Annotated in this window: 48 protein-coding genes, 1 tRNA gene, 1 pseudogene and 1 riboswitch (2 of these 51 running past the window's edge); of the genes and pseudogenes, 19 read left to right on the top strand and 31 right to left on the bottom strand. The window is 71.6% G+C overall.

Annotated elements, in window-relative coordinates; all coding sequences use genetic code 11:
* A protein-coding gene (locus AB0P07_RS19790; RefSeq protein ID WP_365552260.1) for an HAD family hydrolase crosses the window boundary here: on the top strand, positions 1 to 706 show its 3' portion. The gene continues 107 nt to the left of window position 1, outside the view; 706 of the gene's 813 nt are visible here — the last part of the coding sequence; its start codon lies off the left edge, out of view; the stop codon is at positions 704 to 706.
* On the opposite strand, the gene AB0P07_RS19785 is transcribed toward AB0P07_RS19790, so the two are convergent.
* Entirely contained in the window at positions 624 to 1,466 is an 843-nt protein-coding gene (locus tag AB0P07_RS19785) for a DedA family protein (RefSeq protein ID WP_365552259.1), read from the bottom strand. The genes AB0P07_RS19790 and AB0P07_RS19785 overlap by 83 nt on opposite strands.
* Before the next feature lie 132 nt (positions 1,467 to 1,598).
* Between AB0P07_RS19785 and AB0P07_RS19780 the strand changes: the two genes are divergently transcribed.
* A complete protein-coding gene (locus AB0P07_RS19780) occupies positions 1,599 to 2,741 on the top strand; it encodes a histidine kinase (protein WP_365552257.1) in 1,143 nt (380 codons plus the stop codon).
* Positions 2,732 to 3,376, top strand: coding sequence for a response regulator transcription factor (locus AB0P07_RS19775; RefSeq protein ID WP_365552256.1), 645 nt, complete (start codon positions 2,732 to 2,734; stop codon positions 3,374 to 3,376). The genes AB0P07_RS19780 and AB0P07_RS19775 overlap by 10 nt, the downstream gene beginning before the upstream one ends.
* 17 nt (positions 3,377 to 3,393) lie before the next feature.
* Here the strand turns inward: AB0P07_RS19775 and AB0P07_RS19770 are convergent, their stop codons facing one another.
* The 3 genes from AB0P07_RS19770 to AB0P07_RS19760 form a co-directional block, all read right to left on the bottom strand.
* The gene (locus AB0P07_RS19770; RefSeq protein ID WP_164410144.1) at positions 3,394 to 3,612 is read right to left on the bottom strand and encodes a zinc ribbon domain-containing protein; all 219 of its coding nucleotides are present in this window, start codon (positions 3,610 to 3,612) and stop codon (positions 3,394 to 3,396) included.
* 52 nt (positions 3,613 to 3,664) lie between these two features.
* Positions 3,665 to 5,068 (bottom strand): hypothetical protein, encoded by a 1,404-nt coding sequence (locus AB0P07_RS19765; RefSeq protein WP_365552254.1) that lies wholly within the window; start codon positions 5,066 to 5,068, stop codon positions 3,665 to 3,667.
* A gap of 71 nt (positions 5,069 to 5,139) precedes the next feature.
* A complete protein-coding gene (locus tag AB0P07_RS19760; RefSeq protein ID WP_365552252.1) occupies positions 5,140 to 5,910 on the bottom strand; it encodes a DUF4097 family beta strand repeat-containing protein in 771 nt (256 codons plus the stop codon).
* A 235-nt stretch (positions 5,911 to 6,145) separates the two neighbouring features.
* On the opposite strand from AB0P07_RS19760, the gene AB0P07_RS19755 reads away from it, so the two are divergent.
* Positions 6,146 to 6,220, top strand: a tRNA-Val gene (locus tag AB0P07_RS19755).
* Between the two features lie 131 nt (positions 6,221 to 6,351).
* Here AB0P07_RS19755 and AB0P07_RS19750 read toward each other — a convergent pair.
* The gene (locus AB0P07_RS19750) at positions 6,352 to 6,708 is read right to left on the bottom strand and encodes a hypothetical protein (protein ID WP_365552250.1); all 357 of its coding nucleotides are present in this window, start codon (positions 6,706 to 6,708) and stop codon (positions 6,352 to 6,354) included.
* Positions 6,709 to 6,822: 114 nt separating this feature from the next.
* Here AB0P07_RS19750 and AB0P07_RS19745 point away from each other — a divergent pair, with 114 nt between their 5' ends.
* Both AB0P07_RS19745 and AB0P07_RS19740 read left to right on the top strand, forming a co-directional pair.
* Positions 6,823 to 7,356: a GNAT family N-acetyltransferase gene (locus tag AB0P07_RS19745; RefSeq protein WP_365552248.1), complete on the top strand. Its 534-nt coding sequence runs from the start codon at positions 6,823 to 6,825 to the stop codon at positions 7,354 to 7,356.
* A gap of 4 nt (positions 7,357 to 7,360) precedes the next feature.
* Positions 7,361 to 7,594, top strand: coding sequence for a DUF2277 domain-containing protein (locus AB0P07_RS19740; protein ID WP_125632022.1), 234 nt, complete (start codon positions 7,361 to 7,363; stop codon positions 7,592 to 7,594).
* Positions 7,595 to 7,674: 80 nt separating this feature from the next.
* Here the strand turns inward: AB0P07_RS19740 and AB0P07_RS19735 are convergent, their stop codons facing one another.
* The 4 genes from AB0P07_RS19735 to AB0P07_RS19720 all read right to left on the bottom strand — a co-directional run bounded on the left by AB0P07_RS19735 (position 7,675) and on the right by AB0P07_RS19720 (position 11,790).
* Complete coding sequence (locus tag AB0P07_RS19735; RefSeq protein WP_365552246.1) at positions 7,675 to 8,349, bottom strand: VTT domain-containing protein; 675 nt, start codon at positions 8,347 to 8,349, stop codon at positions 7,675 to 7,677.
* Positions 8,350 to 8,594: 245 nt separating this feature from the next.
* A complete protein-coding gene (locus AB0P07_RS19730; protein WP_365552244.1) occupies positions 8,595 to 9,056 on the bottom strand; it encodes a DoxX family protein in 462 nt (153 codons plus the stop codon).
* A gap of 237 nt (positions 9,057 to 9,293) precedes the next feature.
* Positions 9,294 to 11,000 (bottom strand): alkaline phosphatase D family protein, encoded by a 1,707-nt coding sequence (locus AB0P07_RS19725; protein WP_365552242.1) that lies wholly within the window; start codon positions 10,998 to 11,000, stop codon positions 9,294 to 9,296.
* Between the two features lie 145 nt (positions 11,001 to 11,145).
* Complete coding sequence (locus AB0P07_RS19720; protein WP_365552240.1) at positions 11,146 to 11,790, bottom strand: HNH endonuclease family protein; 645 nt, start codon at positions 11,788 to 11,790, stop codon at positions 11,146 to 11,148.
* 502 nt (positions 11,791 to 12,292) lie between these two features.
* Here AB0P07_RS19720 and AB0P07_RS19715 point away from each other — a divergent pair.
* Together AB0P07_RS19715 and AB0P07_RS19710 are read left to right on the top strand one after the other, a co-directional pair.
* The gene (locus AB0P07_RS19715) at positions 12,293 to 12,874 is read left to right on the top strand and encodes a TMEM165/GDT1 family protein (RefSeq protein ID WP_003976457.1); all 582 of its coding nucleotides are present in this window, start codon (positions 12,293 to 12,295) and stop codon (positions 12,872 to 12,874) included.
* Between the two features lie 201 nt (positions 12,875 to 13,075).
* Positions 13,076 to 13,741, top strand: a complete 666-nt coding sequence (locus AB0P07_RS19710) for an HAD-IA family hydrolase (protein ID WP_365552237.1) — start codon at positions 13,076 to 13,078, stop codon at positions 13,739 to 13,741.
* Positions 13,742 to 13,891: 150 nt separating this feature from the next.
* On the opposite strand, the gene AB0P07_RS19705 is transcribed toward AB0P07_RS19710, so the two are convergent.
* Complete coding sequence (locus AB0P07_RS19705; RefSeq protein ID WP_365552235.1) at positions 13,892 to 15,256, bottom strand: peptidoglycan-binding domain-containing protein; 1,365 nt, start codon at positions 15,254 to 15,256, stop codon at positions 13,892 to 13,894.
* Positions 15,257 to 15,469: 213 nt separating this feature from the next.
* On the opposite strand from AB0P07_RS19705, the gene AB0P07_RS19700 reads away from it, so the two are divergent.
* Positions 15,470 to 17,572, top strand: a complete 2,103-nt coding sequence (locus AB0P07_RS19700) for an MFS transporter (protein WP_365552233.1) — start codon at positions 15,470 to 15,472, stop codon at positions 17,570 to 17,572.
* A gap of 48 nt (positions 17,573 to 17,620) precedes the next feature.
* On the opposite strand, the gene AB0P07_RS19695 is transcribed toward AB0P07_RS19700, so the two are convergent.
* Positions 17,621 to 18,148, bottom strand: coding sequence for a GNAT family N-acetyltransferase (locus tag AB0P07_RS19695; protein ID WP_365552232.1), 528 nt, complete (start codon positions 18,146 to 18,148; stop codon positions 17,621 to 17,623).
* 161 nt (positions 18,149 to 18,309) lie between these two features.
* On the opposite strand from AB0P07_RS19695, the gene AB0P07_RS19690 reads away from it, so the two are divergent.
* Together AB0P07_RS19690 and AB0P07_RS19685 are read left to right on the top strand one after the other, a co-directional pair.
* Entirely contained in the window at positions 18,310 to 18,990 is a 681-nt protein-coding gene (locus tag AB0P07_RS19690; RefSeq protein WP_365552230.1) for a hypothetical protein, read from the top strand.
* A 4-nt stretch (positions 18,991 to 18,994) separates the two neighbouring features.
* Entirely contained in the window at positions 18,995 to 19,705 is a 711-nt protein-coding gene (locus AB0P07_RS19685) for a hypothetical protein (protein ID WP_365552228.1), read from the top strand.
* A gap of 15 nt (positions 19,706 to 19,720) precedes the next feature.
* Here the strand turns inward: AB0P07_RS19685 and AB0P07_RS19680 are convergent, their stop codons facing one another.
* Positions 19,721 to 20,137, bottom strand: coding sequence for a DUF1992 domain-containing protein (locus AB0P07_RS19680; protein WP_315978411.1), 417 nt, complete (start codon positions 20,135 to 20,137; stop codon positions 19,721 to 19,723).
* 81 nt (positions 20,138 to 20,218) lie between these two features.
* Here AB0P07_RS19680 and AB0P07_RS19675 point away from each other — a divergent pair, with 81 nt between their 5' ends.
* Positions 20,219 to 20,611, top strand: coding sequence for a hypothetical protein (locus AB0P07_RS19675; protein WP_365552226.1), 393 nt, complete (start codon positions 20,219 to 20,221; stop codon positions 20,609 to 20,611).
* 14 nt (positions 20,612 to 20,625) lie between these two features.
* On the opposite strand, the gene AB0P07_RS19670 is transcribed toward AB0P07_RS19675, so the two are convergent.
* Positions 20,626 to 21,297 carry an O-methyltransferase gene (locus AB0P07_RS19670; protein WP_365552224.1) on the bottom strand — a complete coding sequence of 224 codons (672 nt, stop codon included), beginning with the start codon at positions 21,295 to 21,297 and terminating at the stop codon, positions 20,626 to 20,628.
* Between the two features lie 98 nt (positions 21,298 to 21,395).
* On the bottom strand, positions 21,396 to 22,808 hold the full coding sequence (gene proP, locus AB0P07_RS19665; protein ID WP_365552222.1) for a glycine betaine/L-proline transporter ProP: 1,413 nt from the start codon (positions 22,806 to 22,808) through the stop codon (positions 21,396 to 21,398).
* 440 nt (positions 22,809 to 23,248) lie between these two features.
* On the opposite strand from proP, the gene AB0P07_RS19660 reads away from it, so the two are divergent.
* On the top strand, positions 23,249 to 25,411 hold the full coding sequence (locus tag AB0P07_RS19660; RefSeq protein WP_365552220.1) for a bifunctional glycosyltransferase 87/phosphatase PAP2 family protein: 2,163 nt from the start codon (positions 23,249 to 23,251) through the stop codon (positions 25,409 to 25,411).
* On the opposite strand, the gene AB0P07_RS19655 is transcribed toward AB0P07_RS19660, so the two are convergent.
* From AB0P07_RS19655 to AB0P07_RS19630, 6 genes are all read right to left on the bottom strand, one after another.
* Positions 25,365 to 27,020 carry a hypothetical protein gene (locus AB0P07_RS19655; protein WP_365552218.1) on the bottom strand — a complete coding sequence of 552 codons (1,656 nt, stop codon included), beginning with the start codon at positions 27,018 to 27,020 and terminating at the stop codon, positions 25,365 to 25,367. The two genes, AB0P07_RS19660 and AB0P07_RS19655, sit on opposite strands and share 47 nt — an antisense overlap.
* A gap of 117 nt (positions 27,021 to 27,137) precedes the next feature.
* On the bottom strand, positions 27,138 to 27,827 hold the full coding sequence (locus AB0P07_RS19650) for a hypothetical protein (RefSeq protein ID WP_365552216.1): 690 nt from the start codon (positions 27,825 to 27,827) through the stop codon (positions 27,138 to 27,140).
* Complete coding sequence (locus AB0P07_RS19645; RefSeq protein ID WP_053638996.1) at positions 27,824 to 28,270, bottom strand: hypothetical protein; 447 nt, start codon at positions 28,268 to 28,270, stop codon at positions 27,824 to 27,826. The genes AB0P07_RS19650 and AB0P07_RS19645 overlap by 4 nt, the downstream gene beginning before the upstream one ends.
* A gap of 14 nt (positions 28,271 to 28,284) precedes the next feature.
* Entirely contained in the window at positions 28,285 to 30,513 is a 2,229-nt protein-coding gene (locus AB0P07_RS19640) for a glycoside hydrolase domain-containing protein (RefSeq protein WP_365552214.1), read from the bottom strand.
* A gap of 217 nt (positions 30,514 to 30,730) precedes the next feature.
* The gene (locus AB0P07_RS19635) at positions 30,731 to 30,931 is read right to left on the bottom strand and encodes a DUF397 domain-containing protein (protein WP_365552212.1); all 201 of its coding nucleotides are present in this window, start codon (positions 30,929 to 30,931) and stop codon (positions 30,731 to 30,733) included.
* On the bottom strand, positions 30,891 to 31,739 hold the full coding sequence (locus AB0P07_RS19630) for a helix-turn-helix transcriptional regulator (protein WP_212730028.1): 849 nt from the start codon (positions 31,737 to 31,739) through the stop codon (positions 30,891 to 30,893). Before AB0P07_RS19630 ends, AB0P07_RS19635 begins: the two co-directional genes overlap by 41 nt.
* 94 nt (positions 31,740 to 31,833) lie before the next feature.
* On the opposite strand from AB0P07_RS19630, the gene AB0P07_RS19625 reads away from it, so the two are divergent.
* The gene (locus tag AB0P07_RS19625) at positions 31,834 to 32,286 is read left to right on the top strand and encodes an ATP-binding protein (protein WP_365552210.1); all 453 of its coding nucleotides are present in this window, start codon (positions 31,834 to 31,836) and stop codon (positions 32,284 to 32,286) included.
* Here AB0P07_RS19625 and AB0P07_RS19620 read toward each other — a convergent pair whose 3' ends face one another.
* From AB0P07_RS19620 to AB0P07_RS19610, 3 genes are all read right to left on the bottom strand, one after another.
* Entirely contained in the window at positions 32,287 to 33,432 is a 1,146-nt protein-coding gene (locus tag AB0P07_RS19620; RefSeq protein WP_365552208.1) for a hypothetical protein, read from the bottom strand.
* A gap of 111 nt (positions 33,433 to 33,543) precedes the next feature.
* The gene (locus AB0P07_RS19615) at positions 33,544 to 34,266 is read right to left on the bottom strand and encodes a cysteine hydrolase family protein (RefSeq protein ID WP_365552206.1); all 723 of its coding nucleotides are present in this window, start codon (positions 34,264 to 34,266) and stop codon (positions 33,544 to 33,546) included.
* Entirely contained in the window at positions 34,266 to 34,856 is a 591-nt protein-coding gene (locus tag AB0P07_RS19610) for a cysteine hydrolase family protein (protein ID WP_365552204.1), read from the bottom strand. The genes AB0P07_RS19615 and AB0P07_RS19610 overlap by 1 nt, the downstream gene beginning before the upstream one ends.
* Before the next feature lie 146 nt (positions 34,857 to 35,002).
* Between AB0P07_RS19610 and AB0P07_RS19605 the strand changes: the two genes are divergently transcribed.
* Complete coding sequence (locus AB0P07_RS19605) at positions 35,003 to 36,004, top strand: DJ-1/PfpI family protein (protein WP_365552202.1); 1,002 nt, start codon at positions 35,003 to 35,005, stop codon at positions 36,002 to 36,004.
* Here the strand turns inward: AB0P07_RS19605 and AB0P07_RS19600 are convergent.
* Both AB0P07_RS19600 and AB0P07_RS19595 read right to left on the bottom strand, forming a co-directional pair.
* Entirely contained in the window at positions 35,922 to 37,232 is a 1,311-nt protein-coding gene (locus tag AB0P07_RS19600) for an MFS transporter (RefSeq protein ID WP_365552200.1), read from the bottom strand. The two genes, AB0P07_RS19605 and AB0P07_RS19600, sit on opposite strands and share 83 nt — an antisense overlap.
* A gap of 2 nt (positions 37,233 to 37,234) precedes the next feature.
* Positions 37,235 to 38,014, bottom strand: coding sequence for a GntR family transcriptional regulator (locus AB0P07_RS19595; protein WP_365552198.1), 780 nt, complete (start codon positions 38,012 to 38,014; stop codon positions 37,235 to 37,237).
* A 310-nt stretch (positions 38,015 to 38,324) separates the two neighbouring features.
* Between AB0P07_RS19595 and AB0P07_RS19590 the strand changes: the two are divergent.
* The 3 genes and pseudogenes from AB0P07_RS19590 to AB0P07_RS19580 all read left to right on the top strand — a co-directional run bounded on the left by AB0P07_RS19590 (position 38,325) and on the right by AB0P07_RS19580 (position 49,779).
* Positions 38,325 to 42,047, top strand: a pseudogene (locus tag AB0P07_RS19590) (LamG domain-containing protein).
* A 135-nt stretch (positions 42,048 to 42,182) separates the two neighbouring features.
* Positions 42,183 to 49,169 (top strand): polymorphic toxin-type HINT domain-containing protein, encoded by a 6,987-nt coding sequence (locus AB0P07_RS19585; RefSeq protein ID WP_365552196.1) that lies wholly within the window; start codon positions 42,183 to 42,185, stop codon positions 49,167 to 49,169.
* Positions 49,170 to 49,338: 169 nt separating this feature from the next.
* Positions 49,339 to 49,779: a hypothetical protein gene (locus AB0P07_RS19580; RefSeq protein ID WP_365552194.1), complete on the top strand. Its 441-nt coding sequence runs from the start codon at positions 49,339 to 49,341 to the stop codon at positions 49,777 to 49,779.
* A gap of 140 nt (positions 49,780 to 49,919) precedes the next feature.
* Here AB0P07_RS19580 and AB0P07_RS19575 read toward each other — a convergent pair whose 3' ends face one another.
* From AB0P07_RS19575 to AB0P07_RS19550, 6 genes are all read right to left on the bottom strand, one after another.
* Entirely contained in the window at positions 49,920 to 50,333 is a 414-nt protein-coding gene (locus AB0P07_RS19575; protein ID WP_365552193.1) for a transglycosylase SLT domain-containing protein, read from the bottom strand.
* Positions 50,334 to 50,577: 244 nt separating this feature from the next.
* Positions 50,578 to 51,429, bottom strand: coding sequence for an ECF transporter S component (locus AB0P07_RS19570; RefSeq protein WP_365552191.1), 852 nt, complete (start codon positions 51,427 to 51,429; stop codon positions 50,578 to 50,580).
* Entirely contained in the window at positions 51,426 to 53,123 is a 1,698-nt protein-coding gene (locus AB0P07_RS19565) for an ATP-binding cassette domain-containing protein (protein ID WP_365552189.1), read from the bottom strand. Before AB0P07_RS19565 ends, AB0P07_RS19570 begins: the two co-directional genes overlap by 4 nt.
* Complete coding sequence (locus AB0P07_RS19560; RefSeq protein WP_365552187.1) at positions 53,120 to 54,328, bottom strand: energy-coupling factor transporter transmembrane component T; 1,209 nt, start codon at positions 54,326 to 54,328, stop codon at positions 53,120 to 53,122. Before AB0P07_RS19560 ends, AB0P07_RS19565 begins: the two co-directional genes overlap by 4 nt.
* 28 nt (positions 54,329 to 54,356) lie before the next feature.
* Positions 54,357 to 55,013 (bottom strand): SCO2322 family protein, encoded by a 657-nt coding sequence (locus tag AB0P07_RS19555; protein ID WP_365552186.1) that lies wholly within the window; start codon positions 55,011 to 55,013, stop codon positions 54,357 to 54,359.
* Complete coding sequence (locus AB0P07_RS19550) at positions 55,010 to 56,266, bottom strand: prenyltransferase/squalene oxidase repeat-containing protein (protein ID WP_365552184.1); 1,257 nt, start codon at positions 56,264 to 56,266, stop codon at positions 55,010 to 55,012. Before AB0P07_RS19550 ends, AB0P07_RS19555 begins: the two co-directional genes overlap by 4 nt.
* Before the next feature lie 127 nt (positions 56,267 to 56,393).
* A riboswitch (cobalamin riboswitch) is annotated at positions 56,394 to 56,481 on the bottom strand.
* Positions 56,482 to 56,580: 99 nt separating this feature from the next.
* On the opposite strand from AB0P07_RS19550, the gene AB0P07_RS19545 reads away from it, so the two are divergent.
* Positions 56,581 to 56,948: the 5' portion of a phosphotransferase gene (locus tag AB0P07_RS19545; RefSeq protein WP_365552182.1), read on the top strand. It continues 304 nt past the right edge of the window; only the first 368 of its 672 coding nucleotides appear in the window; it begins with the start codon at positions 56,581 to 56,583; its stop codon lies off the right edge, out of view.

Below are 56,948 nucleotides of genomic sequence, written 5' to 3'. Positions count from 1 at the left end.
GGTCTACGAGAGCAGACCCCTCTCCTACATGACCGAGACCGCTGCCCAACTGCTGACCGACCTCGGTGACACGGCGGTCTTCGTGCCGACCACCACCCGGACCCGCAAGCAGTACCAGCGGATCAACCTCCCCGGCCCCGCCCCGAAGTACGCGATCTGTGCGAACGGCGGCCACCTCCTGGTGGACGGGGTCTCCGACCCCGGCTGGCACGCACAGGTGACCGCACGGCTGGCCGACGAATGCGCCTCGCTGGCCGAGGTCCGCGATCACCTGGCGAGCACGGCCGACCCGCTGTGGGTACGCAAGCACCGGGTCGCCGAGGACCTCTTCGCCTACCTGGTGGTCGAACGCGATCTGCTGCCCCAGGACTGGGTGAAGGAACTCGCAGTCTGGGCCGAGAACCGCGGCTGGACCGTGTCACTCCAGGGCCGCAAGATCTACGCTGTCCCCAAGCCGCTCACCAAGAGCGCCGCCGTGCACGAAGTAGCACGTCGTACCGGTGCCGAACTCACCCTCGCCGCCGGTGACTCGCTTCTCGACGCCGACCTGCTTCTCGCCGCCGACCGCGGCTGGCGTCCGGGCCACGGCGAGCTGGCCGACTCCGGGTGGACGGCTCCGACGATCAGCGCCTTGCCCGAGCGCGGCGTCCTGGCCGGTGAGCGGATCCTCCGGGAGTTCCTGCGCGCGTCGAGCCGGGCTCGCTGAACCCGCCGTCCGGGCCTCCGGCCCCGCCCTCGGCACCGTCCCCAGTGCCGGGGCGGCCGTCGTCGTCGGCCGGCGGCCGTATGTCCTGCCGCCCGTCGCCCCCGTGGCCCCGCCTGCGGTGGCCGGCCCCCGGCCGCAGCAGCCGCATGCCGACGAAGACCAGCAGCGCCAGGGCGGCCGCGGCGAGGATCACCTTCGAGTAGGTGGAGGCTATCCCCGAGACCTCGGACCAGTTGTCCCCCAGCGCATAGCCGGCGAGGACGAACACTGTGTTCCAGATGGCGCTGCCCAGCGTCGTCAGGGCGAGGAAGACGGGCAGCCGCATTCGCTCGACACCCGCGGGGACGGAGATCAGACTGCGGAAGATGGGGATCATCCGGCCGAAGAACACGGCCTTCGTCCCGTGCTTGAGGAACCAGGCCTCCGTCTTCTCTATGTCGGACACCTTCACCAGCGGCAGCTTCCCCGCTATCGCCACCGTGCGGTCCCGGCCGAGCAGGGCACCGATCCCGTACAGGGCGAGCGCGCCGATCACCGAACCCGCCGTCGTCCACAGCAGGACGGCGATCAGGTTCATCCGGCCGGAGCTCGCGGCGAACCCGGCGAGCGGAAGGATCACCTCGCTCGGCAGCGGAGGAAAGAGATTCTCCAGAGCGATGGCGAGGCCGGCACCCGGCGCGCCGAGGGCGTCCATGAGGTCGTTGATCCACTGCGGGGCCGCGCCGCTGTCCGCGGCCGACTGCGCTGCGATGGCTGTCATGACGACCACGCTAGAAAACCGCGGCTGAAGGGACCCTGAGGAAGACCGCAGGATCGAATGCGGTGCACCGCAGGCGAGAATTGCGGTTTTCCGCAGTGTGCGCTGCTGACGCGCCGGACTAGCCTCGCGATCATGCGAGACATGGCGCGACGTGTACTGCGGTGCGGGGTGGGCCTCATCATGGGGACCGCCACGGCCGCCGTCGAGCTGCTCTTCGCCCTGCTGGCCGGAGTGGTCCTGCTGCCGGTTGCGGCCTGGCCGGAGGGGCGCCGTGCGGTACTGCGGCCGATCCTCGCGGGCGCGCGGATCCTGGCGGAGCTGGAGCGGGGCCGGCTGCGGATGTGGCTCGACCTCCGCGTCACGCCCGCGTACGAGGACGTGCGGGTGCTGCGGTACGTCGCCTGCCACTGGGCCCTGGGCGTGCTGGGCGGGGTCGTGATGCTGACGGCCGCCGTCGGCCTGGCGTACGGCACCTTCGGGGTGTACGGCTGGCTCCTGCTGGACGGCATACGCAATCCCGGTTCGCTGGTCCTGGGCAGTCTGGGCGGCCTCTTCCTCGTGTTCCTCGCCGTGCAGGGAATATTCGGTGTGGTGGGACTGGAGGGGCAGCTGGCACGGCACTTCCTCGGCCCTCGCCACCAGGAGGAGCTGGAGCGACGGATTGCCGAGCTGTCCGCCAGCCGCGCCGCGGTGGTGGACGCGGTGAACGACGAACGGCGCCGCATCGAGCGAGACCTGCACGACGGTGTGCAGCAGCGTCTCGTCGCCCTCGGCATGCTCCTCGGCCGGGCCCGCCGCAGTCAGGACGCCGACCGCCGGGACCGGCTGCTGGGCCAGGCGCACGACGAGAGCCGCCGAGCCCTGGACGAGCTGCGCGAGGTGGCGTGGCGGATCTACCCGACCACGCTGGACGAGGCGGGGCTGCGCGCGGCCCTGGAGACGGTCGCCGAGCGGGCGTCGGTGCCGGTGGGAGTCGTGTACGAGCTCACCGAGGAGCCCGAGCAGGCCGTGGCGACCGTCGCGTACTTCGTGGTCTGCGAGGCGGTCACGAACGCGGTCAAACACGCGGCGCCGACCCGCATAAGCGTCGCCGTCAGAGTGGAGGAGGAACGGATGTACGTGAGTGTGCAGGACGACGGCTGTGGCGGGGCGAACGCCGCCGGCAGCGGACTGTTCGGCCTCGCCCGGCGCGTCGCCGCTCTCGACGGCAGCCTCAGCGTGGTCAGCCCGCCGGGAGGGCCGACCCTCGTGGCCGCGGAGTGGCCATGCGGCTGATGCTCGCCGAGGACTCGACCCTGCTGAGGGAGGGGCTGGTGCGGTTGCTGGCGGAGGAGGGCCACGAGGTCGTCGCGGCCGTGGGCAATGCCGAACTGCTGCTCAAGGCGGTAGCCGAGGACCCGCCGGACGTGGTCGTCGCCGACGTCCGGATGCCGCCCACGCACACGGACGAGGGCCTGCGCGCGGCCCTGGAGATACGCGAGCGGTGGCCGCGGGTCGGAGTGCTGGTGCTGTCGCAGTACGTCGAGAAGCGATACGCGACCGAATTACTCACCGGGGACACGGAAGGAGTCGGTTACCTGCTCAAGGACCGTGTGGTCCAGGTCGACGAATTCCTCGACGCGCTGGAGCGGGTCGCTGCCGGACGCGCCGCCTTCGACCCGGAGGTCGTCCGTCAGCTGCTCGGCCGTACGACGCACACCGACCTGCTCGCCCGGCTCACCGTACGGGAGCGGGACGTGCTGGCCGAGATGGCGCAGGGCCACACCAACGCGGCGATCGCACGGCGGCTGCACATCTCGCAGAGCGCCGTGGAGAAGCACGCCAACGCGATCTTCGACAAGCTGGAGCTGACGGGAGGTGAAGGTTATTCACGCAGGGTGCTGGCGGTGCTGCGCTATCTGGGGAGCTGAGCCGAGAAGAGCGGGCCTCAGCCGCAGCAGCCCCCGCCGCAGCAGCCCCCGCCGCCACCCGACGAGGGCGCCGGCGCGGACGCGGAAGCCGAGCCGCCGACCGCGACCGTCGACAGCAGCTTCACCGTGTCGTCGTGACCCGCCGGGCAGGCGGCGGGGGCGGAGGACTCGGCCATGGGACGGCTCAGTTCGAAGGTGTCGCCGCAGCTCCGGCAGCGGTACTCGTAGCGAGGCATGCGCACAGGTTAACCGGCAAGGTCGGCCGGTGCCCCCAGTCGTCCGAGGCGGTCAGTGACCGGTGCCGCGTTCCTCGCGGATCTGCGCGACCACGTGGGCCACCGTCTGCCGGACCGCTTCCGTCTCCGTCAGGAAGTGCCAGTAGTCCGGGTGCCGGCCCTCCAGCGTGGTGGCCGCCCGCTCCAGCCGGGCCACGGCGTCGTCCAACGGGCGCGCGTGACGGGGCTCGGGGGTGTTGCGCCCGGCCATGGCCAGGCGCTGGGCGTCGCGGACGGCGAAGCGGGTGCGCTCGATCTCCTGCTGCGGGTCCTTCTGCACGGCGTTCAGCTGCCGCAGCCGGTCGCCGGCCGCCGAGACGGCCTCGTCGGTCGAGTTCAGCAGCGCCCGTACCGTCGACAGCAGGGCGGTCGCGTCGGGCCAGCGCTGTTCGTCGCGGGCGGTCCGTGCCTCGGCCAGTTTCCGCTCGGCCTGCCGGACCGATTCGGTGGCCTGCTCCGGCACGTGCTGGAGGTCCTGCCAGCAGGCGGCGGTGAAGCGGCGCCGCAGCTCGCTGAGCACCGGCTCGACCTGCCCGGTCCGGGTGGTCAGGGCCTGGGCGCGGGTGCGCAGGGAGACCAGGCGGTGGTCGATCTCGGCGGCGCGCTCGGGCAGGCGTTCCGCCTCGGCGCGGACCGCCTCGGCCTCCCGGGTGACGCGTTCGGCCCGCTCGAGGGTCTGGGGTACTCCGTGCTGTCCCGCGCCCTGGTTCAGCCGGGTCAGCTCCGGGCCGAGGGTGGCGAGACGGGTGGCGAGGTCGTCCGCCTTCAGTCCGGATCCTCGCGCGGCGTCCAGGGCGTTGGAGGCGGCGAGCAGGGCCTGCCGGGCGCGCTCCACGGCCGGTGCCAGCCGGGCCAACTGGGTCTCGGCCTTGCCGAGGAGAGGGCCGAGGCCCTCGGCGAAGCGGTCCAGTTCCTGCTTGACCCGGCCCAGCTCGGTCTTGGCGGCGGTCAGTTCGGTGCGGGCGCGGGAGGCGGCGGACGCCTCCAGGTCGTCCCGGTCCAGATCGTGGGCGTCGACGGCGCTGATGTACTGGTGGCTGACCTCGTCGATGCGCCGGCCGAGGGCCTCGAAGTCGGTGACCGCGCGGCGGGCGGCGGGGGAGGAGTCGACGGCGGCGATCGTCTCTATCGAGATCCGCAGGTCCCGCTGGGCGGTGTCCAGCTCGTAGAAGGCGGCGGCCGCGTCGTCCTTCGCGGTCTGGGCCTCCGCCCGCTGACTCTCGGCCCGCCCGCCGAACCACCGCCGGGTGCCGCCCCCGGCGAACGCGGCGGGCAGCGCGAGGACGGCGAGCAGCGGCAGGCCCATCAGGGTGATCGCTTCGCGGACCGCACCGGGCGCCCGGCGGCGGGAGTGGTGCGGCAGGCGCTGGGCGCGCACCGCCATCGGCGGGTACGGCTGCGATGGCGTCGCCGTCACATCACTCTCCCGTGTCGTCCGTCCTGCCCGGGTTCATTCTCCCACCCGTTGAGGACGAACACACGGGCCGGTCAGTTCGCGGTTCGGACGGTGATTTTGCCGTCACCGGACCGGGCGTCGACCACGTGCGCGCTGGCGTCGTCGGTGGGCACGGACACGTCGACCGCGCCGTCACCGGTGTCGGTGGACACCTTGTACGTGGCCCGGGGCAGTGAGATCGTCACGGAGCCGTCGCTCGTGCGGGACTCCACCTGGTCCGGGACGGTGCCGAGGTCGAGCCGGACCGAACCGTCGCCGGTGTGCGCCTTCACCTGCCGGGAGGAGACGGCGGCACGCACGGAACCGTCGTCGGTACGCAGCTCCAGCGGCCCGGAGGAGTCGGTGACGTGCACGGAGCCGTCGCCGGTACGGATGTTCAGCGCGTCCTCGAACCCGCTCGCCCGCACGCTGCCGTCCCCGTCCCTCACCTTCACGGCCACGCCGCGCGGCACCTCGATGCGGTGCTTGGCCGCACAGTTGGCGACCACGCCGGAGCAGTGCATCCGCAGCACCAGCCGGTCGCCGTCCATCTTCCAGGTCACCTCGGGTTCCGAACCGACGGCGACCGACCCGGAGAACCACCGGGTGACCTCGATCTTGCCGGACGCGTGGTCGTCGGAGGCGACGAGCTCCAGGGCGGAGTCGTCGGAGTCGACGGTGAGCGTACGGCCCGGGAGGGCGAACGACCGGTGCTCGGGGTCCTTGTCGTCCGCGGCGGAGGCGCAGGCACTCAGGCCCGCGACGAGAAAGGCGACGGCGCCGGCGGCGGCGAACGCGCGGACGGGAACGGTACGGGCAGGCATGACGGTCTCCCCCTGGAACGGACGACGAGGTGCCGCGCCCGGGCCTTCCGCGGTGGCGGACGCCCCCGTTCGGCGAGGCTCTTCGACGGTACGGAGGCCGGGCCCCCGCCGGGATCCGGGCCGCTACCGGATTCGGGGTGGGGTTAACCCCCCGGCCCCGTCCCCCCGGCCGGAGCACCGCCTGAACGCGTTTGCCGGGCAGCGCCCCGGGCCATGTAGGCTGTCGACTCGTCCTGGGTGCGTAGCTCAGGGGTAGAGCGCCTGCCTTACAAGCAGGATGTCGGCGGTTCGAAACCGTCCGCGCCCACCAGGACCGGCGCCGTACGTCGGTGCGAAGGCCCCCGGAGTTCTTCCGGGGGCCTTCCGCGTGCGGTCGTGCCGTCTCGCCGGGACGAGGCCCGTCAGAAGCGCAGGTCCGCGAGAAGCGCCGGGCGACGTTCCTCAGGCGGGCCCGGGCGGGGTGCGCGGGAGCGGGGCCTCATGGGCGCGTTTCAGTTCCGACCGGGCGCGCACTTGGTCGGGGCCGGTTATCTCCGACCAGTAGCGATGGGTGCTGACGAACACGGCCAGCTCGCGCTCGCGCTGCCGGAGCTTTTCGACCTCCGCCTGGTCGTCCGCGGACCAGCCGGGCGAGGCCGGGCGCTCGACCTTGCGCCAGCCGGTGTCGTCGCTGAACCCCTCCAGCGGTTCGACGGACCAGGGGAGTCTCTTCAGCAGGGCCGACAACTCGGCCCGGACCTGATGCAGTTCCTCCTGACCGGCGAGGAGGTCACTGGGGAAATCATAGGTCGTAGCCACGCTTCAATGATACGCCTGTTCGATTTTGAGGCGCGCGTTCCCTTCTGTGGTTCACGCGAACGGGTGGCGCCCCGGCCCGGGCCCACTGTCAGATCCCTGCCCTACCGTGAAGACATGGACAGCCTGGACGAGCGGACCGGAGTGGGAGGGCAGCGGGTGAGCCTGGTCCCCTGGGCCGAGCAGGACCTGTGGCTGCTGCACAGGCTCAACAGCCCGGAGATGACCGAACACCTGGGCGGCCCGGAGAGCGAGGAACAGCTCCTGGTCCGGCACAGACGGTACGTGGAGCCGGCGTCGGGGCGGATGTACCGGGTGACCCTGGCGGACGGCGGCGAGGCCGTCGGCTCCGTCGGATTCTGGCAGCGGACCTGGCGGGACACCGGGATCTGGGAGACCGGGTGGGGCGTGCTGCCGGAGTTCCAGGGGCGGGGGCTGGCCGTGCGGGCGGCCCGTGCCGTACGGGAGGCGGCTCGTGCGGCCGGGTCCCACCGGTATCTGCACGCGTTCCCGAGCGCCCACCACGCCGCCTCCAACGCGGTCTGCAGAGGGGCCGGGTTCACGCTGCTCGGGCAGGTCGACTTCGAGTATCCGAAGGGCCACTGGATCAGGTCGAACGACTGGCGCGTGGACCTGGAGAGGCAGGACTGACGTCATGTGCCGCAGCATCAAGACCCTGCGCCCGCCCGCGCTGGCCGAGGAGGCCACCGAGGACGAGATCAGGGCCGCAGCCCTTCAGTACGTCCGCAAGGTCTCCGGGTTCCGCGCGCCGGCCGCGCACAACCAGGAGGTCTTCGACCGTGCCGTCGAGGCCGTCGCCGAGGCCACGGCCGAGCTGCTGGACGGCCTGGAAATACGGGGAGGCGCCGGCACGCGACGGGCCTCCTGACGCCGCTCGGCGCTGCCGCGCGCGGGGCCTGCCGTTGCCGCAGACCCTCCCCGTACGGCGGCCTCTGCCGCGGTCTGCCCCTAGGAGGCCTCGGTCGCGCGCGGCTGGCGGCGCATGAGGTACGCGGCGCCCGCCCCCGCGCCGAAGAGCGCCACCAGCGACACTCCCGTCGCCAGCCAGGTCGCGCCCAGCCACTGGCCGCCGAAGTAGCCGAGGGCGACGCTGTAGGCGGCCCAGGCCAGCCCGGCGAGAGCCGACCAGGGGAGGAACTCGCGGATCCGGCGATGGGCCGCGCCGGCGACGAGTGAGACGACGGAGCGGCCGGCCGGGGCGAAGCGGGCCAGGACGACGAGGGAGCCGCCGCCGCGGGCGAGTGCGCCGCCGAGACGTTCCTGCGCGGTGGTCAGCCGCCGGGAACGGGCGATGGCGCGGTCCAGCCGTGCCCCGCCGCGCCAGGCGAGGCGGTAGACGGCCAGGTCACCGGCGACGGAGGCGGTCGCCGCGCAGAGCGTCAGGACGAGGATGTCGGGCACGTCCTGCGGAACCCGTCCCGCGGCCGCCGCGCCAGAACCGGCGGCCGCGGCCGTCGCCGCAGTGATCACCAGGACCCCGCTCGGCAGCACCGGCAGGAAGATGTCGAGGAGCACCGAGACGGCCACCAGCGCATAGATCCATGGGCTGCTGACCAGCGACCCGATGCTTCCCAGACTCTCGACCACCACTACTCCCCGATACTCCCCCGTGGGCCGGGCCATGCCGCGAGACGCGGGGACGGCAGGAGCGGCCAATGACAGCCATACAGCGTACGCCCGGGGTGTGACAGAGGGTTCACAGGGGGCTTGTGTGTTCAGTGCGGGACATTCACACCGCCGTCACCCGCGCCCGCCTCCGCCCGCCGTACGCACGGCAGCGGTGCCTCCGCTTCCGGGAGGCACCGCTGCCGCGAGTGCGGGGAGGGACTGCCGTGCGTGCGGGGAAGGGAAGCGCCGCGGCGGTCCGATCAGGCCGCGACCGGTGTCTGCCGCTCCGGGGTGGACTCCTCCGGCACGGAGGAGCGCCGGGAGAGGAGGCGGTCCAGGCCGAAGGCGCCGGAACCGGTGAAGGCGAGCAGCAGGAAGGCCCAGCAGAACATGGCGGGGGCCTCGCCGCCGTTCTCCAGCGGCCACAGGGCGCCGGGCTGGTGCACCTTGAAGTACGCGTAGGCCATCGAGCCGGAGCAGATGACCGCCGCCGGGCGGGTGCCGAGGCCCAGCAGGACGAGGCCGCCGCCGACCAGCTGGATCACGGCCGCGTACCAGCCGGGCCAGGTGCCCGCGTCGAGGGTGCCGCCCGACCCCGCGGCGCCGCCGAGGACGCCGAAGAGGGACGCGGCGCCGTGGCAGGCGAAGAGCAGGCTGACGACTATGCGGAACAAGCCGAGCACGTAGGGCTGGGCGGTGGCGCTTTCGAGGCGTCGGGGCATGGGGGGTTTGCTCCTCCGGTCGGCCGGCCGGGTGCGGCCGGTGGGGACGGAACCGAGTGGGCTGCCCACGTTAGGTGTGCCTAATGAGTACTTGCAAGTTCAACATTTAGCCATAGCTTAACGCGCGGTCACCGGCACCTCACCGCAGGCGGACCAGGTGGGAGCGCTCCCACGAGCGGCGCGCGCCCCGCCGATGTGACTCATTTCATACCCACCCGGCGTCTCGCTCACGCCGCCTCAGTCCGGCTGCGCGAGCTCCCGGTCCGTGATCACCCGCAGGACGTTCGCACCGTCACGGTTCGCCCGGGCCTGCTCCAGGCGCAGTCGCGCCGACCGGCCCCGCAGGGTCAGCGTCATGATCTGGTTGCCGAACCAGGGACCGCCGGTCCTGCGCCAGCTCACCGTCGGCGGGTCGCAGCGGCCGTGCCGGGCGATGCGCCGCCCGAGGGCACGCGCCGGTGCGCTCCAGCCGAAGCGGAAGCCGAGGCGGATCGAGAGCGGCACGGAGTTGTGGACGGGGGAGCAGGTCAGCTGGGCCACCCGCGCGTCGGGCGCACGACCGGGCCAGGACGGCTCAGCCACGTAGGCGTGGTGGACGTCGCCCGACAGCACGCTCACCGTCGCGGGTGCCCCCGGCCCCGTACCGGCCTCGGCGATCAGGTCGCCGAGCGCCGCGAAGGACGACGGGAACGCGGACCAGTGCTCCAGGTCGGCCCCGCGCCGGATCCGTTCCCCGAGCCGCGCCCAGCGCGCGCCCCGCTCGCCGCCGCAGATCGCCGAGTTCCACGCCTCCACGTCGTGCACCAGGTGGGGCAGCAGCCAGGGCAGGGAGGTGCCGATGAGCAGGTGGTCGTAGGCGCCACGCCCCGCACCCGTGTCTCCGTCCTTGACTCCGGCCCCGTCCCCTGGGCCGTCGGCGGCGCCCCGCCCGTCCATGATCTGCTCGTGCAGCCAGGCGGCCTCGCCGGGGTCGAGCATCGTGCGGCGGCCCTCCTCCAGGACGCGGGCCGCGCGGGAGTCCACCATCAGCAGCCGGGTACGGCCGAAGTCACGCCGGTAGCTCCAGCGGACGGAGGCCGGATCGGCGTCGGCCCGGGCCGCGAACGCCCGGAGCGCGGCGGTGCCGTCGGGGGTCTCGCGGACGGCCGCGTACAGCGGGTCGGTGGCCAGCTCGTCCGGGGAGAGGTTGCCCAGCTGCTGGTACACCCAGTACGACATCAGCCCGCTCAGCAGCCGCTCCTGCCACCAGTCGGTGGCCCGCATGTCGGCGAGCCAGGCGGCGGAGGTGTTCCAGTCGTCGATGACGTCGTGGTCGTCGAAGATCATGCAACTGGGCACGGTGGAGAGCAGCCAGCGCACCTCGGGGTCGAGCCATGATTCGTAGTAGAGGCGGGTGTACTCCTCGTAGTCGGCGACCTGGTCGCCGGGAGGCCGGTCCAGGTCGCGGCGGCCGGAGATCCAGTGGCGCGTGGCGTCGGAGACCTCGTCGGCGTAGACCTGGTCGCCGAGCAGGAGCAGTACGTCGGGGCGGGCGCCCCCGGGGTCGGCCGCGATGCGGGCGGAGAGGGTGTCCAGTGCGTCCGGGCCGACCGCATCCTTCCCGCCGGCCGGTGGCGCGGCCCAGCGGCAGGAGCCGAAGGCGACGCGCATGCCGTCGTCGTCCGTGGGCGTGGCGATCACCGAGGGCGGGAAGCGGGAGTCCGGCGGCGGCCACACGCTCGCGCCGTCGAGGAGCACCTCGTACTCCGTCGCCGTGCCCGGCGTCAGGCCGTCGACCGGGACCAGGGCGTAGTGGTGACCGGCGACCCGGAAGGTGTCGGCCGTCCCCCGGGCGCCGTCGGCGCACCGCACCTCGGCGGTGCAGGGGCCGCTCGTCTCGACCCAGACGGTCGCGCACGAACCGTCGGCGTACCTCAGCAGTGGGCCCAGGCGCAGTCCCGCCATGATGCTCCTCTCCTCCGTCGCCCCGTACGGTACGGAACGACGGAGGCCGGCGGGGAGGTTCCGTGCCGAACGGATGGCCGACGGATGTCGACGGAGGGTCGAACGGGCAGCGGAAGGAACGCCGGAGGGGACGGCGGGCGGGGCGTCAGCAGTTCGCGAGGTAGCCCTGCAGGGCGGACTTCTCCGCCGAGTCGACCGAGAGGTCGTAGTAGTACTTCACCTGCACCCAGGCGCGTACGTACGTGCAGCGGTAGGCGCTGCGCGAGGGCATCCACGTGGCCGGGTCCTGGTCGCCCTTGGACTGGTTGACGTTGTCGGTGACCGCGAGGAGCTGGGGCCGGGTGAGGTCGTTGGCGAAGGACTGCCGGCGCGAGGTGGTCCAGGAGTCGGCGCCGGAGTCCCAGGCCTCGGCGAGCGGTACGAGATGGTCGATGTCGACGTCGGAGGAGGCGGACCAGGTGGCGCCGTCGTAGGGGGAGTACCAGCTGCCGCCGGTGGCGGCGCAGGAGGAGTTGGTGACGACGTTCGTGCCGTCGCGCTTGAGGATCGTCTCGCGGGTGTTGCAGGTGCCCGACTGCGTGATCCAGTGCGGGAAGAGGTCGCGGTCGTAGCCGGTGCGGTCCTCGGTGGCCACCGTGAGGGAGGCCAGGTAGGTGCGGGCGGTGGCGGCGCTGACCGGCGTGGGGAGGGCGGCGGAGGCGGCCGGGCCGTTGAGGAGCCCGGCGGAGGCTATGAGCCCGGTGAGCGCCGCGAGGAAACCGAGCCGTCGACGCGCGTAGAACTTCGGCATGCGAACTCCCTGTGGGTGTGGGGGTGTTGGGACGCGAGCAGGGGAATGCTCGCGACGCCGCATGGCGCACAGGTGTGCGGTCGGTAAGAAGCTAATGACGTGTGCATGGCACGTCTAGGTGTGCGGCGGGACTCGTGACGGAACCCGGGGCGGAGGCCGGGGCGGAACTCGTGGCGGACGGCGCGGGAGCGGTCCCCGCATCCCGGCGGGGGACTTTCGGCCCTCGGGACCGTGTGCGGGTTCGCGTACTATGGACGGCGCAGAAGGGGAGTAGCTCTTCGCCGGACCGTCGACATACTGCTCAGCTCGTCTGAGCCGGCGCCCGGAGGCAGGCCTCGCAAGCGGGGCGGGCCAGCGAGACCTTCGGCAAGCAGTGCACGCCCGTGCCGTACGGCACGGGCGGATCCGTGTGCTGCCGTGCCGAGGTGTCGCGCGTCGCGGAAAGGATGAAGTCCGCGCAACCAGCACTCTCGGTGGGGTGGCCCCGACCGATTGAGGAATCTTGATCAGCCTGACCGTGACGGCGCTCGTCTTCGGTGTCGTCTTCCTCGCCGAACTGCCGGACAAGACCGCGCTCGCCGGCCTCGTCCTCGGCACCCGCTACCGCGCCTCGTACGTCTTCGCGGGCGTGGCCGCCGCCTTCCTCCTGCACGTCGTGCTCGCGGTCGCAGCCGGCAGCGTGCTGACCCTGCTGCCCCAGCAGCTCGTGCACGCGATCACCGGTGTGCTGTTCCTGGGCGGCGCCGCCGTGCTGCTGATGAAGAAGGACGACGAGGACGAGGAGATCCGCAAGCCGGAGGACCAGTCCTTCTGGAAGGTCGCCGGGGCGGGCTTCATGCTCATCCTGGTCGCCGAGTTCGGTGACCTGACGCAGATCATGACGGCGAACCTCGCCGCCCGCTACGACGACCCGCTCTCCGTCGGCCTCGGTGCGGTTCTCGCGCTGTGGGCGGTGGCCGGGCTCGGCATCGTCGGTGGAAAGGCCCTGATGAAGCGGGTGCCGCTGGGGCTGATCACGAAGATCGCGGCCGTACTCATGCTGGGCCTCGGCGTGTGGAGCCTGTGGGAGGCGATCGCCGGCTGAGCGGCGAGCACCGGGTTCCGGCGGTTCCGGCGGCGGGTGTCGGTGGCGCGAGCGCCGGTCCGTTTCGGGGCCGTCGGCGTGCGCCGGTGGCGCGAACCCCGGTCTGTTTTGTACCGTGGATGAACAAAGTGGCTCCCGCCCGTTCTCCCTGACCGGCGGGCGGGGCCGCCTTGTTCCCTCCCTGCGCCTTGGAGTCTGCCGATGACGGCCACCGCCACCACCGTTCTCCCCGCCCGCGCCCTGCTGCTCGACATGGACGGCACCCTCGTCAACTCGGACGCCGCCGTCGAACGCGTCTGGCGGCGCTGGGCCGACCGGCACGGGCTGGACGGCGACGAGGTGATGAAGGTCGTCCACGGACGGCAGGGTTACGCCTCGATGGCGATGCTGCTGCCGGACCGGCCCATGGAGCAGAACCACGCCGACAACGCGCGCATGCTCGCCGAGGAGACCGCCGACACCGAGGGCGTCGTCGCGATCCCCGGCGCGGCCCAGTTCCTCGCCTCGCTGCGCGGTCTGCCGCACGCCCTGGTGACCTCGGCCGACGTGGCCCTGTCCACCGCACGGATGGCCGCCGCCGGGCTCGCTCAGCCGGACGTCCGGGTCACCGCCGAGTCGGTCGGCGCCAGCAAGCCCGACCCCGAGGGCTTCCTCAAGGGCGCCGCCGAACTGGGCGTCGCCCCCGCCGACTGCGTCGCCTTCGAGGACTCCGGCGCCGGCATCGCGGCCGCGCGCGCCGCCGGCATGCGGGTCGTCGGGGTCGGGCCGCGTGCCGGGCTGCACCGACCGGACGTGGTCGTGGAGGATCTGACGCGGGTGCGTGTCGAGGCCGACGCGGACGGGTCGCTGCGGCTGCACATCGGCTGACCGTCGCCCGGGGCAGCCTTTGACGGCTCCGCCCACGGCTCTCGCTGCGCGGTGCCTCGCGCTCCGGCGCCCGCGCTGCGGCTCCCGGTCTACGGCTCTCGTCGAGAGTACGGCTCTCGTCGACCGGCTCTCGTTGCCCGGCTGCCGCGACTACGGCTGTCGTGGTTCCGACTCGAGCCTGCGGCGGGTGTCCGGGCCGTAGACGCCGACGCCGTCGGTGTAGATGCCGCGGTACCACTGGTAGTGGCGGACCGCGTCCTCGACCTGGCGGTTGAAGTTGCCGTTGAGGTCGCCCCGGTACATCTCCATCGCGGCCAGGCGCTGTTGCAGTTCCACGACCTCCGGACCCTGGTCGCCGCGCTGCAGCGTGGGGCCGCCGTCCGGGGTGAGGTCGTCGCCCTCGGACTCCTGCGAGGCGTCGGCGCCCGGCGCGGTCGTGCTCTGCGTCGGCTCCGCCGACCGGGACGGTGTGGGCGAGGCGCTCGACGCCGACGGGGACGGCGAGGCCGAGGCGCTCGCACTGGCCGAAGGGGAAGCGGACTCGGAGGGCGAGGCCGACGCGGAGGGCGTCGACGAGGCCGAGGAGGCGCTCGGTTCCGCGCTCGGCGAGGTCTCGCTCGTCGAGGCGTCCGGCACGCTCGCCCGCACCTCGTCCGGCATCGCCCCGTCCCGCGAAGGCGTGTCGTACGAGAACAGCCCGCCGGCGTATCCCGCGGCGCCGACCACGACCACGACCGCCCCGGCGGCGCTCAGCAGTACCCCCTTGCGGCGCCTGCGCGGAGGCCGCCCGGCGCCGCCCGCGCCCTGTGCGCCCTCCGTCCCCGGCGCCACCTGGGGGAGGGGCGCGGTGGCGGACGTGTCGAACAGTCGTAGGTCGTGTGCGCTGGGCAAGCCGGACGAGGGGGCGAGGGGCGTCGGCAGTGCGGAGGTCGCTTTCGCGCCGCCGCCGGGGGAACCGGCACCGTCATCGGCGCCGCCACTGCCCCCGGCGTCGCCCCCGCCGCCGGCGCCGCCCCCGCCGCCACCAGCGGCGGCGCCCGCACCGGCCTGGGCGCCCGCACCGGCGGTGGCACCCGTATCGGCCTGGGCACCCATACCCCCACCGGCGTCGACCGCGCGCAGCGTCATGGTGGCGTCCAGGTCGGACGAGGGCGCGGGCGCGGGCCGCTCACCGGACACGCCCGATGTACCGGGCAGGCCGGGCGTGCCAGACGTTTCAGTCGTACCGGATGTTCCAGTCGTACCGGACGCGCCGGGCGTACCCGACGCACCGGCTGTACCGGTCGCGGCGCCCGAGGGGCCCCCGGCCCCGTCCAGCTCGACGTACGGCCGTATGCGCAGCGGGTCGAAGTCCTCCGCCGCTGCCGCCTGGGCCGTGCGCGCGTCGCGCAGGGCGTCGGACGCCCTGGTGCCGCAGGCGCAGGACGGCGTGTTGTCCGCCGCTCTGGGCGTGCCGCACTCCGGGCACGAGGCCCTCGCGGGCCGCTCCTGCGGCGGCTCCTTCTCCTGCTTCACGCGTTCGTCCCTCCCCTCGCGACTCCCCTCGCGAACTTCAGAGATTATGCAGATCTTCTCCACACTTTCGCGCACACGCCCCCGGAATCCCGGCTTCCCGGAGGACTGAAACGGCCAAAACTGGTCACACCGACCTGGATGGGCAGTGGCCCGGACGGTTGGACGGGCTGTGCGCATCGACACCGTGAGCGGCATGACACCGTGGAGGTCCACATGGCCGGAGACGTGCGCGGGGCGACGGAGGCGGCACCGGAGCGGAGGCCGGGGGCGCCGGGGGAGCGGGAGCAGGTCGCCGGCGGTGTGCTCGTCTCCATCGGGGCCCTGCTGCTCGGCATGCTGCTCGCCGCGCTCGACCAGACCATCGTGTCGACGGCGCTGCCCACCATCGTGAGCGACCTGGGCGGCCTGGAGCACCTGTCCTGGGTGGTCACCGCGTACCTCCTGGCGGCGACCGCCGCGACACCGCTGTGGGGCAAGCTCGGCGACCAGTACGGGCGCAAGAGGCTGTTCCAGCTGGCGATCGGGATCTTCCTGGTCGGTTCCGCGCTGTGCGGCATCGCGCAGGGCATGGGCCAGCTGATCGCCTTCCGCGCTCTGCAAGGGCTGGGCGGCGGCGGGCTGATGGTGCTGTCGATGGCGATCGTCGGCGACCTGGTCCCGCCCCGCGAACGAGGCCGCTACCAGGGGCTGTTCGGCGCCGTCTTCGGCGCGACCAGCGTGCTCGGGCCGCTGCTCGGCGGGGTCTTCACCGAGCACCTCAGCTGGCGCTGGGTCTTCTACATCAACCTGCCCATCGGCATCGTCGCCCTGGCCGTCATCGCGGCGGTCCTGCACATCCCGCGCCGCACCACCCGGCACGTCATCGACTATCTCGGCACCCTCCTCATCGCCTCCGTCGCCACCTGTCTGGTCCTGGTGGCCTCGCTCGGCGGCACGACCTGGGCCTGGGGCTCCCCGCAGATCATCGGGCTCGCGGTGCTGGCGGTGGTACTGGCCGTGCTCTTCGTGGCCGTGGAGCGCGGGGCGGCCGAGCCCGTCCTGCCGCTCAAGCTCTTCCGCGTCCGCACCTTCACGCTCTCCGCCGTCATCAGCTTCGTCATCGGCTTCGCGATGTTCGGCGCGATGACGTACCTGCCGACGTTCCTGCAGGTCGTGCGCGGCGTCACCCCCACCATGTCCGGTGTGTACATGCTGCCGATGGTGTTCGGCCTGCTGCTGTCGTCGACCCTCTCCGGGCAGATCGTCAGCCGTACCGGCCGCTGGAAGGTGTTCCCCGTCTCGGGCACCGCCGTCACCACCCTCGGCCTGCTCCTGCTGCACCGGCTCGACGAGAACAGCGCCACCGCCGAGGTGAGCGCCTACTTCTTCGTCTTCGGCCTGGGACTCGGCCTGGTGATGCAGGTGCTCGTCCTCATCGTGCAGAATGCCGTCGCCTACGAGGACCTGGGCGTCGCCACCTCCGGCGCGACCTTCTTCCGGTCCATCGGCGCCTCGTTCGGCGTGGCGATCTTCGGCACGATCTTCGCGAGCCGCCTCGCCGACCAGCTCACCGACGCCTTCCGGGGCGCCGCCCTGCCGCCCGGCGTCTCCGTGGACACCCTCAAGGCCGACCCGCGCGGCATCGGCGCCCTGCCGCCCGCGCTGCGCCCCGAGGCGATCCACGCCTACGCCTCCTCCATCACCGACGTCTTCCTGTACGCCGCTCCCGTCGCCCTGGTCGCCTTCCTCCTGGCCTGGTTCCTCAAGGAGGACCGGCTGCGCGGCTCGGTCACGGCCCCGGACGCCACCCAGACCCTCGCCAGCAACCCGGTGGAACGCTCCTCGCACGACGAGGTGTGCCGCGCCCTGTCGGTCCTCGGCACCCGGGAGGGCCGCCGGGAGATCTACCGCCGGATCACCGACCGGGCGGGCTACGACCTGCTGCCCGCGTCGAGCTGGATCCTGCTGCGGGTCAGGAAGTACGGCCGGGTCGAGCCGGCCCAGCTCGCCGAGCGCAGCCCCGTACCGCTGGCCACCGTGATGGCGGCCGCCCGCCAGGTGGAGGAACGCCACTTGGCCGTTCGGGAGGGCCCCGACCTGGTTCTCACCGGCCGGGGGCGCGAGGTCGCCGAACGGCTGGCGCTGGCCCGCGAGGACTCCCTCGCCGAGCTGCTCGGCGACTGGTGGGGCCCGGACCGCCCGACCGACCTGGTGCAGCTCGTGCACGAGCTGACCGGCGAGCTGTGCGGCTCGGAGCGGGAGCGCCCGCACGACCGGCACGCCGGGCGCAAGGGGCGCGAGGCGCAGGAGGGGCGTACGCCCGCGCGGGCCGGTTGACCACCGTGAGCCGTCAGCTGTGAGCCGTCAGCCGTCAGCCGTCAGCCGTCAGCCGTCAGCCGTGGGCCTTCGGGAGCCGCCGTCAGCGTGCAGCGGCTTGGCGAACCAGTGCTCGGCGTACGGATCCTCCTTGTACGCCTCGGTCTCGGTGTAGCCCAGGCGCGCGTACAGGGCGCGGGCCTCCACGAGGTCGCCGCGTGTGTCCAGGACGACGCGCTCGGCCCCGAGCGTGCGCGCCACGTCCTCGGCGGCCCGCACGAGCAGCGCGGCGCCGCCCCGGCCGCGCATCCCGGCGTACAGGAACACCCGGGTCAGCTCGGCGGTCGCGTCGTCCAGCAGCCGCACGCCCGAGGTGCCGGCCGGTTCACCGTCGTAGCGCGCGACCAACAGCCCTCCCCGGGGCGGTGCGAGGTCGGAGCCGGAGTACGCGGCGATCTCCCGCTCCAGCTCGTCGGGGTCGGTGGAGTGCCCCTCGTACAACCGGTACCAGCGGTCGCTCACCTCCGTGTAGTACGCGCGCCACAGGGCGGCGGCGACGGGGGAGTCGTACGGTTCCGGGGCGACGGTCCAGGTCATGACGGGCATGGTCGGCAGGGACCGGTGGACGGAGCAAGCGTATTTTCCCAGCGGTGCGCCGTCGGCGCACGCCGGGCACCGTTTGAGCGCGGCCTCGGGGGCAACACGAACGGCGAACCGGCCGCTCGGAGAGCCGGCAGGCCGAAACCCGGAAGGCATTCATGTCCACAGGCGTGATCATCGCTTTGATCGTGGTCGTCGCGGTCGTGCTCGTCGTCGCGGCCGTCCTTGCCCTGCGCGCACGGGGAACCCGGCACGGCGGAGGCCTGAAGCGGCGCTTCGGGCCCGAGTACGACCTGGCCGTCGCCCGGCACGACGGCGACACCAAGGCCGCCGAACGCGAACTGACCGAACGGCTGCGGCGGCACGGGTCGTTGCGCACGCGGTCCCTGGAACCCGCCGAGCGCGAGCGCTTCGAGGCGCGCTGGACCGCGGCCCAGGAACGCTTCGTCGACTCCCCGCGCGAGGCGGTCGCCGAGGCGGACCGGCTCCTCGCGGAACTCGCCGGTGTCCGGGGCTTCCCGGACGGCGGGCAGTACGAGGAGCAGCTCACGGCGCTGTCCGTGCACCACCCCCACCATGTCGAGGGCTACCGCCGCGTGCACCGTGCGACGCACGCGCGCGTGGACGACGCGCGGGACGGCGGCGCTACGGAGACGGAGGAGATGCGTGCGTCCATGGTCGAGGCCCGCGCGCTGTTCGAGGCCCTGATGCGCCCGGCCCGCCACGACGGCCGTGACGGGCGGGGGCGGGCCCCGGAAGCCCGCGCCGGCGAACCGGCCCCGGCGGCCCGGGCGCCCCACGCGTGGTCGCTCGGCAAGCGTCGACCGAAGGAGAGCTGAGGTCATGTCCGACACGACAGGCAAGCCCGGCACCGCCGCCGGACACGACACCGCCTCCGGCCGCGACGTCAACGCCGTCCGCGGCGACGTCCACGCCGAGCGCGGCGTCGATTCCGCCCCTGGCACGAGCCCGGGTTCCGGCACCACGGCCGACGCCCGCACCGTGGCCGATCGTGGCACCACGGCCGACCGCGGCGTCACGGCCGCCCCGGGCACCCCGGCCGCCCCCGGCACTGCGCCCGATGCCCGCACTGCTGCGGCCGATCCCGGCCCTACGTCCGATGCCCGCACTGCGGCCGGTCTCGGTACTCGGCCCGATGCCCGCACTGCGGCCGATCCGGGCACCGCGGTCGCCCCGGCCGCCCCCGCCGGGGCCGCCCCCGGGCCCGCTTCCCCGGCGACGCCCCCGAAGCCCTCTCCGGCGGCGGACCGGCCACTCCTCCCGCCGACCGACTCGGACCGGCTCGGTGAGCGGCTGCACCACGCGCTGGCCGGGTTCGTCGACGCGCCGCGTGCCTCCGTCGAGGAGGCCGACCGGGTGCTGGAGGAGATCACCGCCCGCTTCACGGAGGCCGTGACGCACCGCCGTCGATCCCTGCGCGCCTCCTGGCGGGAGCCCGGCGAGGGCGGCGGCGCGCCCGGTACGGACACCGAGCAACTCCGCCTGGCGCTGCGGGACTACCGCGAACTGGCGGGCCGTCTGATGCGCCTGTGACCGACAGGCGTCACATCACCGCTCCGCCCCGTCCGCCCGGCCCTCCCGCCACTGCCGTACGACCTCTTCGACGTCGTAGGGCTTCAGACCCAGCGGGGGGCCGGGCGGCGGCTTGAACATGACCTCGCGGATCTTGACGTTGATCTCCTCGACGATGCGCCGGACCACCCGCTCCGACGGGGCCTTCGCCGCCGCCTCCAGAGCGTCCTCCGCCTCCTTGCGCAGGGCCAGCGTGGGCGGCAGCACGGAGAAGCCCTCGCGGGCCATCTTCCGTTTGACCCACCACAGTTCGTCGTAGGTGCTGTCCATCTCGCTCGGCAGGGGCTTGCCCGCGCCGGGCAGCTCGGCGAACTCGCCGCGCGACTCCGCGTCTCGAATCTGTTTGTCGACCCAGGACTCGAAGTCGACGCCGGGTGGCTTTCGCTCGGTCATGAACCCAGTGTGCCGGACACCGCTCCCCGGGTCGATCTATCATGCGGCGGCGACAAGCCGACGGACCTCGAAGGAGCGCACGTGCTCGAACTCACCATGGCCACCGTCACCGCGGCGGACGCGGGCGCCACGGCCGGTATGCAGATGGCCGACGCGCCCAGCGAGCCGGACTCGGTGCTGCGGGTGGGCCGGGACAGGTCCGTGTGCCGGCTGGCGACGCCGGACGACTGGCTGTTCGTCTCCCGGGTCCACCTGGAGTTCCGCTGCGGAGACGACGGCACCTGGCGGCTGAGCTGGCTGCGCGGCTCGCAGCCGGACCCCTCCAGCGAGGTCCGGCTGACCATCGGCGAACACCCGCAGTCCCTGCCGTACGGCGGCACGGTGCCGCTGCCCAGGGGCGGCAGCGGCGAGGTCGTGGTCCAGGACCGCGCGGAGCCGCGCAGCGTCAACGTCGGCTTCTACCACGAGGTCTAGCGGGCCCGGCGGCCTCAGGCCAGCACGCGGGCCAGTGCGAACCCGTCGTACCCCTTGACGCCGACCGTCTGGACCGCGGTGCCGCTGAGCCGCGGGTGGCTGCCGATCAGCTCGATGGCGGCGCGGGTGCCGCGCACGTCGTCGGCGGTGTCTTGGGCGTCGGCCACCCGGCCGCCGCGGACCACGTTGTCGATGACGATCAGGCCGCCGGTGCTGGTGAGTTTGAGGGCCCACTCGAGGTAGTGCGGGTTGTTGCCCTTGTCCGCGTCGATGAAGACCAGGTCGAAGGGCGGCGGGTTCTCGTCGGCGAGCTTCGGCAGGGACTCCAGGGCGGGGCCCACGCGCACGTCGACGAGGGCGTCGAGGCCGGCGCGGGCGATGTTGCGGACGGCGACCTCCGCGTGCCGGGCGCTGTACTCCAGGGTGACCAGGCGGCCGTCGGAGGGCAGGGCGCGGGCCAGCCAGATGGTGCTGTAGCCGCCGAGGGTGCCGATCTCCAGCACGGTGCGGGCGCCCTGGATCTGGGCGAGCAGCTGCAGGAGCTTGCCCTGGTTGGCGGCGACGTTCACCGGGGGCAGCCCGGCGGCGTCGCTCTCCCTGCGGGCGGCCGCCAGGGCGTCGTCGTCCGCCGCGAGGTGGGTGATGAAGTAGCCGTCGACGTCGTCCCAGAGCTGCGACTCGCTCATGCCGTGTGCACCCCGTGTCTCCCGTTCGCTCTACTTAGCCGTTCTAAGTAGGTGCGCTAACGAATATTAGACGCGGGGTGCGGGCGCCGCAGGGTTTTTCACCGGTGTGTTCCGGGGGCGGAGGTCTCCACCGCGGGCGCCGAGCCCGGCAGCGGCCGGCCCGCCGACTCCGTCATGAACCACACCGCCACGCCGCCGACCACGGCCGCGGCCATCATGTAGTAGGCGGGCATCATCATGTTGCCCGTCGCCCCGATCAGCGCCGTCACCACCAGCGGCGTCGTCCCGCCGAACAGGGACACCGAGACGTTGAAGCCGATCGACAGCGAGCCGTAGCGCACCCGCGTCGGGAACAGCGCGGGCAGCGCCGACGGCATCGACGCCGTGAAGCAGACCAGCAGCAGGCCCAGCGCGCCCATGCCCAGGGCCACCGCGAGCAGGCTGCCCTCGCGGATCAGCAGCACCGCCGGGACGGACAGCAGCAGGAAGCCCGCGCAGCCCGCCGCGATCAGCGGCCGCCGCCCGACGCGGTCGGTCAGCGCGCCCGCGAACGGCTGGACGACCATCATCAGCGCCATCACGCCCAGCACCACGAGCAGCCCGTGGGTCTCGTCGTACTTCAGCTCGCTGGTCAGGTAGCTCGGCATGTACGACAGCAGCATGTAGTCGGTGACGTTGAAGACCAGGACCAGGCCGACGCAGAGCAGCAGTGCCCGCCACTGCCCGGAGACCATCTCGCGCAGCGGCACCTTCACCCGCGCCGTCTCCGCCTTCTCCACCTCGGCCGCGAACGCCGGGGTCTCCTCCAGGCGCATCCGCAGGTACAGGCCGACGATGCCCATCGGGCCCGCGATCAGGAAGGGGATGCGCCAGCCCCAGGACGTCAGGTCGCCGTCCGACAGCAGCGCCGTCATCAGCGTCACCAGACCGGCGCCCCCGATGTACCCGGCGAGCGTGCCGAACTCCAGCCAGCTCCCCAGGAAGCCGCGCCGCCTGTCCGGCGCGTACTCGGCGATGAAGGTGGACGCGCCCGCGTACTCACCGCCGGTCGAGAACCCCTGCACCAGCCGCGCGGCCAGCAGCAGCACCGGCGCCCAGACGCCGATCGTCGCGTACGACGGGATCAGCCCGATGGCGAACGTGCCCGCCGCCATCATGATCATCGTCACGGCGAGCACCTTCTGCCGCCCGACCCGGTCGCCGAGCGGTCCGAAGACCATGCCGCCCAGCGGCCGCACCAGGAACGCCGCCGCGAAGGCGCCGAACGTGGAGAGCAGCTGCGCGGTCGGGTTGCCCGACGGGAAGAAGACCTTGCCGAGCGTCACGGCGATGTAGCTGTAGACGCCGAAGTCGAACCACTCCATCGCGTTGCCCAGCGCCGCCGCCTTGACGGCACGCCGGACGAGCGCGGGATCGGCGGCGGTGGGCGCGCCCGCGGTACGCGGGACGGACGCGGGGGCCGTGCGGGACGGGGCACGGGAGGACGGAGCGGCAACGGGGGCGGCCGACAAAACTACGCTCGCCTGCTTTCGACGGGGACGGGGACGGGGACGGAGGCGCGGGGAACGCCGGGACCCGTACGGCGGCGCTGTCGCCGGGCCGGAAAGAGCCCGAGACGCTCGGCCACGGGCAGAAAAGCGACCATAGGCGGTGATGCGCCGCTTACGCCCGGTATGCTGTTCGTTGCACTGTGCACCAAAATCGCGTACACGCAGGGGACATGCGCGCGCCGCGCGCCGTTCCTGTGGCCGCGAGCTGTGATCCTTCTCGCTCCCGGGAATCCACCCGAGTCGAAAAGCGGGCGGCTGTCAGGTTGAGTGGGGGGTGCCCGCGTCTTCCACCGGGGACGGTGCGAGCCTCATAGGGTTCGCAGGGACGACACACGGCGTGCACGAGGACGGCACGTACGGTACGTACGGACGGTACGAACGGGGCGGGAGGCCGACGAGGCGTGGCGAATGCGGAGCACAGTGGGCGACCAGCGGAGTCCTTCGGAGCCACGGCCGTCGACGCGACCAGAGCACGGCTGCGCCTCGCACGCCTGGGTCTGTGGCTGATCACCGCCGTCCTGGCCGTGCGCCAGGTGACCGCGGTGCTCGGCACCCCGCGCGGGGAACGCCTGACAGACCTGGAGACCTGGGTCGGCGAGCACGGCGTCCTGCACGTGGAGGGATCGCTCTACGACTCCACGCAGTTCACCGGCACGCCGTTCGTCGGCCTGGTCCTCAAACCCTTCACCCGCGCCGCCGAGCAGGCCCTCGGCTGGGGCTGGACCTTCGGCTCGCTGCTGCTGGTCGTCGCCCTCGGCCTGGTCGCCGCCCGCGCCCTGCCCCAGCCCGTCGGACGCCGTACGGCGCTGCTGGCGGCGCCGGTCGCCATCAGCCTGCTGATGCTGTCCCTGCCGGTGCGCAACGCGTTCTGGCTCGGCCAGACCAGCATCATCCCGGTCCTCCTCGTCCTGCTGGGCTGCTTCGCCGTGCGCGGGGCCCAGGGCGACCGGCTGGGCGGTGTGCTCATCGGTGTCGCCGCCGCCTTCCAGCCGACCGTGCTCCTCTTCGTCCCCCTGCTGTGGTTCACCGACCGCAGACGCGCCGCCGTGTCCACCGGGATCACGTTCGTCGGCTGCACCGCCGTGGCCTGGGTGGCCATGGCGCAGGACTCCTACACGTACTGGGTGCACCACATGGCCGGCGTCGGCCTGGGCGGCGCGGCCGACGACCTCGCCAACCAGTCGCTGCACGGCGTCCTGCTCCGCCTCGGCCTGAGCGGCCCCCTGGAGATCGCCCTCTTCCTCGCGCTCGGTGCCGCCGTCGCCGTCCTCGCCCTGCGCCGCGCCGTGCGCTACGCCCGCGACGGCCAGCTGCTGCTCGCGGTCGCCGTCACCGGCTGCGCGGCCGTCGTCGTCTCCCCGGCCACCTGGCAGCACCAGCTGCTGTGGGTGCTGCCCGCGGTCGTCGGCCGGGTCGGCAAGCGGGCCTCCGACCGGTACGTGTGGCCGGTCGCCGTCGTCCTGGTGATGACGCTGCCCGCGAAGATGATGCTGCCGAACATGGAGGCGCTGTACCCGCTGCGCGACAACGTCGTGCTGCTCGCCGCGCTGGCCGCCGCCGTCGCCGTGCCCTTCCTGCCGCGCACGTCGCCCTACTTCGAGAACCCGACCCCGACCGCCTACGCGCCACCGGTCCCGGCCCGCTTCACACACGTCCCGCTGCTGCCCTTCCTGCGCCGGGTCCTCACCCGCCCCAACCTCCTCCTCGAACTGCTCCTCATCCGGGTCACCTACGCCGCCTACTCCCAGGTCCGCCTCGCGGCGACCGGCGGCAGCAACTCGGCGGGCCGGGCGCGCGCCGAGGAGCACGGCACGCAGATCCTCGACCTCGAGCGCTTCCTGCACATCGACATCGAGCACACGATCAACCACGCGGTGGTCGGTGTCGGCTGGCTGCGGGACTTCTTCGACTTCTACTACACGTCGTTCCACTTCATCGTCCCGCTGACCGTCCTCGGCGTCCTGTACTGGCGCCGCCCGGTCGACTACCGCTGGGCCCGCGCCTCCCTCGGCTTCGCCACCCTGCTGGCCCTGGTCGGCTTCTGGCTCTACCCGCTGGCCCCGCCGCGGCTGATGCCGGGGCTCGGGATCATCGACACGGTGCACGGCGTCCAGGACTTCTCCAAGCCGGACTACGGCACGCTGACCCACCTCACCAACCAGTACGCGGCGATGCCGTCGCTGCACTTCGGCTGGTCGCTGTGGTGCGGGGTGGCGATCGCGATCATCGCGCCGAGGACGTGGATGAAGGCCCTGGGCCTGCTCCACCCGCTGTTCACCGTCTCCGCGATCGTGGCGACCGGCAATCACTGGGTCCTGGACGCGGTGGGCGGGGCGGCCGTGGTGGCGGCGGGCTTCGGGCTGACGTACTGGTTCCAGGGCCCGCGGGCCAGGGCGGCGGTGACGGCGGGGACGGCGGCAGCCGCCTCCCGGCCGCAGCCCGCACCCGATTCCGGCCCCGCACCCGATTCCGGCCCCGCACCCGATTCCGGCCCCGAGTCCCGGCCCGAGCCCGGTGTCAGCAGTGGCCCCCCGACCCCGGTGAAGAACCGTACCGAGAGCTGATCCGGTACTCGCCCGGCGCCTCGACCGTCAGCCGGGTGAACTCGCCGTCCTGCGCCAGGCACCCGCCGTCGCTGCGCAGCCACGGCGACCAGGCGACCCGCACGGTCACCGCGCCGGGCCGCGCCACGCGCAGCACGAGGTCGGCGGGGCCGGTGGACACGACGGTGCCGGGCGCGGAGACGAGCGGTACGGCGTCCCGCACCCGGTAGACCTGCCAGTGCGCGTCCCGCCACACGGGCTCCAGCCACCCGGGCCGCAGCTCCGGGTCCCGGACCAGCTTCGCCTCGGCCCGCGCGGGGCCGTCCGGTCTGCCGAGCGGGGCGACGACGAAGCCGACCGCCCAGCGGTCCAGCCACTCCCGGTAGGTGGCGGCGGAGAAGGTGCCGTCGTAGAAGAGACGCCCGCGTTCCACGTCCAGCTGCCGGTTCCAGCCGCGGGCCAGGTTCACGTGCGGGGCGAGCAGGGTGGCCTCGCGGTGATTGCGGGCGGGCACCACCTCCACCCGCGTCCGGTCGGCACCGAGTCCCTCCAGCGCGGCCACGACACCGTCCGTCTCGGCGGCCCAGGCGGGCACGACGGTGGACACCCGCAGATCGGAGACGGTCTTGCCGCCCACCCACCACACGGAGTAGACGAGCGCGACGGCCAGCAGCCCCCGCGTGAGCCGCCGCACCCGGTCCGCGGTGAGCGCGGGCGGGGCGGTGAGCAGCGCCGCCAGCAGCACGGCGGGCGCGAACAGCTCCGCGAACCGCTCGACGTTCGTGCCGACCGGGGAGGCGATCAGATACGTCAGCACGGTCCCGAGCGCGTAGACGGCCCCGCTCCACCGGGCCACCCGCCAGGTGCGCGGGGCCAGCACGGTGACGGCGAGGCCGAGCACGACCGGCGGCCAGATGCGGCCGGCCGGCATGGGCTGCTCCCCCGTGAACGGGAAGAACAGCGTCGTCAGCCCGACGACGGCGGCCGGGGGTATGAGCAGCACGAGGGCGCGTCCCCAGTCCCGTACGAGCAGGAACGCGGCCCCCACGACGGCCAGGAACAGGCCGGCCACCGGCGAGGCCGTCGTCGCCAGCGCCGCGTACCCGGCGCCGAGCCACAGCCGCCGCTCCCGCACCAGCGGTACGCAGGCCGCCAGCGCGAGGGCGACGCCGAGCGCGAAGGTGGTCCGGCCCGAGGCGACGTCGCACCACAGCGCGAGGGAGGCGAGCAGCGCGGGCCACCCGGGCCGGCGCACGCCGCTCCGCACCATCAGCACGGCGGCGAGCCAGGAGGCGGCGAGCCCGGACACCACCGTGACGGTGCGCACGCCGAACAGTGCCATCAAGTACGGCGAGACGACGCTGTAGTTGGCGGTGTGCATCCCGCCGTACCAGAACAGCCCGTACGCCGAACCCCCGTGGTGCGAGGCGAAGTCGGCCCACGCCTCCTGCGCGGCCAGGTCCCCGCCGCCCGTGGCGAGAAACGCCCACCACACCGCGTACAGCGGAATGGTGGGCAGGGTCGCGAGCAGCGGCACGCGATGCCGGCGCCCGAAGGCGCGCAGTGCGTTACCCGGACGTCCGTCCCGGCGCTGTTCGGGCCGAGGGACGGTGAGTTCGGCAGGGGCCACGGTCGGGGTTTCCGTTCGAGGTCATCGGGCGTGCCCGGAGTGGACACACGTGCGAAGACGATAAATCGAACAGAAACGTTGGCCCGGACCGGGTCCGGCGCGCGCTCCCGCTCCGGCTCAGACGGTGCCGGAACCGGCCCCCTTGCCGGGGGTCCAGTCCCAGTCCACGATCTTCTCGGCGAGCTTCGGCAGCCTGTCGTCACCGGGCTTGACGTCGATGTAGAACAGCGCCTCGTCCGGGTGCTTGTCGTCGCCGCCCCAGCGGACCACGCCGCCGCACTCCGCGAGGATGTCCCGGATCGCCGTCAACTGCTGCGGGAAGAAGCCGCCCCGCACTCCCGACGGGTAGGAAGCGGGCCGGATCTGGACCGCCGTACCGGACGCCTGGTTCGACTCGGCCATGCCCTTGCGGACCGTGGAGGGGTGGCGCCAGCCGGTCACGTCGCCGCGGCGCAGTTCGTCGACCTCGTAGTGGAAGCGGCGGATCACGTGGACCAGCACGGTTTCGACGTCGCCCATGCGTAGCTGGACGCCGTCGACCGGAAGGCCCGGTACGGGTCTGGTGTAGACGTGCCCGCGGTTGTCGGCGGTCTTCTCCATCTCCCATCCGTTGCGGGACGGGACGCCGCTCAGGACGCGCTTGTTGCGCTCCTGCGCCTTGCGCACCGACTCGCGGAGCTTGTCGGGCTCCGGACCGGCCGGCCGCGCGAGGGCGGGGGAGGACAGCACCTGGGAGCCGACGGCGGCCCCGGCGGCCAGGAAGGCGGCACGGCGCAGGACGTGGCGGCGGGACAGGGGGGTGGTCACGTGTGGGTGCCCTTCTTGTGGTGTGCGATGACGAGCCAGGTCAGGACGAGCGCGCAGATGCCGAGCAGCAGGGTCGCGGGGTTGAGATAGGACGGGACGACCGCCTCGGTCACCCGGCCGTCACCGGTGCGGCAGCCGAAGTGCAGCGGCACGAAGGTCGGTTCGTAGCCGGTGACCCTGCCGTCGACGGCCTTCGCACAGGCCTCGGCCTGGGCGTGGTCGTCGAAGAAGAACAGGTGGAGCAGCCCCCAGGTGTACATCCCGACCGCCGCGTCCCAGGCCAGTACGGCCGCCGGACCGAGGAGAGTCGTGCCCCTCCGGCGGGCCCGCACCAGGCCGGTGACCGCACGGACCGTGAGCCACACCACGGCGACGAGACCGGCCAGCAGCAACAGCAGCAGGACGGCACCCTCGTGCTCGGCGTAGGGCTGGTCGCCTGACATGTGCCGTACTCCTGTCAGAGGTTGCGGGAGATGGAGTTGTACTTCTCCATCACGTAGTAGAGCCCCATTCTCTTCTTGGCCTCCTCGTAGGCGACGTCGCCGGGACCCTGGTAGCGGCGCAGGACCTCGTAGATCTCCTGGTCCGTGTAGCCCAGGGTGGGCTGGCGCAGGGCCGGTGAGTCGTCGTCGCCGCCGGGCTTGCCGTCGATGTCCCAGCGGTGGATCAGCGCGACGCTGGTCAGGGCGTACGTCTCGCTGTCGTACGCCTGCTTCCACGCGTTGTACTTGTCCTCGTCCACCGACACGTCCCGGCGCGGCTGACCCGACCCGTACCCCTTGTCCAGCGCGTGGTTCCAGGCGCCGATGAGAGTGACGGCGCGCTGCTTGGCGATGCCGGTGGAGGTGTCCCGGATGTACTGCCGGGTCGTGTTGAAGGCCAGGATGACCGCGGCCCAGGCCGCCTCGTCGTCCGGGGAGATGTGCCGCATCTCCCAGTAGGCGGTGGTCTGGATCAGCGCCTTGCGCATGTTGTGCCGGTTCGACAGCTCCGTGATCAGGTCGTCGTGCGCGGTGACGGTGCGCTCGAAGCACTTCCAGTGCTGGTACGACCGCAGGCCCCCGTCGAGGGGGAAGCCGAGGGACTCCATGTACTTGCCGACGTCGGTCTCCATGGCCGTCGTGACGTCGGGGCTGAGACGGGTGTCCGGCTTGACGCCGCGCGGCGGGTCGAAGGACCCCTGACCGCTGTCCCGCCCGGAGGCGATGTCGACGTCGATGTTGATGGAACCGCTGCCGGAGCCGACGGTCTTGGTGACGATCTGGTCGTAGGCCCAGTTCGTCGGCAGCGGGTAACCGAAGTTCCCGGAGAACCCGGAGGACATGTCGGACACGAACGACGCCGAGGCGTGCCCGGCGTCGGACACGCGCGTGCACACGTTGCGCGGGCCGTAGACGCCGACCGTGTACCGGTTGCCGTCGTCGCGCATCGCGTCCTCGATGCCCTTGAAGTGCGGCAGGACACTGTCGGTGACCTCGTAGTCGTACGCGTCGAAGTCGACGGCGAAGAAGATCCTGGTCCCGGACTTGAACCCGTGGTCGAGGGCCGCGTTGATCGCGGCCTGGCCCGCGGCGCGCCCCAGCGGATAGCTGAAGTCGCTCGCGCCCCGGCCGAAGGTCTGGTAGATCGGGAAGCAGCGCATGCCCTCGTCGGCGATGGTCTGCAGCTCCCCGGACTGGATCTCCTTCTCGGGCACCGTGCCGCCGCCCGGGACCGGGTTGGTGAGGTAGCGCCCCACGATCGTGATCCCCTCCGCCTTGAGGGCCTTGGCCCGGTCGGGGGTGATCCGGGTGACGCCGTCACAGGCGGAGCCCTTGCGGTCCTGGTCGCCGTACGACACCAGCAGCGACGCCCAGGTGGAGAAGTCGCCCAGCCCCGTCACCGGGAGCTTGGCGAACGACTGGAACGAGCGGACGGCGTCGGCGAGCGCCGAGGTGAAGGTGCCGCCGAACGACACCGGCCGCGCGTTGAGCAGCATGCCCGCGGTGAAGAGCTGCACCCAGGTGCCGGACGACCCCACCGACAGCGTGTGCGCCTTGATCCCGGACTTGGTGCCCGGCCCGAAGTTGCCGTTGGCCACGCCGTCGGCCATGCCGATCGTGTACTGCACCGCGTAGAGCATGGCCGTGGCGACGGTCCGGGAGTGGTGTCCGTCGCAGGGCACGATGTAGAAGTCCCGGCGGTTGACGAACTCGCCGTTCATCCACTGCTGGACGGCCCGGATCTGCTCGGAACCGCCGTTGACGGTGACGTACGGGTCCATGTTCAGCAGGCCCTTGAAGACCTTCGGGACCACGTCACTGCCGGGGTAGGCGAAGTCGACACCCATGTCCGACTTCAGCGACAGCACCGAGGTCTGGACCCGCTCGCTGTACGTCCCGTCGATGCCGCCGCCGTCGTACCCCTTGCAGTACAGGCCGGCCTGCACGATCCGGACGATGTTCTCGGGGGCGCCCGAGGCGTGGATGTTCGGGTACTTCGACTGGAGCGTGGAGAGCGTCGTGGGGCCGAAGTTGTTCGACAGGCCGGAGATGCCCAGCTCGTACTGGAGCGCCCGGGTCAGGGCGTACATCACGGTCCAGCTCGTCTGGCCGTTCTCGTCGAGCCGCGATATGCCCAGCTTGGCGCCGTCGTCATACGTGGTGTTGATGAACTGCTGCGCTGCGCGCACCATCTCGTCAGCCATGGGCCGGCTTCCTCTCGGACGGAGGGCGCCGCCACCCGAGCCCGAGCGAGGCCGCGCTCGACCGGCGCGGGTCGGGCAGAGGTGGTGCGTGCCCGCCGCGGTCGTGTGTCAGGGGGTGACCTGTTGCGAGTGCCTGAGGCGCACACACTTTAGGCACACGAAGATCACAGGGCCCAGGGTTCTGCTCATGGTTGGCGCAATTGCGCAAGCCGACGCGTCACTTGTGGGTGGCGCGGGCCCAGCCGACGAAGGTGGTGAAGGCGGCGGGGGCGAGGGTGAGGGTCGGGCCCGCCGGGGTTTTCGAGTCGCGGACGGCCACCGTGGCATCGAGGGCTACTTCGACACACTCGCCGCCCTGGTCGCTGCTATAGCTGGACTTACGCCACTGGACAGTCGTCGGCATTGCCCTGCTCGCCATAGCGTTCCTCCATCACCCGACGGATCAGTGCCGCCGAGTCCTTGAGGGAGAGCGCGGCGGCTCGAAGATGATCGTAACGGAGTGAACAGTCCTTGACGCTCTCCGGGTTGGCGGTCGAATGGCCGCTGCCGTACCTCTCCGTGTAGAGGATGGCCGGGTCGCTCGCGAACCGGAAGATGCTGAATGAGCCTGTGAGTCCCGGGTGTGCTCCCGCCGAGAACGGGAGTACCTGAACGTTGATCCGAGGATTGTCCTCGAAGGACAACAGATGGGCCAGTTGGCCGCGCATCGTTTCTCGGCCGCCGATCTCCTGCAGCAGCGCGGCCTCGCTGACGATCGACCAGAAGACCGGTGGGGTCTGCTTCTCGAAGATGCGCTGACGAGCGAGCCGCACGGCGGTACGGTCATCAAGGTCCGTCGGGTCGAACGTCCCGAGCACGGCCCGGACGTAGGCGTCGGTCTGGAGCAGGCCGTGGACCATGTGTGTCTGGAACGCGCAGATTTCGACCGCGTGTGCTTCCAACTCGGCCATCTGTTGGAACCAGGCCGGAAGCTGGGTGCGCATCACCAGTGTGACCAGCCGGGACAGTAACCCTCCCGTCCCCAGTGCCGCGTCCACCCGTTCGCTGAACTCCGGCGTCGGCAGTTTCCGCGCCGTCTCGATCTGGCCGACCAGCGAGCCGGTGTAGTTGACGATGTCGCCGAGCTGCCGTTGGGTCAGCCCGGCGGCCTCCCGGTGGCGGCGCAGCTCGAAGCCGTAGTAGTCGAGCGGCGAGGCGCCCGGGTCAAGGACGTTGATGTGGGTCACGCACAGCCCCCCTTCGCGCACAACTCGGTCCACTGGGGCACCGGTTGTATCCGTTCCGTAGCCCACGGTAGTCGTCCGGCGTCAGGCTCGTGCCGTGAACGAATACTTTCCCTCGGTCCTCGTGGGCCACCCCGTGGCGGACCAGTACCGGATGAGCCTCACCGCCGGCGCGCACTCGGCGGGGCACGTCCGCCGCATCGTCCGCTCGTACCTGCGCGAGTGGGACCTCGCCGAGCTGGCCGACGCGGTGGAACTCGGCGTGACCGAGCTGCTGGCCAACGTCGTACGCCATGTCCCCGACCGGCGCTGCACGGTGCTGTTGCTGCGGCAGGCGGACGCGGTCCGCGTGGAGGTGGCCGACGGGAGCCCTCGGCAGCCCGTGCCGTCCGCGTGGGTGAGCGACGACGCGGAGGGCGGCCGGGGGCTGGTGCTGCTGGAGGCGGTGACCGACAGGTGGGGTGTCGCGCCGGGCGCCGGGGGCGGCAAGACGGTCTGGTTCGAGTGCGGCGGGGCGTCCCCCGCCCCGGAAGCGGGGGACGCCCGGTGATCACACCGTTGCGGTGCGCCTGGTGATCGGGCAGGAGCCGGCCGTTGCCGTCCCTGCCGCCGTACCGAGGGAGGCGGTCCGGGCGGTGGGGGCCGTACCGCCGATCTGCTGGAGGATCTCGTCGGAGAGCAGGTCCTCCTTGCCCTTGAGGGCGTCCGCGACCTTGAGATCGGTGTTGAAGACCATCTCGGCGGCGACGTTGTCCTGGACGATGCGGGCCAGGTTGTCGAGGGCGACGGCGATCGGGTCCGAGGGGGTCTCCACGGTCGGCAGGTCGATGAGGTGGGTGTCCACCTTCGCCTGGTTCATGGTGCGGCGGATGATGATGGACGCCTGGTTCAGCTCGGCCGTGGTCCAGATCGACAGGACCGTGACGTACAGGTCGCTCCACGCCTTCTCGCCGATCAGCGTGCGCCACCGCTTCATGAGACCTTCGATGCCGGTGATCTGCGCGGTGGCGGCGAAGGTCATGTTGACGCGGATGGAGGGGTAGACCGCGGCGGCGAAGCGGTTGAACGACACCATGTCGAACGACTCGGCAGTGATGGAGGCGTCGATGAACTGGACGGCCTCACTGAGGATCTTGTCGCAGGAGTTCTCCAGGTCCAGGGGGAGGTTCGCGGTGCCGAGCTTGGTGTGCGCCGTCCGGAGCGTGGATTTGAAGGCGTTCAGCGGGGTGATCCAGCCCTTGTCGCCCGGCGCCTTGGTGACGACCATGTCGAGGTCGTGCGGATCGATGCGGTCCGCGTTGGGGATGTTGGGGACCTGGTCGCTGAGGTAGGCGGCGAGCACCGAGAAGACGCCCAGCGGAACGTGGGCGATCGACTTGGCCAGTTCGAAGTACTCCGGGACCGGATCGACGGTCTCGACCTGTGTGCCGTTGTTGATGAGGGTGAAGCGTCCGCCGACCGCGTTGTTGGAAACGACGATGACCGGACTGAGTTGCGTCGTCAGTTCGCTCTTGAGCGTCGCGTAGTTGGCGCGCATTCTCGCGTTGACGGCGCGTATCGCGTCGCGTGCCGCCTTCTCGTCGGTCGCGGTGACTCCCGCGGCGGCCGCCGAGGCGGTGGAGGCCGATTGGCCGGTGAACAGCGTTGCCGCCCCGACGGCCGACGCGGTACCCAGAAATCCTCTACGTGTTGCCATGCCCCGTCTTTCTGCTTGCTCCGTGAGTGAAAGTGCCGTTTGGCGATGTGGGGGGTGACAGCGTGGGGGGAGTCAGGGTGGGGGGACTTCAGGGTGGGGGTGGTGGGAGGCTCAGGTCAGGGACTTCTGCGACGGCACGACGACTCCGTAGAGATCCTGGACCGTGGCGAGAGCCGCCTCGTGGACCTGCTGTGCCGGGATGCCGTTCGGGTTGCCCTTCAGGGGCAGTGGCCGGGTCGCGGAGGCGTCGGCGACCACGGTCGGAGCGTTGCCGTTGAGGAACGCGCCCTGAGCGGTGAACAGGGTGCACATGTTCGTCATGAACCCCGCGACGATGACGTTCTTGTTGCCGGCCTTCTTGACCTGCTCGGCGAGATTTGTGCCGTGGAACGCGTTCGGGACGCTCTTCTCGACGACGGGCTCGCCCTTGACCGGCTTGAGTGCCGGAATGATCTGGCCCGCCTTCGACTTCAGGTCGTAACCCTTGTCGACGATGTGGATGACCGGGGTGCCGGCCTTTCGTGCCCGCTTCAGCAGCGCTTCGGCGCTGTTCACCGCCGGCTCCCAGCCGTCGAGTTCCATCACACCTTCCGTGTAGGTGTTCTGGTAGTCGACGAGGATGAGCGTCGCGTCGGAGAGAGTCGCCGGGGTCTCGCCGAGCTTGTTGAGCTCACGCAGCGTCGTCGTGTCCTTCGCGACGTTCGTCGCGGTGGTGGCGGAGGCCGACGGCTCGTCCTTGGCGGCGGCGGCCTCGGAGTCACCGCCGCACGCGGTGGCGGTGACCGAGAGGACGACGGAGACGGCGAGCGCGACGGCGGGACGGAGCGGCTTCATCAGGAGATCTCCTTCTGCGACGGGACAACGACCCCGTACAGGTCGGCGATGGTGGCGAGGGCGCTGTGGTGCACTTGGCGGGCGTCCAGCTCGGTGCCCGCGACCGGCAGCGCGCGGGTGGCGCAGGCGTCGGCGACGACCGTGGGGCGGTTGCCGCGCAGGAAGGCGCCCTGGGCGGTGAACGCCACGCACATGTGCGTCATGAAGCCGGCGAGGACGAGGTCGGTGTTGCCGGCGGCGTCGACGTGCTGGTCGAGGTCCGTGCCGACGAACGCGTTCGGCACCTTCTTGACGACGACGGGCTCACCGTCGAGCGGCGCGACGCTTGGGTGGATCGAGCCGATCTCGGCGCGGATGTCGTAAGGGGTGCCCTCGCCGCCGTCGTTGACGACGTGGACGACCTTCGCGCCCTCCTGGCGGGCCCGTGCCAGCAGTCGGGCACCGGAGTCGAGCGCGTCCTGCCAGCCGTCCAGCTCCATGACGCCGGTCGTGTAGGTGTTCTGGTAGTCGATCAGGACCAGGGTCGAGCCGGCGAGCTTCGCGGGGGCGTCGTCGAATCCGTTGAGCTGGCGCAGGGTCGTTCTGGGCATGGGAAACCGCCTCAAGTTGCTGTTCGGGGAGGGCAGTTCACCAGCGCGGTGACCTGCGCCCACGACGCTACGGATCTCCGGCGGTGTCGGCAATGTCGTCTAGCATGCAGAAACCGACACCGGTGTTGCCGAGCGTGGAGAGTTCCTTGCAAACCGTCAGCCGACTGATCGTCATCGTTCTCTTCGAGGACGTGGACCTGCTCGACGTCACCGGACCGCCGGAGGTGTTCTCCCTCGCGCGACGGGAGACGCACGAGGCGGCGGGCTACGACGTCGTCCTCGCCGCGGAGACCCTGGACCCGGTCACCACCGGCGCGGGGGTCCGGATCCTGCCCGACGTCACCTTCGACGACCTGTCCGAGCGGAGCATCGACACCCTGATCGTGCCCGGCGCGGTGGAGGTCGACGGTCAGCGCGGCGTCCATCCGCGCACCGACCCCGGCGTGGTGGACCGGGTGAGGCGACTGGCCGAGCGGACCCGACGGGTCACCTCCGTCTGCGTCGGCGCCCACATCCTCGCCGCGGCCGGACTCCTCGACGGCAAACGCGCCACCACCCACTGGTCGACGGCGCAGCAGCTGGCAGCCGAGCATCCGGAGGTCGAGGTCGACGCCGACCCGATCTTCATCCGCGAGGGCGATGTCTGGACCGGCGCCGGGATCAGCGCCTGCCTCGACCTTTCCCTCGCCCTGATCGCCGACGATCTCGGGGAGGCCGTGGCGCTGCGCGTCGCCCGGCAGCTCGTGATGTACCTGAAGCGGCCGAGCGGGCAGAGCCAGTTCAGCGTCCCCCTGGAGCAGGTCTCCGTGACGCGCCGCATCGAGGATCTGCGCCACCACATCATGCGCAACATCGCCGAGCCGCTGACCGTCGCCGACCTCGCCGCCCACGCCCACGTCAGCGACCGGCAGCTCACCCGGATCTTCAAGAACGAACTCGGCACGACCCCGCACGCCTACATCGAGTCGTCCCGCGTGGAAGTGGCCCGCCACCAGCTCGAATCCACCGACGCGACCCTGGAGCGCGTCGCCTCCGCCTGCGGTTTCGGCACCGTCGACACCCTGGTCAGGGCCTTCCGGCGCAGACTGGACACGACACCGACCGAGTACCGCCGCCGCTTCCGGACGGTCGTGAACACCCACAGCTAGGCCTGCCGCGCGCGGCACGCCACCACAGGAGGGTGGGGACGGCGCTCAGCGTCATCCCGGACGCGCCGATCCACAGGGTCCCGGTCGCGCCGAACGCGGCACCGGACGCCCCGCCCAGGAGCCCGCCGAGCGGAACACCGCCCGAGGAGACGAACCGGGCCGTCGCCGCCATCCGGCCCAGGAGCCGGTCCGGGGTGAGGGACTGCTGGAGGCTCGACTGGGCCACCACGCGGACGACGCCGCCCAGGGAGAGCGCGGCGAGTCCGACGGCACCGGCGTACAGGGTCCAGCCGGGGCGGGCCAGCGGCATGAGCACGGTCAGGGGGCAAGTGACCAGCGTGGCCAGCCAGATGACCGGGCGCTGTCCGACCCGCCGCGCCAGCGTGGTGGCCGTCGACGCGCCCAGCAGGGCGCCGCACCCCATGCCCGACAGGACGAGTCCGATGCCGAGGGGCCCCAAGTCCATGGTGCGCTCCAGGAAGACCAGCAGCATCGTCTGGTACATGACCAGGGAGAGGTTGAACAGCGCGTCCGAGAACATGATCGCGCGCAGGGCGGGACGGTGCAGGACGAAGCGCAGCCCCTCCATGATCTCCGTCCCGAGGCGGGGCTGCTCCGACATCTTCTTCGGCTGCTCCTCCCGCCTGCGGATCGTGGCCGCGAGGAGACCGGACAGGGTCATACCGGCCGAACCGGCCAGGAGCGTGGCCGGGGCTCCCACCAGGCCGACCAGCGGGCCCGCCACCGCCGGGCCGCCGATGCCGGTCACCGAGCGGACCGCCGAGAGCTTCGCGTTGCCCTGCACGAGGTTCCCGCGTCCCACCAGGTGCGGCAGGTAGCTGACGTGGGCGACGTCGAAGAACACGGTCAGCACCCCGTGCAGCAGCGCGACGGCGTACAGCAGCCGGATGTCGAGCAGGCCGGCCCACCAGGCGAGCGGGACCGTCAGGAGGGCCGCCGCGCGCAGGAGGTCGGTGCCGATCAGTACGGACCTCTTCCGCATGCGGTCGACCCACGCCCCGGCCGGCAGCCCGACCAGCAGCGAGCCCGCCGTGGTCGTCGCGGTCAGCAGCCCGACCTGGAACTCGTCGGCGTGCAGGGTCGCGATCGCCACCAGCGGCAGGGTCAGGAAGACGATCCGGTCGCCCAGCTGCCCGAGGGCGGTGGCGGCGAAGAGGCGCCCGAAGTCCGGGTCGTCGAGGAGCCCGAGCCGGGGGGACCTGGGCATGCCTATCGCCCGGCGGTGGTGCGGGCGGGGCGCTCCACCCCGAACTCGTAGACCACCTCCCGGTACCGGTCCGGGACGACCATGTCCGCCGTCTCCACGGGGCGGCGCACGGTGTCGTACATGGTCCGCTCGATCAGGAGGACGAGGTCCCCCGGGCCGACGCCGAGCAGGTTCGCCTGCTCCCGGGTGGCGCGGGCCGGGCGCGGCACCTCGACGACCGTGTCGACGACGATCCCGAGGGAACGCATCCGCTCGACCACCCCCTGGCCGGCCAGGGGCCCGGCCTCGGGCAGCGCGACCGGGGTCCCCTTGGTGAGGGCCAGGGGCTCCCAGGACTCGGAGAGCTGGACCGGTTGCCCACCGGCCAGGAACTCGTACCGCGTGGTGACACAGGGGTCGCCGGGCGCGATGCCCAGCCGCTCCGCGATGGCCTCCGGCGCGGGGACGCCCGCCCGGCTCTCCGCGTCCCAGGAGTCGGCCCCGCCCCGTTCCCGGGCGTCGGCGCCGCGAGGGCGCCCGCCCGTCCGTTCCCGGTGCCGCGAGCGGACCAGACGCAGGCGCTCACGGGGGCTGCGGACGTACGTGCCCGAGCCCGCACGCCCTTCGAGGAGCCCGTCGACGACCAGCAGGTCCACGGCCCGCTGCACGACGTTGCGCCCGACCCCGTACTCCTCGGCGAGCCGCGCCCGCGACGGCAGCCGCTCCCCGGTCTCCCACTCTCCGGCGAGAACCCGCGTCCGCAGCACGTCGGCCAGTGCGAGGTAGGGCGCCTGACGGGGCATGGGTGGACCTCCGGTCGCTTCCGGTCGTTTCGGGGATGCCGGAAAGCTACTGCACGGCCCGAAAGCTGATGCAGCAGCAAGCCCGGCGGAGCCACCTGCAGCTGCGGTCGGTGTTCACCTTCCGGCGTCGGAAACGAGATCAAAGCTTGATCCCCGTCGATACAACCGTCGGTAAACGTCGCGTTCCTCACGTGTACTTCCGGAACTTGACGAGGCGTTGTCCTTTTTCAACCCGTTGACGTGCCGTTTCGTTGAGGCATTAGTTGCTTCTGGTAAATCTTGTGAACGTAGTGGGTGGGGTGCGTCGGGAATGTGGAATCGATTGCGGGGCGGGGCGTCGGGCTTGGTCGCGGTGGTGTGTGCGGCGGTGATCGCCGCGGTGGTCCCGGGACCGGTGGCGTACGCGGCCGACGAGGAGGCGCTGGCTGCGTCGGCGTCGGAGGGGCAGAGGGCTCTTGACGCGGCACGGGAGTCCGGTGAGCGCGTAGAGGTGACGGGAGAGCGGACCGAGCGGACGACGGTCTTCGCCAACCCGGACGGTGCCACGTTCACGTTGGAGGAGTCGGCGGTTCCGGTGCGCGTGCGGGCGTCGGGGGGTGGCTGGCAGGCGCCGGACGCGACGCTGGTGAAGCGGGCGGACGGTTCGGTCGGTCCGAAGGGCGCCGCGGTGGAGATGGCGTTCTCCGGCGGCGGAGACGACGCTCCGCTGGCTCGGATCGAGGACGAGGGCCGTTCGCTGGCCCTGGACTGGCCGGGTGGGCTGCCTGCTCCGCGGCTCGAGGGTTCGAGTGCGGTGTAGGGGGAGGTGCTGCCGGGTGTCGACCTGAAGGTGACGGCGACGTCCGAGAGTTTCCAGCAAGTGCTGGTGGTCAGGACGCCCGAGGCGGCGGCGAGTGAGGAGCTGAAGAAGCTCACGTTCGGTCTGGACACCGAAGGCCTGTCGGTGCGTGAGGGCGCGTCGGGTGCGCTCGCGGCGGTCGACGGCAACGGTGCCACGGTGTTCCGGGCGCCTCCAGCGCGGATGTGGGACTCGGCGGGCCGGGCGGCGGATGCCGGCGGGGCCCAGCAGCAGTCGAAGCCGTCACCGACCGGGTCCACACCGTCGACGTCGTCGGCGCGGGTGTCGCAGGCGGTGGGCGAGGACGGACCGACGGGTGAGCCGGCGGACCCGGCGGAGGCCGCGCCGTCCGGTTCCGGTCTGGAGCCGGGTCAGGGCGACACCGTGGCCCAGATGGACGTCGAGGTGGGCAAGGGCAGGCTGTCGGTCGTCCCGGACGCGGACATGCTGGCCGAGACGGCCGCGGACGCCTTCCCGGTGTTCATCGACCCGACGGTGACGTGGGGCGAGTCGGAGCGCACCCTGCTGCGCAGTGACGGCTACGAGTCCTACGGCTGGGGCAACGGGGACGACGACCGGGGCAAGGGCGCGGGCAAGTGCGGTTCCTGGAGTGGTTACTACTGCGGTCCGGGCTATGTGCAGAAGCTGTACTTCGAGTTCTCGCCGTCGAAGCTGCGGGGCAAGAAGGTCCTGGACGCCACGTTCCGGGTGACGGAGCCCTGGGCGTTCCAGTGTGATCCGCGCTGGGTGGATCTGGTTCGTACGAACAACATCTCCTCGTCCACGACCTGGTCGTCGCGGCCCAAGGAGCTGGACTGGATGGTCGACCGGTACGTGTCTGCCGGGCGTGGCTCGCTGTGCGACCCGGACTCGCCGGACGCGCCGATCGAGTTCAACGACAACCCGGAGGAGAGCAACGAGAACCTGACCCCGACCGTGGCGAGCTTCGCGGCGGGCAAGTTCTCCCGGCTGACCCTGGAGGTCCGGGCGCACGACGAGGGCGACACCTCGGCGTGGAAGCGGTTCAAGAACGACGCGGTCCTGGCCGTGAAGTACGTGGGTCTGCCGGACAAGCCGTCCGCCGTCGGCATCCAGGGCGGTGGGAGCAGTACCGCCCCGGTGTGCGACAAGCGTGAGGCCGACGCGTCGATCGTCTCGTACCCGGCGCCCACGCTGAAGGCCACCGCGCAGACCAAGGCGGGCGGCAACGACGACACCGCCCAGCTGCGGGTGTACTTCGACCTTGACGTGAAGAACGCCGACGGCTCCTGGACGGACGTCAACCCGGGCAACGGCTCCCTCGGCCCGTCGACCGGGTACGTCGACGACGACAGGGCGGTGTCCCTGAAGTGGTCGCCCCTGACTGACGGCAAGCTGTACCGGTATCACGCGTGGACCTGGTCGTACTACGGCTCCAGCCATCTGAGCAGCGCCGCCTCGGACGGGTTCTGCTACTTCCGCGTCGACTCCACCCGGCCCAAGGCCCCGCAGGTGACGCTCTCCTCTCCCTACACGGAGTGCACGACGAACGCCTGCGCGGCCTCCGGCGGTCCCGGTGAGGTGGCGACGCTGACGTTCAAGCCGGCGTCCGGTGACACGAACGTCTCCTACCAGTACAAGGTGTCCTCGCAGGCGGAGTGGTCGGCCGAGCTGCCGGGCGCCACCGCCACGGCGAAGATCACACCCACTCGCGGGGGCCTGCAGCGCGTGTACGTGCGGGCGAAGGACACGCTGGGCTGGGGCGAGCAGTCCGTGACCGACTTCCTGGTGGACTCCGGTGCGGGCCCGGTCGGCCAGTACCACTTCGACGAGGCCACGGGAGCGGCGGTCGACTCCGCCACCGTGGACGGCCGTGACGACGCGGCCCTGAACGGTCAGGCAGCACGGGACGATCGCGGCCGCCGCGGCCTGATCACCCATGACGCCGAGGGCAACGCGCTCGGGACGCCCGTCACCGACCAGGGTCTGACGCTGGACGGCACCACCGGCTACGCGGCCACCAGCACCGCCGTGGTGGACACCCGCGCCTCCTACACCGTCTCCGCGTGGGCCATGCTCAAGCCGGGTGTGACACACAACCAGACGGTACTGGGCCAGAACGGCAGCTTCTACAGCGGCTTCTACCTCACCTACCGCGAGGCCGAGGGGGCCTGGACGCTGAGTACGTCCCCCAAGGACGCCGCCGACGGCAACATCACCGAGCAGAAGGTGACGGCCACCCAGCCCGCCGCAAAGGGTGTGTGGACGCATCTTGCGGCCGTGTACGACGCGGACAAGAAGCAGATCCGGCTGTATGTGAACGGCCGGCTGCAGGGCAGCGACACCGTGTCCGCAGTATGGGCGGCAGAGGGCGGTCTGCAGATCGGCCGCGTGCTGTGGCGGGACACCTACACCGACTACTTCGCAGGCTCGATCGACGAGGTAACCGTGTGGCAGCGGGCACTGACGGACGAAGAGATCGCTGATGCGACCCGGCTCATGAACTCGCCGAACTACGCTGCGGTGGAACTGGTCGCGGACTGGTCGCCGGAGCGGGGCAGCGGCACCACGGTCCCGGACGCCTCCTCGGGCTATGGCAGGTCGCTGACCCTGGCCGGCGGGGCCGCGCTGGACGGCGGGGCGATCGTCCTCGACGGAGTGGACGACGCGGCCACGGCCTCCGGCCCGGTGGTGGACGACACGGGTTCGTTCACGGTGACGGCGCTGGCGGCGCTGGACGCCGACAAGGTTCTCGCCAAGCCGGTCGGCTACACCGGCCAGGTCGTGGGACAGCGCACGGCGGACGGCTCGGCGTGGGGCCTGTGGTACAAGCGGACGGGCAGCGCCACGGTCCTGGACGAGGACACGCTGGAGGAGAAGACCGTCCCGGAGGGTTTCTGGTACTTCGGCCGGTTCGACGCCGACGGCACGTTCAGCGGGGTGGCCTCCGAGGAGAGCGCCGCGGTGGACGGCATGGTCCGGCTGACGGGTGTCTACAACACCGGAGACGGCACGGTTCGTCTGTACCTCGGCAGCGTCGTCAACGGTGACGCACAGGCGTTCACGGCGAAGGCCGGCTCGGGCGACCTCGCCGTCGGCAAGGGCAGCACGGACGGGACGTGGCAGCACCACCTGCCCGCCCGGGTCGCCGACATACGGCTGTGGACCGGCGCGATGGCGACCGCACAGCAGATCGACGAGACCCTCGCCGACTGACGACCGGTGAGCCGGGGGTGAGGGCAGTCGTCGCGGCGTCCGTCCTCACCCCCGGCGCGGGCGGACGCCGCGCCGAACGGGCCCACGGTGTCCGGGCCTTCTTCTGCACACAAGGAACTGGGTGGGACGAGAACCATGGCATTTGGCATAGGCACCTCAAGAAGATGGGGTGGAGGGACCCGGCACCGCACGGGGCGATTGTTGGCGCAGTCATTGGCACTGGCGTTGATCGTGCCCACGGGGCTGGCGCAGGTGGCGCAGGCGGTGGAGCAGGACGGGCTGGGCCGTCCCGACGTGCCCGAGTCCCTGGTGACCAAGGTGAAGCCGTTCGACACGGCCGGTGCGAAGAAGGCGCGGGCGAAGGCCGCCGAGGAACGGAAGGCCAACGCGGAGCAGGCGAAGCGGGCGACGGCCGAACGCAAGGCGGACTGGCCGGGCGGGGGCACGGCGACGGTGCCACTGAAGCCGAAGGCGGACGGCACGGGCAAGCCGGCCGGTGTCCCGGTGACGCTGAGCCCGGTGGCCGGATCGAAGGCGTCGGATGCGGCGTCGGGCGAGGCCCGGGTCACGGTCATGGACCAGAAGGCGGCCCGCAGGGCAGGCGTCACGGGCGTGCTGCTGACGGCCGAGGCAGAAGGCGCCGGCACGGCGAACGTGCGCGTGGACTACGGCGGCTTCGCCTCGGCGATCGGCGGCGGCTGGTCGCAACGGCTGCGTCTGGTGCGGCTGCCGGCGTGCGCGCTGACGACTCCGGAGAAGGAGGAGTGCCGCAAGCAGACGCCGCTTGCCTCCTCGGCCAACGACCTCGGCGACCAGACGGTCTCGGCGAAGGTCTCCCTGGGGGAGGCCTCGGGCGGTCCCTCGACCCAGTTGTCGGGGGAAGCGGGCAGTACCGCGTCCTCCGGGGCGACGGTGCTGGCGGTCACGGCCACGTCCGCGGGTTCGGGGCAGTCGCCCAAGGGCGCCGGTGACTACTCGGCGACGAAGCTGGCGGAGTCCTCGTCCTGGCAGGCCGGGAGCAGCTCGGGCTCGTTCACGTGGTCCTACGACTTCACGATGCCGCCGGCCGCGGCGGGACCCGTGCCGCCGCTGTGGTTGTCGTACGACTCGGGCAGCGTGGACGGCCGCACGGCGACGACGAACAACCAGACCACGTCGGTCGGCGAGGGCTTCTCCCTCACCGAGTCCTACATCACCCGCGCCTACGGCTCGTGCGACGAGGACGGTCACGACGACGTCTTCGACCAGTGCTGGAAGTACGACAACGCGACACTGGTCCTGAACGGCAAGTCGACCCAACTGGTCAAGGACGACGACAGCGGCGTCTGGCGGCTGGCGAACGACGATGCCTCGAAGGTGACCCGGTCGACCGGTGCGGACAACGGTGACGACAACGGCGAGTACTGGACCGTCGTCACGGGTGACGGCACCAAGTACGTGTTCGGCCGGAACAAGCTCGACGGTGCTGCCGATCAGCGGACGAACTCGACGTGGACGGTGCCGGTCTTCGGCGACGATTCCGGTGAGCCCGGCTACGGCGGTGGTGACGCCTTCGCCGACCGCGACCTGGGCCAGGCCTGGCGCTGGAACCTCGACTACGTCGAGGACACCCACGGCAATGCGGCGACCTACTGGTACACCGCGGAGTCGAACTACTACAAGAAGAACAAGGCGACCAAGGCCAGCGAGTCCTATGTCCGTGGTGGGCACCTCGACCGCATCGAGTACGGCCTGCGCAAGGGCGCCCTGTTCACCGACAAACCGGACGCCAAGGTCACCTTCACCTACGCCGAGCGCTGCACCCTCTCGGACTGCGGCAGCCTGACCAAGGACACCGCGGACAACTGGCCGGACGTGCCGTTCGACGCGATCTGCGCCAAGGACGACGAGGAGTGTGACGCGGCCGGCCCGTCCTTCTTCACCCGCAAGCGCCTCACGGGCATCGACACCTCCTCCTACAACGCCGCCAGCAATGCCTACGACCCCGTGGACTCCTGGGACCTGTCGCAGACGTACCTCGACGGCGGCGACATCGGCGACAGCTCCGACCAGGTGCTGACCCTTACCGCGCTCAAGCGCACGGCGAAGGCCGGCGACACCGGCATCACCGTCGACCCGGTCTCCTTCACCTACCAGATGCGGCCCAACCGGGTCGACGCCACCGACGACATCCTGCCGCTGACCCGCCCGCGGATCTCCACCATCACCTCGGAGACCGGCGGGATCACGGAGGTGACGCTGTCGTCCCCGGAGTGCGTGCGCAGCGAGGTCCTGAACGCGGCCCCGGACTCCAACACACGATCGTGCTATCCGCAGTTCTGGCACATCAACGGGTCCGAGGACGCGGCGATCGACTGGTTCCACAAGTACCGGGTGACTGCGGTCGGGGTACATGACGCGCAGGCCATCAACCCCGCGGTGGAGTACGCCTACTCCTACAGTGGTGCCGCCTGGCACTACAACGACGACCCGTTCACGCCCAAGGACGAGCGGACCTGGTCGGACTGGCGCGGCTACCGCCAGGTCACCGCCTACACCGGCAGGGTCGGCGAGACTCGGTCCAAGACCGTCTCGCTGTACATGCAGGGCATGCACGGCGACAAGAAGAAGGACGGCTCCACCAAATCCGTCACCGTGCCCCCGCTGATGGACACGGACATCGACTTCTCCGCGCCGTACGACAGCGACCGGTACAAGGGTGCGCTGCGCCAGCAGGTCACCTACAACGGCAGCCAGCCCATCAGCAGCGTCTTCAAGAACTACACCTACAGGAACACCGCCACCCAGAGCGTTCCGGACGCCGCCGACCACACCGCTCTGTGGGTCCGTAACTCCTCGACCTACACCAGCACCTACCTCACCGGTACGAAGACCTGGCGCACCCACGTCACCGGCCAGAAGTACGACGACCTCGGCATGGTCTACGCCGCCGACGACTTCGGCCAGGCCGGTCTCGGCGGTGACGAGACCTGTACGCGTACCTGGTACGCCCGCAATGCGGATCTCGGCATCACGAGCCTGGTCTCCCGCACCCGCACCGTGGCCAAGCAGTGTTCGGTCACCGAGACCGCGCTGAGCCTGCCCGCGACCAGCACCACCGCCGGTGACGTCCTGGCCGACACCGCGACCGTCTACGACAACGCCGGCGCCACGACCTGGCAGGCCACACAGAAGCCCACCAAGGGCGAGGCCACCTGGACCGGCCGTGCCACCGGCTACTCCGCGACGGCCGGCAGTGACGGAGAGCGCCTGCCGTCGGGCTGGCAGACCGTCACCACCACGACGTACGACGCCCTGGGCCGATCCCTCACCGTCACGGACACCGCGGGGCACAAGGCTTCCACCGCCTACACGCCCGCCGACGCGGGGCCCCTGACCAGGACCACCTCGACGGACCCCAAGGGCTATCGAGCGGTCAACTTCCTCGATCCGCGCCGTGGGCAGGTGGAGCGCAGCTACGACATCAACCTCAAGAAGACCGAGCAGCGCTACGACGCACTCGGCCGGCTGACCGAGGTGTGGTTGCCCAACCGCTCCAGCGCCAGCCAGAGCGCGAACGTCAAGTTCACCTACCACATCGACAAGGCCAAACCGTCCTGGGTGTCCACCGCCACCCTCGCCAACGACGGAAGCTACAGCACCAGTTACACCCTGTACGACTCCCTGCTGCGCCCCCTGCAGAAGCAGGCGCCGACACCGCAGGGCGGCCGGTTGCTGACGGACACGCACTACGACACCCGCGGGCTGGCGTACGAGACGTTCGCCGACATGTTCGACAGCGCCAGTGCGCCCAACGGCACCTACACGCGTGCCGAGTACGGTCGCGCCCCCACCCAGACGGAGGTCGTGTTCGACGGTGCAGGCCGCCCGACCACCAGCACCTTGTACGTCGGCGGCGTGAAGAAATGGGCCACGACCGCGAGCTACACCGGTGACTCCACGGCCACGACCGCTCTCGACGGCGGTTCTGCGCGGCGCACGATCACCGATGTCCGAGGTCTTACGGTCGAAACCCGCGACTACGCCGGTGAGAGCCCGGCCGACGCGGACTTCGGCACCGGCCCCGGCGCCTCCTACACATCGACGAAGTTCACCTACACCGCCGGCGGCAAGCAGAAGACGATCACCGGTCCCGACGGCGCGAAATGGTCCTACGGCTACGACCTGTTCGGTCGCCAGACCAGCGCCGACGACCCGGACAAGGGCCGGACGAGCACCGAATACAGCGCACTCGACCAGATCGTCAAGGCCACCGACTCCCGCGGGAAGTCGGTCCTGAGCGCCTACGACGAGCTGGGCCGCCCCACCGGCACCTGGGCCGGCTCCAAGACGGACGCCAACCAGCTCACCGGGTACACCTACGACACCCTCCTCAAGGGCCAGCTCACCGACGCCACCCGCTACGTCGGCGGCAAGACGGGCGCCGCCTACACGCAGGCGGTCACGGCCTACGACACCATGGGCCGTCCCAGCGGTACCGAGCTGCGGCTGCCGGACAGCGACCCGTTCGTCAAGGCCGGCCAGCCCGCGACGCTCGCGTTCGAGTCCCACTACAACATCGACGGCACGCTGAAGCAGACCAAAGACCCCGCGCTCGGCGGTCTTGCCACCGAAACCGTCGGCTACGACTACAACGCCCTGGGCAACCTCACCGGCCTCGGCACCTACCTGACCGACATCGACTACTCGGCCCTGGCCGAGCCGCAGATGCTGACGCTTGGCACCGGTGACGACAGCGTCTACGTGGCCAACACCTTCGAGCCGGGCACGGGGCGCCTGACCCGCAGCTACACCCAGGACAACAGCCACTCCTACCAGTTGCAGGACCTGCACTACAGCTACGACCAGGCCGGCAATGTCACCTCCATCGCCGACCCCACCACCCTCGGTGGCATCAGCAGCGCCGAGATCCAGTGCTTCACCTACGACGCCCACCGGCGTCTGACCGATGCCTGGACCCCCGCCTCCCAGAAGTGTGCCGACGCCCCCAGCGCCGGCTCGCTCTCGGGACCGGCCCCGTACTGGACCAGCTACACCTACAACGACGCCGGCCAGCGCACCGCGGAGACCGAGCACACCGACGGCACGGCGAGCAAGACCACCTACTGCTACACCAACACGGACCAGCCCCACACGCTGACCGGTACCACCACCAAGACCGACTGCGCCGCCCCCGAGCGCACCTACACCTACGACACCCTCGGCAACACCACGGCACGTCCGGGCGTTGCCGCGGACACCCGGCAGAACCTGAGCTGGTCCGAGGAGGGCAGGCTCACCCGCCTCACCGAGGACGACCAGTCCACCGACTACGTCTACGGCGCCGACGGCGCCCTCCTCATCCGTGCCACCGAGGACGGAGAACGCGTCCTTTACGCCGGCGCGACGGAACTGCACCTCCGCGCCAACGGCACCGCCTGGGCACAGCGCTACTACGCGGCCGGTGACCTCACCGCGGCCATGCGCTCCAACCAGACCGGCACGGAGAAGGTCACTTTTCTCGTCAGCGACCACCACGGCACCTCGAACCTGAGCGTCGACCGGGCCGACCAGCAGCTCAGCAAGCGCTACAGCACGCCCTTCGGCGAGGACCGGGGAAAGACGCTGTACGGGCCCTGGCCCGACGACAAGGGCTTCCTCGGCAAGACCCGGGACACCAACACCGGTCTCATCCACGTCGGCGCCCGTGAATACGACCCGGGCATCGGTCAGTTCATCAGCGTCGACCCCTTGCTCGAAGCCGACAAGGCACAGACACTCAACGGCTACAGCTACGCCGCGAACAACCCCACCACCCTGTCTGACCCCACCGGCACCAGGCTCGCCGACTGCGACGGAGGCTGGGACGAGTGCGGGCCCGGGGGGAACGGCGGCATCAGCGACCAGCACTCAGTCGCCGACAGCGGCAGCGGGACGGCCGGTACGGGCGGGACCAACACCACGGCGACGACGTACGCGAGTGACGGTCAGCCCGTCGTCGACGGGATCCGAATTCCTTCGGAGAAGGAATTCCGTGCCATGGGGCTCGCCGGCGGCTATCCCGAGTCCGCTACCTACAACCAGATGCTGACCAAGTGGGCGGACCGCAAGTGCTACAACCGGGCCCCCCAGGTCCAGGGCTTCTGTGACACGGCGGCACGCGCCGGCGTGCTGACCGACCCGCACAGCAGCGCGAACGACCCGTGGGGCGTGAAAGCCACCTGGCACTGCATCACGGGTCGAGGCGACTGCGGTGAAGCAATCGTCTCCGACGTCATCACCGTGGCCACCATGGCCTTCGGATCTGTCGGCAAGTCCCTGTCCGCCCGGGGTGCATCACGTTCTGTCGCCTCGGAAGCCGAGGAGAGCGCCGTAGCGCTGCTGCTCAGAGATGCCTGCAGTTTCGATCCCGCCACGCCGGTTCTACTGGAGTCGGGCGAGACCAAGCCCATCGGAGAGATCGAGGAGGGCGACAAGGTCGCCACCGGTAACCCTCGAACCGGTGACCGCGAGGGCTCGAGAACGGTCACGGCGCTCATCGTGCACCGCGACAACGACCTGGTGGACGTCACCGTACGCACCGCCGACGGCGAAACGTCGACGATTCAGGCGACCTCTCGTCACCCCTTCTGGGACGACACCCTCCACGCCTGGGTCCGCGCCGCCGACCTGCAGGCAGGCCACTTGCTCAACACGGCCACGGACGCCCATGTCTCGATCGCCGAGGTCAGGAGCCGGCCCGGCTCGGCCGACATGTACAACCTCACCGTTGCCGATCTGCACACGTACTATGTGTTGGCGGAAGCTACCCCGGTTCTGGTTCACAACTGCAAGACCGGGGTAAGTCTTTCCGGCGCACGACAGGTGAGCGGTCGCTTCCCCAAAACTGCCGACCCTGGAGAGATACTGTTCCGCCAGAAGGAGGACGGGACGGTCACTGCATATGCCAGGTACGATCAGGACGGTGTAATCTCCCAGCGCGCAGACTTGGATCCCGCCTCTGCCCCGCATGCCGGCATACCGGCTCCGCATATTCTTGACATGAAGAAACATGTCAACCCGAAGACGGGGCAAGTGTTCTACAACTGGGCGAAAATGCCACGTCCGCTGCGTCCTGAAGAGGAGTTGTGTGGCTGTCGGTGAGCGTTGGTCGTTGGACTCTCCGCAAAAAACAGCCAGGTGGTCGAAGGTAGATTAGGTGGCTGGGCTGGGTGCCCGCCTGAAACGGTGGGCACCCAGTCTCAGTGAGTGCTCGCGATCGCGTAAGTGGATCGAGGAGTCGGCACTCGTCGGGATTGACCGAGGGGATATCGTGGACGATCCGACAGAGTTCCCCAGTATCAAGTCCTGGGTGGATGAGTGGGGAGGAGGCGTTGATTACGTCGACTTTGTGAAATTCAATGGAGATCTGGCTGTGCTGGCGGCATTCTCTCGGATTCTCTGGCCTCGCTTTGTGGAGGTGGAGGGGTGTGTGCTGTGGGATCGTGTCTACGAAGAGTCAAATTTTCGTCTCTGGTATGAAAACCTCGCTGGTGAGATTCCCAGAATTGAGGCGACATTGAACCAGGTGAGAGTCTGGCAAATTGCCGAGTCGGGCGATGAGGATCAAGGGGCGCTAGAATTTATTGCGGCCTGTATCGCTGATTCTTGGAGAGCTTCTTTGTCTGCGAGTTTCCCTGAACGGGATTTCGATGTCCGGGTGGCGGAGACAGAGGATGGCCCGATCGTCACCTTCTCCTCGGTTGCCTCATAAGGATATGGCGCGGCGGTCTGATCGCTCTTCCGGCTCTTGAGGCATGGGCCTCCTTCAACGGAGCCGGACACGCGAAGGCGGCGGTCCCGGGGATCAGGGGGCCGCCGCCTTCGGAACGGGGGAGCGGGGTGAGGGCCGGGTCAGTACCAGCCGTTGGCCTGCCAGAAGCTCCAGGCGTCGCAGGCGCTGCCGTAGCGGTCCTTCATGTAGTCCAGGCCCCACTCGATCTGGGTCGCCGCGTTGGTCTTCCAGTCGTCGCCCGCCGAGGCCATCTTCGAGCCCGGCAGGGCCTGGACCAGGCCGTAGGCGCCGCTGGAGGCGTTGGTGGCGTGGATGTTCCAGTCGCTCTCGTGGTCGACGATCTTCGAGAAGCACTGGAACTCGGCCGAGTCACCGATCATCTTCTTCGCGGTCGCCTGCGCCGAGGAGGCCGGCGTCGCGGCCTGGGCGGGCCCGGCGGCGATCAGCGAGCCGCAGGTGGCCGCGGCCAGGGCGGCACCTGCGAGGGCCTTCTTCGGGGTGGCGGCGGAACGGAGGAGGGAAGCGGCGGTCAACGGAGGGCCTTTCTTCGGGGACAGGGGCGTCGGCGCACACCGGCCCGGCATGCGTCGGCGCCGCTGCCCGGGAGGGCGTCGGCGCCTGGCGACCGGTTCAGAGAAGCAGGCGGGCCGGTCGTCCGCAATCGTCCCTTTTGCTAAGCGTGGTCGTAGACGGAGCGGGCGCCCGCCGGTCCGGGGTCGGCACGGCGGGTACGCCGACCGGCCGTCGCCTACGACCCCGCTTCGTAGGTGAAGCGGCTCACGTGGGGCGGCTCACCTCGTCGCCCTTCTCGAACGTGACCGGCGTCTCGAAGGCCGCCCTGCGGGTCGCCCGGCGCAGCGCCTTCAGGAGCGGGGTGCCGAGGGCGAGGGTCAGGACGACCGTCATGGCCGCGCGGCCCCCGTCCCAGCCGAGCGACGTGGCCAGGCAGTAGGCGAGGAAGTGGGCCAGGTTGGCGGGGAGCGACGCGTCCGGGTCGAAGGCGATGTTCGAGGCGAGGGTGTTCATGAAGGTCCAGCCCGCGAGGTTCATCACCGTGCCGTAGGCGAAGGCCGCCAGGAAGCCGTACGCCGCCAGCATCAGCAGCTCCGCGCGGCCACGCAGGCGGTCGGGGCCCGGCAGCAGGCCGGCGCCCATCGTGAACCAGCCCATCGCCAGCATCTGGAACGGCATCCACGGCCCCACCCCGCCCGTGAGCAGCGCGGACGCGAACATCGTGACCGAGCCGAGCACGAAGCCGAAGCCCGGACCGAGGACGCGGCCGCTGAGCACCATGAGGAAGAACATCGGCTCCAGGCCGGCCGTCCCCGCGCCGATGGGGCGCAGGGCCGCACCCGCCGCCGCCAGTACGCCGAGCATCGCCACGGCCTTCGGGCCGAGGCCCGACTCCGAGATCGTCGCCGCCACCACCGCCACCAGCAGCACCAGCACGCCCGCGAACAGCCAGGGCGCGTCCTGCGCGTGCGCGTTCAGCGAGGCGTCCGGCGGGGCCAGGAAGGGCCAGCCGAAGCCCGCCACGCCCACCGCGCTCACCAGCACCAGGGCGGCGACCGAACGGGGGCCGAGGCGCACGGCGCGGGCCTGGCGCTGGGGAGGGGGGCCGCCGGTCACGACAGGGCCTCCCGTACCTGGGCCACGGTGAGCCACTTCCGCGGCGCCAGCACCTTGGCGACCTGTGGGGCGTAGGACGGGGAGGCCACCACCACGTCCGCCGCCGGGCCGTCGGCGATCACCTCGCCCTCGGCGAGCAGCACGACCCGGTGGGCCAGCTCGGCGGCCAGTTCCACGTCGTGCGTGGCCAGCACGATCGCGTGGCCCTCGGCGGCCAGGGCGCGCAGGATGCCGGCCAGGCGGGCCTTCGCCGCGTAGTCCAGGCCGCGCGTCGGCTCGTCCAGGAGGAGGAGCGGCGGGCGGGCGGTCAGGACCACGGACAGCGCGAGGGTCAGGCGCTGGCCCTCCGACAGGTCCCGGGGGTGGGTGTCGTCCGCGACGCCGGGGAGCAGGTCGGTGAGGAGGGCGCGGCAGGTGCCGGGAGTCGCGTCCGCGTCCCGGTCGGCGGCCGCGCACTCGGCGGCGACCGTGTCGGCGTACAGCAGGTCGCGCGGCTCCTGCGGGACCAGGCCGACCCGGCGTACGAGGTCACGCGGGACCGTGCGGTGCGGTACGGCGTCGCCGGTGCGGACCGAACCGGCGGACGGTTCGACGAGGCCGACCAGCGCGGAGAGCAGCGTGGACTTTCCGGCGCCGTTGCGGCCCATCAGGGCGACCGTCTCGCCGGGGGAGACGGTCAGGTCGACGTGGCGCAGGGCCTCGACGCGGTCGCGGCGCACGGCGAGGGAACGGACCTCGGCGGCGTACGGGGTGGGGGCGGCGGGGGCCTGCGGGGGCGTCCGGCGGCGGCGCCAACGGCGGGCGGGGGCGGGCCGGAGGGCGGGGGGCTCCAGGAGCGCGGCTGCCGTCGGCGGCGGAGTGTGGTCCGGGATCTCGCGGCCGGCCAGCCGGTCGCGCAGCTCCGACGCCCGGCGGCGGGCGTCCCGGATCGTCAGCGGCAGCGGGGACCAGCCCGCCAGCCTGCCCAGGTCCACCACCGGCGGGTACACCGGGGAGACGGCCATCACCTCCGCCGGGGCGCCGACGAGCGGTGCCTCGCCGGGGGCCGGGAGCAGGACGACCTGGTCGGCGTACTGGATGACCCGCTCCAGGCGGTGCTCGGCCATCAGGACCGTCGTACCGAGGTCGTGGACCAGGCGCTGGAGGACCGCCAGGACCTCTTCGGCGGCGGCGGGGTCCAGGGCGGAGGTCGGCTCGTCCAGGACCAGGACGTCGGGGTGCGGGGTGAGGACCGAGCCGATGGCGACCCGCTGCTGCTGGCCGCCGGAGAGCGTGGCGATGGGGCGGGAGCGGAGGTCGGACAGGCCCAGCAGGTCGAGGGTCTCCTCGACGCGGCGGCGCATCACGTCCGGGGCGAGGCCGAGGGACTCCATGCCGTAGGCCAGTTCGTCCTCGACGGTGTCCGTCACGAAGTGGGACAGCGGGTCCTGGCCGACCGTGCCGACCACGTCGGCGAGTTCGCGCGGCTTGTGGGTGCGGGTGTCGCGTCCGGCCACGGTGACCCGGCCGCGCAGGGTGCCGCCGGTGAAGTGCGGGACGAGGCCGCCGACCGCGCCGAGGACGGTGGACTTGCCGACGCCGGAAGGCCCGGCGAGCAGGACGAGTTCGCCCTCCGGGACCTCGAAGTCCACGCCGCGGACGGTGGGTTCGCTCGCGCCGTCGTAGGTGACCGACACGTCCTCGAAGCGGATCACGACGGCTCCTTCACGGCGGTCTTCGGGGCGGGATCGGGGGCTGGGGCGACGAACGCCGGGAGCAGGCCGAGGAGTACGGCCGCCGCCGGCCAGAGGGGAAGGGTGGGCGCGGTCAGCGGGACCACGCCCGGGTGCAGCGCCGCCGGGTCGCGGGCGGCGGCGAGGAACAGGAGCGCGGCGACCGCCACGCCGGAGGCGGTGACCAGCCAGGCGCGGGCGTCCCAGCGGTCCGGGCGGTAGCGGGTGCGGACCGTCCGCCGTCCGCCGAGCCACAGGCCCCCGAACGCGGCGGCGACGCCGGCCAGGAGCACGGGGATGCCGTACGTGCCGCCCGCGGCGGTCAGCAGCCCGTACGTCCCGGCACAGATGCCGAGCAGGCCGCCGAGGGTGAGGGCGGTGGTGGTACGGCGTACGGGGGCCGGGACCTGGGCGGTACGGCCGTAGCCACGGGCGTCCATCGCGGCGGCGAGGGCGACGGAGCGTTCCAGGGCGCCCTCCAGGACGGGGAGTCCCACCTGGAGCAGGCCGCGTACGCCCTTGTCGTGGCGGCCGCGCAGACGGCGGGCGGCACGCAGGCGCTGTACGTCGGCGATGAGGTTCGGCGCGAAGGTGAGGGCCACGACGACGGCCACGCCCATCTCGTACAGGGCGCCGGGAAGGGACTTGAGGAGCCGGGAGGGGTTGGCGAGGGCGTTCGCGGCGCCGACGCAGACGAGGAGGGTGGCCAGCTTCATCGCGTCGTACAGCGCGAAGGCGAGGCCCTCCGCGGTGACCCGGCCGCCGAGGCGGACGCCTTGCGCCCAGTCGGGGAGGGGGACTTCGGGGAGGGTGACGAGGGTGTGGGTGCCGGGGACGGGGGAGCCGAGCAGGGTGGTGAAGAGGAGGCGGATCAGGAGGACGGTGAGGGCGAGTTTGACGAAGGCGCCGTAGGAGCGGGACCAGGGGGCGTGGGGGCGGCGGGTGATGACGACGTAGGCGGAGACCGTGACGAGGAGGGCGAGGAGGAGGGGGTTGGTGGTGCGGGTGGCGGCGGTGCCGAGGGCCAGGGCCCAGAGCCACCAGGCGCCGGGGTGCAGGGACTCCCGGCGGTGGCGGAGGGGGGTGGGGGCGCTTGCCGGCGCTGACAGGGTGCCTCCCCCAGAGGGGGCACCCCCAGCGCCCACCCTCCCCCACGCTCGGCTTCGCTCGCGCGGGGGGACCCCCATCGCCCCGGCGGCACGACTGCCCGCAGCATTAACGGCCTGCATTCCTGCGCCGCCTTGACTGCCAGGTTGCCGCGGCGGCCAGGGCTGCCACGACGGCGATGCCCGCGTAGAGGCCGATCGACGGGCCGTCGTCGTCGCCCTCGTCCTCCGCGGCCTTCGGGGCGGCCGAGACGCTGGAGTCCTCCTGCGACACCTGCTCCCCGCAGCCCGACTTCGGGTAGCCCGCGATCGCGCACAGCAGGGCGTTGGTGTTGTAGCGGAGCGGGCCGGCGACGGCGGCCAGGGCGTCGGCCGTCGTCGCGTCGGGGGAGACCTGGGCGCAGGCCGTGCGCGGGGCGGGCGGGGTCTCGCCGGAGGGGGCGTCGGGGGCCGTGCCGAAGTCGAGGACCAGGGCCACCCGCTTGCGGCCCTCCTCGGCCGGTGTCTTGGCGCAGATCGACGCGAAGTCCGCCGTACCGCGCGGCTGGGCCGCGTCGCCCGAGTTCTCGCTCACCGCGAAGCGGAAGCCCTGGACGTCGCCGTCGGAGGGGCGGGTCGTGGACGGGCCCTGGGTGGCGTAGACCCACGTGCCGCCGTCGCGGTCCCAGAAGGACCAGTACCGGTACCCGGCGGCCTGCGCCTGGCCCGCGGTCCCGATCAGGAGGAACGCGGCCAGGAAGAGCAGGACGAGGCGGCGGGGGGTCACGGCTGCTGCTTCTTGTTGCGGTTGCTCAGCAGGAAGCCGATGCCGATGCCGAAGACGAGGCAGACGCCGACGAACCACCAGACGCCGAAGGGGGAGTCGTCGTCCTTCTCCGCCTTCTCCTCGTCGCTCGCGGTGGCCGTGTCCTTGGCCGCCGTGCCCTGCGGAGCCGGTCCGGTGGCGTTCAGCTTTGCCACCAGGTCCGTGCCGCCGAAGTCGCGGGGGTCGGTGCCCGTGGCGTGGGCGGCGAAGATCAGCTGGGCGTAGGCGGCCGGGCCGCTCTCCGCGGCCCACGTGGCGGCGTTCTTCTCCAGCCAGGCCAGCGGCTCGGCGGCCCGGTCGGCGCCGCCCTGCGCGGCGAGGGCGACGACGGCGTCGGCGGTGTTGCCGTAGTCGGGCTGGTCGGCGGAGCCGCCGAGGGCGGAGACGAGGTGGCCGTCCTCGGCGAGCGCGTCGGCGAGGTACGCGGCGCCGTTGGCGGCGGCCCGCTCACGGGTCGGCCGGTCCGCGTCGGAGCAGGTGGCCGCCTTGGACTTCGCCCCGGACCCGGCCTCGGTGACCAGGCCCTTGCCGAGCGAGCCGAGGACACCGGCGGCGGTCGCGTCCGCGTTGGGGAGCAGCTTGCCGTCCTTGTCGGGCTGGAAGGCGAAGGCGCCCGCGCCCTTGTCCTTCGCGCAGGGCAGGGCGAACGTCAGCAGGGCGTCGTAGGGGGACTTGCCGCCCTTCTCCACGTCCTCGGGGTCGGTCTCCGCGGCCGTGAGGGCGCCGATGACGACGGAGGTGGAGTTGGCGTCGCTGGGGGTGCCGGGGCTGTAGCCCCAGCCGCCGTCCTCGTTCTGCACGGACTTCAGCCAGCCGAGGGCGTCCTCGACGACGTCGCCGTGTCCGCCGACGGCCCACAGGGCCTGGACGGCGGCGGCGGTGTTGTTGCTGTCGACCATGGTCTTGGCGTCGCAGGCCCCCGCCGGGTCGGCGCGGAAGGGGGCGAAGGCGCCGTTGGCGCACTGCTGGTCCGTGAGCCACTTCACGGCCTTCGACGACGGGACGACGCCCGCCGTGTCCTGCGCGAGCAGCGCGAGGGACTGGCGCCAGACGCCGTCGTACTGGGGGTCGGTGGTCCCGTACAGCCCAGGCGGCGTGGACGGGGGCGCGGAGGCGGACGGCGACGGACCGGCGGCGACCGCGGGCGCGGTGGCGGCGCCGAGCACGGCTATGGCGGCCAGAGCCGCGGCGCTGCTGCGACGGCGGACGTTCATGATCGGCGGGTGCCTTTCCCTGTGCGGGCCCGGCAGCACGGGGCACCCCCGGCGGCTCGGCCCGTATGCCTCGACGGTGCCCGTGCACCGGCGGGCGCCGGGCACGTGAGCCGGTCACATCCGCACGGGGCAGTCCGGCTCACCGCCCGCGAGCCCCAGGGGGCCTCGGACGGTTCACGGTTGCGGGTCAGCGCCGGAATTGCACCGGCTTCCCCCCGTACGGGTGATGACGACGCCGCCACTTTACCCGCCCGCGCAGTCCGGGCCGAGGGGCGGCCGGGCGGGAGAGGCGGCCAGGGGGATACCTTCCGGGCATGGGGATGGGGAGACTGATCGGGGCGGGCCGTACGGCCGACGTCTACGAGGCCGGTGCGGGGTGGGTGCTGCGGCGCGACCGGGAGGGCATCGGGGACGCGGTGGCCGAGGGCGCGTTGATGGAACACGTGCGGGTGCACGGTTACCCGGTGCCGCGGGTGCGGCCCGGCGGCCCCGACGCGCCGCGTACGGACCTGATCATGGAGCGGCTGTCCGGGCCGACGATGCTGCGGGCCTGCCTGGACGGGGCGTTGACGCCCCCGGACGCGGGCGGCACGCTCGCCCGGTTGCTGCGGCAGTTGCACGAGGTGCCCGCGTACCGCTCCACCGAGCCGGGTGCGCGCGTCCTCCACCTCGACCTGCACCC

Source organism: Streptomyces sp. NPDC085944 (assembly GCF_040686295.1).
Lineage (GTDB): Bacteria > Actinomycetota > Actinomycetes > Streptomycetales > Streptomycetaceae > Streptomyces > Streptomyces salinarius.
The sequence above is the reverse complement of the archived record's forward strand: the minus strand, read 5'-3'. Positions and strand labels throughout refer to the sequence as shown.

What these genes read in the sequence shown, in the direction of transcription:
- AB0P07_RS19760 (WP_365552252.1), bottom strand. Translation starts at nt 5,910, where the DNA reads ATGCCTGCCCGTACCGTTCCCGTCCGCGCGTTCGCCGCCGCCGGCGCC.
- AB0P07_RS19680 (WP_315978411.1), bottom strand. Translation starts at nt 20,137, where the DNA reads ATGACCGAGCGAAAGCCACCCGGCGTCGACTTCGAGTCCTGGGTCGAC.
- AB0P07_RS19560 (WP_365552187.1), bottom strand. Translation starts at nt 54,328, where the DNA reads ATGGGGGTCCCCCCGCGCGAGCGAAGCCGAGCGTGGGGGAGGGTGGGC.
- AB0P07_RS19685 (WP_365552228.1), top strand. Translation starts at nt 18,995, where the DNA reads ATGTCCGACACGACAGGCAAGCCCGGCACCGCCGCCGGACACGACACC.
- AB0P07_RS19780 (WP_365552257.1), top strand. Translation starts at nt 1,599, where the DNA reads ATGCGAGACATGGCGCGACGTGTACTGCGGTGCGGGGTGGGCCTCATC.
- AB0P07_RS19740 (WP_125632022.1), top strand. Translation starts at nt 7,361, where the DNA reads ATGTGCCGCAGCATCAAGACCCTGCGCCCGCCCGCGCTGGCCGAGGAG.
- AB0P07_RS19785 (WP_365552259.1), bottom strand. Translation starts at nt 1,466, where the DNA reads ATGACAGCCATCGCAGCGCAGTCGGCCGCGGACAGCGGCGCGGCCCCG.
- AB0P07_RS19775 (WP_365552256.1), top strand. Translation starts at nt 2,732, where the DNA reads ATGCGGCTGATGCTCGCCGAGGACTCGACCCTGCTGAGGGAGGGGCTG.
- AB0P07_RS19550 (WP_365552184.1), bottom strand. Translation starts at nt 56,266, where the DNA reads ATGAACGTCCGCCGTCGCAGCAGCGCCGCGGCTCTGGCCGCCATAGCC.
- AB0P07_RS19770 (WP_164410144.1), bottom strand. Translation starts at nt 3,612, where the DNA reads ATGCCTCGCTACGAGTACCGCTGCCGGAGCTGCGGCGACACCTTCGAA.
- AB0P07_RS19610 (WP_365552204.1), bottom strand. Translation starts at nt 34,856, where the DNA reads ATGCCCAGAACGACCCTGCGCCAGCTCAACGGATTCGACGACGCCCCC.
- AB0P07_RS19735 (WP_365552246.1), bottom strand. Translation starts at nt 8,349, where the DNA reads ATGGCCCGGCCCACGGGGGAGTATCGGGGAGTAGTGGTGGTCGAGAGT.
- AB0P07_RS19585 (WP_365552196.1), top strand. Translation starts at nt 42,183, where the DNA reads ATGGCATTTGGCATAGGCACCTCAAGAAGATGGGGTGGAGGGACCCGG.
- AB0P07_RS19635 (WP_365552212.1), bottom strand. Translation starts at nt 30,931, where the DNA reads ATGGCGAGCAGGGCAATGCCGACGACTGTCCAGTGGCGTAAGTCCAGC.
- AB0P07_RS19695 (WP_365552232.1), bottom strand. Translation starts at nt 18,148, where the DNA reads ATGACCTGGACCGTCGCCCCGGAACCGTACGACTCCCCCGTCGCCGCC.
- AB0P07_RS19730 (WP_365552244.1), bottom strand. Translation starts at nt 9,056, where the DNA reads ATGCCCCGACGCCTCGAAAGCGCCACCGCCCAGCCCTACGTGCTCGGC.
- AB0P07_RS19700 (WP_365552233.1), top strand. Translation starts at nt 15,470, where the DNA reads ATGGCCGGAGACGTGCGCGGGGCGACGGAGGCGGCACCGGAGCGGAGG.
- AB0P07_RS19620 (WP_365552208.1), bottom strand. Translation starts at nt 33,432, where the DNA reads ATGGCAACACGTAGAGGATTTCTGGGTACCGCGTCGGCCGTCGGGGCG.
- AB0P07_RS19725 (WP_365552242.1), bottom strand. Translation starts at nt 11,000, where the DNA reads ATGGCGGGACTGCGCCTGGGCCCACTGCTGAGGTACGCCGACGGTTCG.
- AB0P07_RS19595 (WP_365552198.1), bottom strand. Translation starts at nt 38,014, where the DNA reads ATGCCCCGTCAGGCGCCCTACCTCGCACTGGCCGACGTGCTGCGGACG.
- AB0P07_RS19710 (WP_365552237.1), top strand. Translation starts at nt 13,076, where the DNA reads ATGACGGCCACCGCCACCACCGTTCTCCCCGCCCGCGCCCTGCTGCTC.
- AB0P07_RS19745 (WP_365552248.1), top strand. Translation starts at nt 6,823, where the DNA reads ATGGACAGCCTGGACGAGCGGACCGGAGTGGGAGGGCAGCGGGTGAGC.
- AB0P07_RS19600 (WP_365552200.1), bottom strand. Translation starts at nt 37,232, where the DNA reads ATGCCCAGGTCCCCCCGGCTCGGGCTCCTCGACGACCCGGACTTCGGG.
- AB0P07_RS19640 (WP_365552214.1), bottom strand. Translation starts at nt 30,513, where the DNA reads ATGGCTGACGAGATGGTGCGCGCAGCGCAGCAGTTCATCAACACCACG.
- AB0P07_RS19615 (WP_365552206.1), bottom strand. Translation starts at nt 34,266, where the DNA reads ATGAAGCCGCTCCGTCCCGCCGTCGCGCTCGCCGTCTCCGTCGTCCTC.
- AB0P07_RS19690 (WP_365552230.1), top strand. Translation starts at nt 18,310, where the DNA reads ATGTCCACAGGCGTGATCATCGCTTTGATCGTGGTCGTCGCGGTCGTG.
- AB0P07_RS19645 (WP_053638996.1), bottom strand. Translation starts at nt 28,270, where the DNA reads ATGTCAGGCGACCAGCCCTACGCCGAGCACGAGGGTGCCGTCCTGCTG.
- AB0P07_RS19670 (WP_365552224.1), bottom strand. Translation starts at nt 21,297, where the DNA reads ATGAGCGAGTCGCAGCTCTGGGACGACGTCGACGGCTACTTCATCACC.
- AB0P07_RS19720 (WP_365552240.1), bottom strand. Translation starts at nt 11,790, where the DNA reads ATGCCGAAGTTCTACGCGCGTCGACGGCTCGGTTTCCTCGCGGCGCTC.